The organism is Floridaenema fluviatile BLCC-F154, assembly GCF_041929135.1.
Taxonomy (GTDB): domain Bacteria; phylum Cyanobacteriota; class Cyanobacteriia; order Cyanobacteriales; family Aerosakkonemataceae; genus Floridanema; species Floridanema fluviatile.
On record NZ_JBHFNS010000057.1, the window covers coordinates 57,672 to 115,342 of the forward strand.

Here is a 57,671-nt window from a genome sequence, read left to right on the forward strand (position 1 = left end):
TTTTCCGGCTGAGCGATCGACCTCTTACCCCAAAGAAAACTCACAAGCAGACAAAGATTAAAGAGCAGAGGGGCAGGGGGGCAGGGGGGCAGGGGGGCAGGGGGGCAGAGGGGCAGGGGGGCAGAGGGGCAGAGGGGCAGAGGAATAAGAATTAATTTCAAGTATCAGAAATCTGCTACTTTTTTTCTGTTGGATTAATTCATTTTCTTAGAGTTAAGATTAACAATTAGAAAATTAGAAAATTAGAAATTTCAAGAATTTAAAACCATTTCTCTTGCTACTAATCTAAGAATTTTTCTCCCTGCCCCCCTGCCCCTCTGCCCCTAATCCAGCAACCTTTTTTCCCAACATTGAGATAATGCTGGTAAAATGGCGTACTATTAGAGTAAAGTAAAGAAGTGTAAAGAAATATTAGCTTTCTATTATCCTTTGTTTAATAAAAGTTCTTGTTAAATGTCCAAGTCTGAGATTGTGGTAAAACAGCCAATGCAGCAAAAACCTTTCCTGAAAAGAGTTCTGACATCCTTAGCCGCTTTTTTCCTCGCCGTATCAGTTTGGGTAGTAGCACCTGCTTATGCCCAAGCCTACGAGAACCCAGATTTACTACCGAACACTCAAACCCCGATTATTGACCTCGCCAAAACCTTCACCGAGATTCAGAAGGAAGCACTGACAAACGATATAGAAAATTTTGAAGCCGAAACAGGCTGGAAACTGAGAGTATTAACACAGTACGATCGTACACCAGGCAGAGCAGTTAAAGACTTTTGGGGCCTAGATGAAAAAAGCGTCCTCGTAGTTGCAGACTCCAGAGGCGGAAACATCCTCAACTTCAACGTCGGAGATGCTGTTTACCAACTCCTACCCCGTACCTTTTGGATAGAACTGCAAACTCGCTTTGGCAACCTTTACTTTGTCCGCGAACAAGGCGAAGCACAATCAATCATTCAATCCTTAGAATCAGTAAAAACCTGCTTAACTCAAGGCGGTTGCAACGTAGTTCCCGGATTACCGCGAGAACAATGGATTCTCACCTTAGTTACCTCAATTGTCGGTGGCGTAGTCTTAGGATTCGCGGCTCATCCCCGGAAACCTGGACAAATCGTAGCATGGCAATGGGCATTAATTTTCTCGCCCTTGTGGGGAATTTTGTTTATTGCCTTCGGAATCGGCCCTGTAGTCAGCCGTACTGCTGAATGGTTGCCCTTACTGCGAAATGTGGCAGGATTCATCATCGGAGCTTTAGTTGCTTATCTTACCCCAGCAGTTGGTTCTCCTTCGGAAGCTTCCAGCAGTCGTTAAATTGTTGGGTTTAACTAATTGTCAATATTTTACAGACCAGAACGCAAAGAACGCAAAAGTTAATTTTGTATTCTTTGCGTTCTACCTTTATGCTTTAACTAATTAACAAAAAAATTGTTTGTTGTAACGACTTTAGTCGTGGGTACGACAATCAAAGGACTAAAATCCTGACAACCAACTTCAATTATGCTTTAAGTAATAGCAGCTTCGGGGGCAGTTTTTCATGGAATGGCATATTACAGATGCCCAAAGTTTAGCAATAATCGATCGCGAAATCGGCGACCACATCTTTTCCCCAGCAGAATACGAAATAGTCCGCCGGGTAATTTATGACACAGCTGACTTTGAATATAAATCGCTGATTCGTTTCTCAGAAAGAGCCTTACAAGCAGGCGCAGCCGCATTAGCCGCCCGCACTACCATCGTCGTAGATGTGCCAATGGTACAAGTTGGCATTACCCCAATTATTCAAAACACCTTTGCCAACCCGGTTTACTGTAGCATGGACGCATTAACCCGCCCCCAAAAAGAACGAACTCGCGTAGCTTGGGGAATAGAAACTCTCGCCAAACGCTACCCAGAAGGAATTTTTGTCGTTGGTCATGCTCAAACGGCTCTTTCTACCCTAGTAGACTTAATTGAGAAAGAAGAAATTCGACCAGCTTTAGTAATTGGTACACCCGCAGGTTTTGTCGATGTAGATGTTGCTAAAGATAGATTACAAGACTCACTCATTGCCCACATCCGTACCGAAGGACGAAAAGGAAGCGCCGTAGTCGCCGCCGCAATCGTCAACGGATTAGTAGAATTAGCTTGGCAAGCTTACGGACAAGAAGGAGTAGTCGGCGGTTAATAATTTTGAGATAAATTAGTACTCAAATCCTGAATTTTTTCATTACCATCTCCCCAGGAGAGATAAAAATATGTCTTACTACTGGTTGTCTTATTTAATTCTGATCCCAGGAGCCTTACTCATGTTCTGGGCGCAGAGTCAAATCAAAGGAACTTATCACCGTTACTCTCAAGTTCGTTCTAGCATGGGCATGAGTGGAGCAGAAGTAGCTCAGGCGATTTTAGCCAAAATGGGAATTTATGATGTCTCAGTAGAGCCAGTAGCCGGAGAACTCACAGACCATTATGACCCCAGCGCCAAAGCTGTTCGTCTCTCTCAAGGAATCTATGGTTCTGATTCTATAGCAGCTGCGGCAGTAGCGGCTCATGAATGTGGTCATGTCCTCCAAGACAAACAAGGCTATAAATTCATGAATCTACGCGCCTCTTTAGTTCCTGTTGCTAATTTAGGTTCTCAACTTGGCCCAACTTTAGTAATTATTGGGCTTTTCCTCAGTGCAATGGGAACAATTTCTTCAGTGTTTATCAATATCGGAATTATCTTATTTCTGGGTGTAATTGCTTTTCATATTATCACCTTACCTGTAGAGTTTAATGCTTCTAGCCGTGCGCTCAAACTAATTAATCAAATGGGAATTCTCCAAGGAGAAGAGAACAAAGCAGCTAGGAAAGTATTAAATGCAGCTGCTTGGACTTATGTCGCAACTGCATTTTACGGTGTTCTACAATTAATTCAACTTTTGTTAATTTCCCGTAGTCGCGGTTAATAGTTCGTAGTGACGACTTTAGTCGGGCATCGGACAAAGTAAACGACTGAAGTCGCTACTACGAACTATTACCAGTCGTTTACTCTTTTTCGTCTTTTTGGTGATTTGACTGGGGGCATTTCTTCGGTTTCAATGTCTTCCTCAATCGGTCTTCTTCTTTTGTTTTGCCTTTCCATTTTTTCGGCTTTTTCAAAGGTGTAGCTTAGTTCTGTAAATTCTTTTTTTTGCAGGTAAGGATAGTCACTTACCCATAAATCAAGGTCGGAAATATAAATATCTGTGACTTTGCCGATAACGGCTAAATCTGGTTTATGAGACATCACCAACATTTCTGCACCTTGACCTCTTCTGAGAGATTTATGGATACGTTTTAGGGGAACTTGTAAACTAGTGGAAAAACCTGTTTCATCGCCGACTTCTATATTTAATCTTTTTTCGCGGTTTTCTACGATTACTAATTCGCCTTTTTTGTTAACATTCTGTTCTTTTCCTACTACTTCTTCAGTGATGTATAAATCCCAAATTTCACCTTTCCAAAAGCCACTGTATTTGTATTTGCGACATTGGTAGTTGCGTAAACTAGCCCAGAAAATTGGCCCCCATAAAAAATAGGAAGCAACTAAGATACCAGATATTAATGTGAAAGCGGCATATTCTGGCCCTAAGAAAGTAACTTCAATCCACCAAATTAACATGGCAACGACTAGAGACATTAGTAGTCGCAAGATATAATCTGCTGGTTTACCCCAATAATATTTGTATTGATTTCCTGTAGCCAGAATAGGGATTAGCTGTTCAAATTTTTGCCGGGTGATGGGAATGAGCATAATTAATAGGTGTTAAGAAAGGCTCTCTTGTACTTGTGGTAGAAAAGTCGGATTTTGGGGAATGGGGACTAGGGACTAGGGACTAGGGACTAGGGACTAGGGACTAGGGACTAGGGACTAGGGACTAGGGACTGGGAGTTTAGTCAGTTTTATTTCTCACCATCGGTATGGGAGAGCCGTTTTTATGTTGATTATGAATGTTGAATGTTGAGTTTTTAGCAATTGCCAAGCAACTACAAAATTTTCTCTAATCCATATACTAGCGATTTTAGTTGGGTGACTTGGCGAATTGCTAGTAGGACTCCGGGCATATAACAGGCGCGATCGCTAGTATCATGTCGTAAAGTGTAAATTTGCCCAGCTGCGCCAAAAATTACTTCTTGGTGAGCTATTAATCCGGGTAAGCGGACGCTATGAATCCGAATTCCTTCTTCTGCTACACTGCCTCTAGCTCCGGCTAATTTTTCCTCTTCCTTAACTAAGGGCGGATTGAAAGTTTTACCCATTTCTGCCAAGAGTTTTGCCGTTTGTACTGCTGTACCGCTCGGAGCGTCTGCTTTTTGATTGTGGTGTAGTTCAATAATTTCTACATGGTCAAAATATTTTGATGCTTGAACAGCAGCTTGTTGCAGCAGCACCATGCCAATGGAAAAATTGGGGATAATTAAACAGCCAGTACTCGCTTTTTCTGCAAACTCGGCTAATTCTTGGATTTGTTGTGTACTCATTCCGGTAGTTCCAACGACTGGGCGCACGCCGTAAGCGATCGCAGACCGCACCGAATCGTACACTGTACTAGGATGGGTAAAATCTACCATTACCCCCAGCTGTCTCTCCTGCGCTGCCATCGCCAACATTGGCTCAAACTGATTAGTAATTGGAACCTCTAATGTGCCACATCCGGCTATCTCACCAGCGTCTTTGTCTAAAACTTCTGGATTATGGTCGATAGCTCCCAACAGCGTCATATCACTTGCGCCAGCCACCGCTTTAATCACTTCACGACCCATTTTACCAGCCGCACCATTCACCACTACGGGTATGGGATATTGATTCGTCATGTCCTTAAAAATATCCTTGCATCTGATTAGCGAATTCTAGACTAAAATAAATGTCGCGTTGAGTTCAAACATCCCAACGCGACTAAAAAAAATTTACCTGCTTTGTTTTTTGGCAGCAAGGAGGTGCAACAGAGGCATTCCAGTACAACCTGAAATCGTTCATAAATTTCTCGTCAATTATTTTCAGATGATTGATTTCCCTTGTCATCATGGTCATCACTTTGAAAAGGATGTTGACCAATACCAAGTTCTCTTTTAGAACGTTTTAGTTGTTTCCACAATCCCTTGATTTGTTTATAAGCTTCTTCAGGAGGAAGCTTACCGCTAGTTTCTAAAGCACAGATAAAGTTGATTCTTTGAGTAAACTCTTGCAAATTGGCGTTAAATACCAAATTCTCTGGATTCACTGAACCGTAGTAGCGGCTACGGGGATAAAGAAAGTTAGCTTTTTCGTTCATTAGCTTCTCCACAATCTTGCTCTGGTAAATATATCTCTAATTCTGTTGTAATCTTTTTTTGGGATATTGTAATCTCTTCTAAGATATATTGATATTTTTGTTAATAATAATACACTACGCAGATACACTGAACAGCTGAGAAAATTTTCATAAACATATCTATTGCTTAATTGCATCATAGTCCTAAGTAATTAGGCTTAGAAATGCCATTAAACCAAGTTTTAACAGAATTATTGCAGAAGTGAGGAGAATGGGGAAAAGGGAAAAATTTTTTCAGTTTTAGGTTTGAAAATTTTGCAGTTTGAATTCTCCGCTTCTTTGCTCCCCTGCCCTCCTACCTAGCTGCTTCTGGAGTTACCCTGCTTTATCCGCCTGCGGCGAAGGAGGCCATAATCAGTATTGAAAGTAAAAGCCCCGGAGTGAGGAGTAACAACAACATTCCTAAATCATGTAGATTCATAGAAAGTTCTCCTAAATTGTGGTATGTTCTTTAGATTAAATCAAAAATTAAAAATATGGAGCAAATATTAATCTGGGCTATTTTGGGATATGCTTTGGTTGTCGGAGTCGGCGGTGTTTTTGGCTACCTGAAAGCCAAAAGTACCAAGTCTCTTCTGGCAGGTTTAATTAGCGGTTTAATTCTATTGGTTGCTTGGTTTGTAGCAATAAAAACTCCAATAGCGGGTTTAGGAGTAGCAACTTTAATGGCAGCAGTTTTGTTAGTAGTTTTTATTACTAGGTTTTTTCGCACTCGGAAATTTATGCCTGCGGGAATGATGATGTTGCTAAATCTAGTAGCGATGATGGTATTTTTGGCTGGTTGGTTGAATTTAGTTTAGCTGCTCAGAAATTAAGTGACTGTTACATATTGAGAACTGTGTATATTTGATGGTTCAGAATGTAACTGATGCGCTTTATACTGACGTGCTATATTAACTGTTTTGGGTAAAACTCCAATTAGCTGAGATAAGATATCGTCTGCTATTGAGTTAATTGCTTCAGTACCGAAATACTTCTCTAACATTACTAGAATCCTGTAAGCCCGTTGTAAGGGAACAGAAGTTTCCATTGCTTTTTGAGTAAAACGGAACCATTTTTGTCTGATGGTAAAAGCCTTTTGCCGTTCTGCGAAAGATTCTGGGTGAATTAAGGTGACATTACCGATCGCAATCACTCGATTACAGTCTACATCACAAACTCCACCAACGGCGGCTCCTGGCCCAGCAAATTCTGCGTGATGTCGCTTACAAAGTATTAATCCTCCTCGACAATGACTATCAATTTTCAGTATTTGTCCGCTATTTAATTGGGTCAAAACTTGTTTAGAGTTGACGGTAAGTTGTGGTAAAAGAGATTGTTGTAACATCTCGACCCCTGGAACTCTGTATTCTTACTATGAATCTTTTAGTTCAGGAATTCAGTGATGTTAGAAAGCTTCTATTAGTGACCGTGAAAACTCTTACAAGTGACGGTAAACTTGTACAACAGTGATTTTATATAACTGACAAGAGTGATAATACTCTTATTTGTAGGTGATATAGATCACAAGTGTGATTTAAGAAGATTTTAATCGATGATTCTTAGTAATCCATGTCGGATGCCGTAAAGCAATCTGTTGATTAAAATTTGCTCTGGTTCCGTCAAGGTATCATCTAATAAGGCGGATCTAATTTGATAGCGATCGCTAACAGTTATCTTACCAGAAGCCATGATTTGCCCACAGAGATTTTCGATCGGGACAGAATGCCAAAAGTATGAAGATTTCATTGTCTTGCACCAAACGAAGTTTTTTAAGTAAAGTTAAGTAATGATTAACCTTTTTGCTATTCTTCTAGTTTGATAACAAGTTACCCGGAAAACTGTGATAATTCCCTAACTATTTTGTGACTCAAATCATTGACAAAAAAAAGTAGGAGCAGGGGAGCAAGGAAGCAGGGAAGCAGGGGAGAAAGTTTACCATTTTGTAAGGGCGGGTTTTGCGGTTAATTATTCTGCTATGACTACAGAGTTTTCTAATAAACTCGCCCTTACCAACTCAAAAGTTTGTTGAAGCTTTCTCGTTCGGAGTTAAGATGATTAATTGCTGTTTGAGGAGCGATCGCACTTGCTCTAAACTCAAATCAATCCCCGTTAAAATCTCAGACAAAGTTTGCTGTTTCTCAGTATTATTATCGCAAGCTTGCAAAAATTGGAATTCAGATTCGGTGAGATTAACTATCTGATAATCATAGTTAAACAGACATTTACTAGGCCATCCATCCATACAGGGATTGCGTTCGGGAATTGCGGCTAATAAATTAGCATCGGAAGACCAATCGAATTTAGTTAAAGGTGGGCGGGCTAAGAAAAATTCGTAATGCGTGAAACTTTGGGGATCTAATAATTCAGCTAAGCGGTAACGTTGGCGATCGTTTAAAGTTTCTGCCCTAGCCATTAATTCAGGACTTTTACCTAACAATCTTTCTAATTCCCAAGTTTTTGGATTAGAAAAACCGACAAATTCTAAGCCAGAAGCATCGATTAAGTCAAAGAGAGTTTCGACATTGTAATCAATTTCTTGGGGATGAACATACATATCAGCGAAACATTCATCTTGCTGATTTTCCATTGACCAACGTTCTTTTTCTCGCTGTACAAGTCGATTATCTGTGGGTAAGGAATTAAAGATTTGCCGACCGACTTGGACACCATCGCGGTAATCGCCGATTTTGTTACCTTGGAGGAGAGCGATCGCTTTTTGCATTAATTGAATTTCCCAGCGACCTAATTCCCCGTAAACAAAAATATGAAATAATCCACCGGGAGCTAATTTAGCAGCTAAAGATTGAATTCCCCGTTTGGGATCGGGTAAATGGTGGAGAACTCCCACACAATTAATTAAATCGAACTCACCAGAAAGTTGTTCGGCATCATAAAGACTTAGGTGATGAAACTCTACGCGATTAGCGCCAGAACGTTGACAGCGTTCCTTAGCGACAGCTAAAGCACCTGGACTGAGATCGATCGCCGTTACCTCAGCTTCAGGATTCAAATGAACCAAATACTCAGTGCCTACACCTGTACCACATCCAGCATCTAAAATCCGAATATTTTGCTTGGCTGGCTTGCTTCCGGTACAAAAGTTATAAGCCGCTAACCAATTCCAGCGCCAATTGTATCCTGGTGGCGGATTATCCAGTAACGGTTCTGGGGGAAAAGGATAAGTATCGTAAAGGCGTTGAACAGCAGAACTAATTTCTTGGTTGGTCATTGGTCAGACGATTTTAGATTTTAGATTTTAGTAACAAAACTTATCTTTTTTCTCAGATAACGTATCAAGATAAAGTATGATGTGTGGGCAACAGTCGAATATAGTTGTACACACTTCTTAATAAATGAGTGTGACAAGCACGAAACATTCTAATCTAAAGACTGGGTTGATTAACTCCGAACAGTCTTGATAGCATGATTTCCCTCTTTCGGAGTAGGTAATGGTGATGATTCTCTAATGATGGCAGAAGAATTAACCAGAGAACCCTAACTTACGAAAGAGGAAAAAAATCAAAGATTGTTATGGAGTAAGGGCAAAGCCTTCTAAATTAGGAAACTTTGACCCAGATCAGGCGTACCCAGTCGGGTTTAACAAAGGGTAGAAGAAACTATAGGGAGCTTTTGAGATCCAATGAGTGTTAAAGCAAGTGGTGGAAGCTCAGTTGCACGTCCGCAGCTTTACCAAACCCTGCCAGTGGCAACGATATCCCAAGCGGAACAACAAGACCGCTTTTTAGAACGTGGCGAACTGAACGAACTAGCTAGTTACTTCAGTTCTGGCAGCAAACGGTTAGAAATTGCTCAAACCTTAACCAAAAATTCGGAAATCATCGTATCCAGAGCAGCCAACCGGATATTTATTGGTGGTTCACCAATGGCATTCTTGGAAAAGCCCCAAGAAGAACCAGTAATGACAATGGCTGGCACTAACTTGGATACAAGAGAATCCATGAAACTTGGAACCGCCACCTTCGTAGAAAGCAGTGGCGGTTTCTTGGAAGGAATCAGATCGTTATTTTCCGCTTCCAGTGGCGGGCCAAGTCCCACCGGATTTCGTCCGATTAACGTAGCTCGGTATGGGCCTGGGAACATGACTAAATCCTTAAGAGATTTGTCATGGTTCTTACGTTATCTGACTTATGCGATCGTCGCAGGCGATCCCAACATTATCGCAGTCAACACCAGAGGACTGCGGGAAATCATCGAAAATGCTTGCTCTGGCGAAGCAACAATCGTAGCCTTGCAGGAAATGAAAGCAGCCGCATTAGGCTATTTCCGGCAAGATGAAGTAGGGACAACCACAGTCAGCGAATACTTTGACGTACTGATTTCGGAATTTAAAGCTCCCACACCTTCCGACAAGTTACGGCAACGTCCTTCAGGAGATCAGCAAGGGTTACAACTGCCACAAATTTACTTTTTAAGCGCCGAACGCCGACCCAAGTTTGTCATGAAGCCAGGACTTTCTGCCAAAGAAAAGCAGGAAGTAGTGAAAGCAGCATACAGACAGGTATTTGAGCGGGATATTATCCGTGCTTACTCACTGGGGATTTCCGACTTAGAATCGAAGGTGAAAAATGGCGATATTTCCATGAAGGAATTTATTCGCCGTTTGGCTAAGTCTCCTTTATATCGGAAGAATTTTTATCAGCCATATATCAACAGTCGGGCATTAGAATTAGCTTTCCGACACATTTTAGGTAGAGGGCCATCTTCACGGGAAGAGGTGCAAAAATATTTTGCTCTAGTTTCCGAAAAAGGCTTACCCGGATTAGTTGATGCCCTAGTAGACTCCCAAGAATACGCCGACTACTTTGGTGAAGAAACTGTACCTTACCTCCGTGGACTAGGACAAGAAGCCCAAGAATGTCGCAACTGGGGACCACAACAAGATTTATTCAACTACAGTGCCCCCTTCCGCAAAATCCCCCAATTCCTAACTACTTTTGCGGCTTACAACCGTCCATTACCAGACCAACATCCTTATGGTTCTGGCAATGACCCATTAGAAATTCAATTTGGGGCAATTTTCCCCAAAGAAACCAGAAATCCCAGCGCCAGCCCAGCACCATTCGGTAAGGATACCAGACGGATTTTAATTCGTTGCGGTGCTGGAATTGAAAACCAATTAAGCAACCCAGCTACAAGGGGTAAAGCACCTGGAACTCTGGGGCCAAAAGTCTTCAAGCTCGACCAAATCCCCAGTTTTACTGGTTTAGGTGGCAAAAGAGGTAAAACAAGCCAAGGTGTTAGCGTTAAGTTCTCGGAAAGTTCGACTCAAGCGTTAATTCGAGCTTGTTACTTACAAGTATTCGGGCGCGATGTCTACGAGGGACAACGCCTGACTGTCCAAGAAATCAAGCTGGAAAATGGCGAAATTACGGTTCGGGAATTTATTCGGGCTTTAGCGAAATCCGATTTATTCCGTAAGCTGTATTGGACACCTTTGTACGTTTGTAAAGCTGTTGAATACATCCATCGCCGTTTGTTGGGTAGACCTACTTACGGTCGTCAGGAGAACAACAAGTATTTCGATATTTGCTCGAAGAAAGGTTTGTACGGTTTAATCGACGCTTTAATTGATTCGGTTGAATACAACGAGGCTTTCGGAGAAGACACTGTTCCTTACGAACGCTACATTACTCCGGCTGGTTTATCATTGCGGAGTTTGCGAGTTAGCAGCATTGCTGACACGGGAGCTAAGGTTGTTCAGGAGGAGACTCCGAGATTTGTGGAACTGGGTGCGGTTTCGGATATGCGAACCGAGCCGGATGTACAATTCCGCATTAACCAAGGTGTTTCCAAGAAACGCGATCAAACTAAGGTCTTCAAGCTCACGGGTAATGAGGATAAGCAGGCTGTTGCTAATGTCATCAGAGCAGCTTATCGACAAATCTTCGAGCGTGATGTTGAGCCTTACATCATCAAGAATCAATTTACGGTTTGGGAAACTCAACTGAGCAATGGTGATATTAACCTGAAGGAGTTTATTACGGCTTTAGGTGAGTCCCAACTTTATATTAAGGAGTTCTATGCTCCTTATCCGAATACTAAGGTGATTGAACTAGGAACTAAACATTTCTTAGGTCGCGCACCGTTAGACCAAGCAGAAATTCGCAAATACAACCAAATTCTGGCAACTGGTGGGATTAAAGCATTTGTAAATGCGATGACCAACAGTGCGGAATATGCAGCTGCCTTTGGTGAGGATACGGTACCTTACAATCGCTATTTGACTTTACCTGCGGCGAATTTCCCGAATTCTCAAAGGTTGTATAACCAACTCACTAAACAGAATAAAGATTTGGTTGTACCAAGCTTTACTCCAGTGAAGGCGAAGATGGATAACACCAAGATGCCGCTGATGAGTAAGGCGATGAGCGACATAGAAAAACAAGCAAGGGAAATGGATAAATCTAAACCCTTGTTTATTGAGTTGGGTCGCTCGTTCAACAATGGTGCTGGACAATCTGTAGAAGTCGGTGTTGGTACTACTCGCCGGAAGCCGGCGCGGATTTACCGGATGAACCCTGGTATGACTCAGGCGGAGACGGCTTTGGTGCTGAACGCTATTTACTGTCAAGTAATGGATGTATTCAGCGGTCAAGTGCCTGCGGAGTTCCGTCGCTCAGACTTAGAAAGTAAGTTGCGGAATGGCGAAATTTCTGTCCGGGAGTTTATCCGTGCTTTGGCTGGTTCGGAAATTTACCGTCGGCGCTTCTACACTCCTTATCCAAATACTAAGGTGATTGAGTTCTTGTTCCGGCATTTGTTGGGACGTGCTCCGGCAACTCAAGCGGAAATTCGGCAATACAACCAAATTCTGGCTTCTTCTGGCTTGAAGGCGGCTGTTGAGGCGATGATTGAGAGCATTGAATATGCTCAGTATTTTGGTGAGGATGTGGTGCCTTATAATCGCTTCCCGTCTTTGCCTGCTGGTAACTATTTAGGTAGTGTGAAAGCGGCTACTGATTTGGTGAAAACTCCTTGGTCGAGCTTGTCACCTTCTTATTTGGGTGGTCGAGTCTAAAAGGCTCCCAGGCGGAAGGGAAAGGGGAAAAGGTGAGAAGGAAAATTTAATTCCCCTTAGTCCCTTGTCCCTCTACCCGTTTTTTGTACTCGAAATCGCCTTATCTCCGGTTGGGGATAGGGCATTTCCTGTTGTTTATTAGTGATTTGGTTATTAACAAAAATATTTATGTTGTTGCTTGATTGCCAGATTAAGGCTGAAGCCCAACAACCTACCTAAAATTTAAGTAATTAATAACTATTGACAAATGGTCGATGATGATTAACTAGTGACAAATGTTGCGATAAAAGTTACAAAAATCGGGTGAAACTGGCAATCATGAGGAAAATTATTAAAAACTATTACAAGAAGCATCAGAATGTGAATGCAATGTCGCAAAATATTTGCGGAAGGTTGCTGAGTCTGAAATCAGGTATACTTTGCTTTATCTGAGAAAAGATTGAAGTTTACTAAACCTGCTTCTCAGAATAGACTTATCTAAGCTGTGGAGTTTGAGGTTTAGGTCAAAAGTCACTCAGCTACTCGGTTGCCAACGCCAGTTTCTTTAATCCTGGTTAGATAATCTTTTTTTTGGAGGATTCCGTTAATGAGTATCGTCACGAAATCCATCGTGAATGCTGATGCTGAGGCCCGCTATCTCAGCCCTGGTGAATTAGATCGGATCAAGAGCTTTGTAACAAGCGGCGAACGTCGTCTTCGCATTGCTCAAACTCTGAGTGATTCTCGCGAACGTATTGTTAAACAAGCTGGCGACCAACTGTTCCAAAAGCGTCCTGATGTTGTTTCTCCTGGTGGCAATGCCTACGGTGAAGAAATGACTGCTACTTGCCTGCGTGACTTGGATTACTACCTCCGTCTAGTTACCTACGGAATCGTAGCTGGTGATGTAACTCCGATCGAAGAAATCGGTTTGGTTGGTGTTCGTGAAATGTACAACTCTTTGGGTACCCCAATTCCGGCGGTAGCTGAAGGTGTTCGTGCAATGAAGAGTGTTGCTACTTCCATGCTGTCTGCTGAAGATGCTGGTGAAGCTGGCTCCTACTTCGATTACGTAATTGGTGCTATGCAGTAGGACTTGGTTCTACTCTCAGCATTTCCCAAATTAGGATTTCTCTCGTTAGGTGACTTGAAGGAAGCAAACAAATGCAAGACGCGATTACATCTGTTATTAACTCCTCTGACGTTCAAGGTAAGTACTTAGATACTGGTGCTTTGGAAAAGCTGAAGAGCTACTTCCAAACTGGCGAATTGCGGGTACGTGCTGCTAGCGCCATCAGTGCTAATGCAGCTGCCATTGTTAAAGAAGCAGTAGCTAAGTCGTTGTTGTACTCTGATGTCACTCGTCCAGGTGGCAATATGTACACCACTCGTCGCTATGCTGCTTGCATCCGCGACTTGGATTACTACCTCCGTTATTCCACTTATGCTATGTTGGCTGGCGACCCCTCCATTTTGGATGAGCGCGTTCTCAATGGTTTGAAGGAAACCTACAATTCTTTGGGTGTTCCAGTTCCTCAAACTGTACAAGCTATCCAAGCTATGAAGGAAGTTACAGCTGGCTTGGTTGGTGCTGATGCTGGTAAAGAAATGGGTGTTTACTTCGACTACATCTGCTCTGGCTTGAGCTAATAGATTACTCAGAAGCCATTGAAGACGAAGGTTTAGGTTGAATCACTCTGTCTTCTATGTAAGCATGGTCTGGGAGGTCAGGAGTCAATGCTAGGGCGTTAAAGACTTGTCTTAACTGATTGATGAGTTTTGACGGCTAGTATTTACTCTTGAGTCCCAGACCTTGGTTTATGAAGACCCATAAGTTTGTTTCCGAAAGTAGGAGAATCAAAAGTCATGCGGATGTTTAAGATTACTGCCTGTGTTCCTAGCCAAACTAGAATTCGTACTCAGAGAGAATTGCAAAATACCTATTTCACTAAACTGGTGCCCTACGACAACTGGTTTCGTGAACAACAAAGAATTATGAAGATGGGTGGCAAAATCCTCAAGGTTGAATTGGCAACTGGGAAGCAAGGCGCAAATACAGGTTTGCTGTAATTTTCAAAAAAGGCTTGACAAAAATTTCCTTAAAGCTAGCTACTTGTACAAGGTAATAGCAATTTTTCCGTTATGCCGTCTTTCATCTGTTGGCTTTTAGTCATAAGATGAAAGACGGCAAAGTTTTAATGTTGGTAAAGTGAAGCTAAGCCTATTAATTCCGTTTTTAGATAATTCTGTAGAAGATTGGGCGATTACGGCTCGATTGCTGCGCTGGTTGACTTTCCTATGGCTATTTATCGGATTGGTGATTTTATTTTCGGCTTCTTATTCGATCGCTGATGCCGATCGTGGGGATGGATTATACTACTTTAAGCGACAAATCGCTTGGGTGTTGGTGGGCTTGGTGGTGTTTAATTTGGTTGTCCACTCGCCGTTGCGTTATATTGTAGCGATCGCTGATTGGGTAGTGTTGCTACTTTTGTTACTAATTTTAGCGACGATTATTCCGGGGGTAGGAACGACTATTAATGGGGCGACTCGCTGGTTGGTGATTGGTGGAATTCCGATTCAACCATCAGAATTGATTAAGCCTTTTTTAGTGCTCCAAAGTGCTAGAGTTTTCGGGAAGTGGGAACAGCTAAATTTAAGAGTTCGCCTGACTTGGCTGTGTATTTTTGCTTTTGTACTTTTGGGGATTTTGTTACAACCTAATTTAAGTACAACGGCGTTTTGTGGGATGACGATTTGGCTGATTGCTTTGGCTGCGGGGTTGCCATATCTTCAATTGGGGGGAACTGCTTTAGGTGGATTTCTGTTAGCTGTGCTGAGTATTAGTTTGCGGGAATATCAGCAAAAACGGGTGACGATGTTTTTGAATCCTTGGGCCGATCCTTTGGGTGATGGTTATCAGTTGGTACAAAGTTTGTTGGCGATTGGTTCTGGGGGGATGTGGGGAACTGGGTTTGGTTTGTCGCAGCAAAAGTTATTTTATTTACCAATTCAATATACGGATTTTATTTTTGCGGTTTATGCGGAAGAGTTTGGTTTTATTGGTTGTTTAGTGTTGTTTGGATTTTTGTTTGTTTATGGAACTTTGGCGTTAATTGTGGCGCAAAGGGCGCAAAGGGTGGTGCATCGATTGGTGGCGATCGGGGCGATGATTTTAATGGTAGGTCAATCTTTAATGAATATTGGTGTGGCGACGGGGGCTTTACCTACTACGGGTTTACCTTTTCCTTTGTTTAGTTATGGTGGTAATTCGATGATTGCCAGTTTGTTAGCGGCTGGTTTATTAATTCGGGTTGCCAGAGAAAGTAATGAAGCCAAGGTTGTATCTTTGGCGGAACGCCGTCGTTCTCAAAAGGTTGAAGGGACAGAGGTGCAGAGGAGTTCTAGGGAAAGGGGAAAAATAGTTTCGTTGAATCGATCGAATTTTAAATCTAAATCTTAGGTAGGGAACTGGTGATTGGGGACTAGGGACTGGAGTTTTTCGGAGCGGATTTGGGAACAGGTGCAATATGTCAGTTTAAAATTATCCAGTGCCTAGCCCTTAATTCCTAATCTCTAATCTAAAGAGGATTGCAACGAATTTCTACTAAAAAACCATCGGGATCGTAGAAGTAAATTCCTCTACCAGTGGGACGAGTTACTGGGCCATGATCTATTTGGATTTGATGTTGTTTTAAAACTTCGACTGCGGTATCAAATAATTGGGGGTCGATGTCGAAAGCTAAATGATTGGCGCGAGTAAATTGTTGTGTGGGGTCAGGGTTTGGTGGGGTAAGTTCTGGTTCCCAAAATAAGTCTAAAATTGTCCCGTCGGGAGTAACAAAATTAGCAACTTTTCCCTTGGCAACTAAGTCAACTAAGGTTTCGGGAACTTCATCGCCTGTGAGTTCGTGAAGTCCCAGGATGTTGCCGTAAAAATGACGGGATGCTTGCATATTTTTGACGTTTAAAGCGATGTGATGAACTCGCCGCAGGCTACCTGGAACTAAAGCTGTTTTCTGAGATTGGGGAGTTGTTTGCATGATGGGGGATAAGGGGGGTAGTGCGATCGCAGAAATTTGCCTAACTTCTTAATAGGTTGATTCTATTTTATCAGCAAAATCAGCAACTACTTTGACAAATTCAGCGGTTGATTCATAAGGTAAAACATTTCGACCGGAAGTAAAAACAGTTTCGCCTTTAAGTAGATGTTTTAAATAAGCTTGACTGCGCTGTTCTGGAGTTTCTTGAACACCAGATTTACTAATGCTGGAAGCTTTTTCTCCTAAAACTACAAGAGTTTGTTGGTTCATTTTATTAATTGCTGGTTCATACCCTGCCTGCCAAAACCTGGCTAAAAATGCAAAAACTGCATGGCGACTTGCCATATCTTTTGCACCTAAAGTTAACATATTTAACCATTCAGTATCCACCTGTTTTTCTTCTGCAAATAACTGACGGGTTGAGAAAGATTTTAAGAATTTTTCACCTCTAGCATAACGATAAAAAGCATTACCTAAAGGAGAATCTAGCAAATTCCAAGTTAATTTTTGCTGCCAAGTTTTGGCTTTTTTGGTGACTACAGGCCAAGCTGGGGGGCCAGATAATACAATTCCTTTGATTAAATGGGATATACTGGGTTTTTGCAGGAGTTCAATTGCTACCGCAAACAAGGCACCTTGCACTACTAAAATTACAGGTCTTTTCACAACATTCTGTAAAAACTCTTGCAACTGTTCCGCCCAATCATTAGGGGTATAAGCTACATGAGGCATATCGCTTTCTCCACATCCTAATAAATCTGGATTATAAATTGAATTTTCTCTCCCTGTTTGATACCATTTTTCATAAAATCTCTGCCAAAAGTGCCGAGATAATCCTACACCAATGGGATGAATTAATAACAAGGCAATCTTTTGATTGTTATCTGCGTTTGTTGGTGTATGAACTTCGTAGGCGCAACGGTACTTTTTCCAAGTGTAAAATTGTGTAGGCGAGGATTTAAAGTTGCGGGAATTAGTAGGAGAGACTGGTATCATGGTTACTTTGCCTTAAAACTACTTTTGTTAATTAAAATATAATATATAGCAGTGCTACTTGAGTTGAGTAAGATAGTTTTTTATTGAACCGCAAAGACGCGAAGGACGCGAAGAAAGAGAAGAAAGAGAAGAAAGAGAAGAAAGAGAAGAAAGAGAAGAAAGAGAAAATAGTGTCATTTATTTAGAATGGCGACAAACTTCAGGAATAAAGTAAAATAGAAATATTCTGTTAAGTTACAATAAGCTGTTACGCATTTAAATCACTTATTAACGAGTAGGGTGCGTCAGACGGTAAAGCCTATGTAGAAAGGAAAATATCTAAATCTGACGCACCCTACAATATGACTTTTAAATGCGTAACAGCTTACAGTTAGTCAAAGCTTGCCATTAGCGATCGCCTTATGTGGGAAACAGTACAAACATACCTTTATCAACTAGGACAATATGCCGATAATCTCGTGCAAACTCAACTTTTACAACTTAGTTGGTTGAGTGTGGCGATTATTTTTATTGCTGGGTTACTCACGAGTTTAACACCTTGTATGCTTTCAATGTTGCCGATTACTATTGGTTATATTGGTGGTTATGAAGCTAAAAGTCGGTTACAGGCTGCGGCGCAATCAACTTGGTTTTCTTTGGGATTAGCTACTACATTAGCCGGATTGGGAATTGTTGCCGCTTTTGTTGGTCAAGTATACGGTAAAGTTGGCATTGGTTTACCAATTATTGTCAGTATTATTGCCATTATTATGGGGTTGAATTTATTAGAAGCTTTGCCTTTGCGCTTTCCTTCTTTTAGTGGTATAGATTTGATTTCTCAAGATTTGCCTCATGGGGTACGTTCTTATTTATTAGGGTTGACTTTTGGTTTGGTTGCTTCTCCTTGTAGTACTCCCGTTTTAGCTACTTTGTTAGCTTGGGTGGCTGGTAGTAAAGATGTAATTTTAGGGGGAATTTTGTTACTATCTTACACGGCTGGATATGTAACACCTTTAATTTTGGCGGGAACTTTTACTGCGTCTATTAAGAAGTTTTTGGAATTGCGTCGCTGGTCTAGTTGGATTAATCCGGTTAGTGGGGCTTTGTTAGTAGGTTTTGGGGTGTTTTCTCTGTTGTCTCGGATTCCGGGGGTAATTTGGTAGGTCAATTGTGGGATAATTTTAGATAGCAGTTCTAGATGATGGGTGAAGTTTAATTTTTTTGAACCACTCCAGATGCAGAGGACGCAGAAAAGGAGTTTCAAGAGGTTAAGTTCACAAATTAGTTAGGGCTGCTATCTTAGGTGAATCTAAAATCGAAAATTGAAAATCTAAAATCGAATGACTGTTACTAATTCTGAATCTCCATTTAATAAGATTAACAAGTTTTTCCGGGGTGAGTTATTGCCTTTGTTGGCGGATTTGCGGTTGGCGATTTTGTTGCTGTTGGCGATCGCACTTTTCAGCATCAGCGGTACAGTAATCGAACAAGGTCAATCTGTTGCATTTTATCAATCTAATTATCCCGAACATCCGGCTTTATTTGGCTTTCTCACTTGGAAAGTTATCCTAATTATCGGCTTAGATCATGTATATCGAACTTGGTGGTTTTTATCACTGTTAATTTTATTTGGTTCTAGTCTCACTGCTTGTACTTTTACTAGGCAATTTCCGGCATTGAAAGCAGCGAGAAATTGGAAATTTTATCAGCAACCTCGGCAATTTGAAAAGTTGGCTCTGAGTGCTGAATTAGAAACAAGTTCTTTAAATTCTTTATTACCAGAATTACAAAAACGTAGTTATCTCATCTTTCAGGAAGGCAATTCTTTATATGCGCGAAAAGGTATAGCTGGACGAATTGGCCCGATTATCGTTCATGCTAGTATGTTGATAATTTTAGCAGGGTCTATTTGGGGAGGAATTACGGGATTTGTTGCCCAAGAAATGATTCCCAGCGGACAAACTTTTCAGGTGAGAAATATTGTAGATGCTGGGCCTTTAGGAGCGGCACAAGTTCCAAGAAATTGGGGAGTTAAAGTTAACCGTTTTTGGATTGATTACACTCCAGAAGGCGGAATTGACCAATTTTATTCTGATTTATCAGTTGTAGATAAGCAAGGTAAAGAAGTCGATCGCCAAACCATTTACGTCAACAAACCTCTCCGCTATCAAGGCGTAACTTTCTATCAAACAGATTGGGGAATTTCTGCCGTTAAATTTCAGTTTAACAACAGTCCAGTTTTCCAATTACCAATGGCGCAATTAGACACCAATGGTAAAGGCAGAATTTGGGGAACTTGGATTCCCACAAAACCTGATTTAAGTGAAGGTGTTTCCTTAATTACTAAAGATTTGCAGGGAACTTTATTAATTTATGATGTCACGGGCAAATTAGTATCAACCGTTCGTACTGGAATGACTGCGGAAGTCAACGGAGTCAAATTAAAAATTTTAGAAGTTATCGGTAGTACCGGATTACAAATTAAAGCAGATCCAGGTATTCCCATTGTTTACGCTGGCTTTGGTTTGCTCATGTTAGGCGTAATCATGAGTTATATTTCTCACTCGCAAATTTGGGCTTTAGAAACAGATGGCAAGCTGTATTTTGGTGGTAGAACCAATCGTGCTCAAGTCGCTTTTGAAAGAGAAATTATTGAAGTTTTACAGCAATTGAAAACTTCTTCTTCCCAAACAAACACGGCAGAAAGTTTGGTTTAGTCGGAATTAGCAACTGTTAAACTTGATAATAACTTGAGTAACAAAAAGTGTAATAGCTGCTGTTCTTTGTCATCTAAAACTGAAAGTAACTGACGTTGATTTTCTAGGTATTTGGGAATAATTTCATCCACTAATTCTTGTCCGGTTGATGTTAGTTGTACTAGCCAGCGTCGTCTATCTCCGGGTACAGCTTGACGTTTGACTAAACCTCTTTCTTCCAAGCGATCGACTCGATTAGTGATCGAAGCGGGAGTGACTAACACAAATTGAGCAAGTTCCGTTAAAGTTATCCCTTCAGCTGGTGCAGAACATCGCAGGGTAGTCAGCAATCCGAATGTAGCAGCATTCAAATCGTATTTAGTGAAGAGTTTTTCCGCGATTTTTTCCTCTTCCAAGGCGGTACGGCGAATCGCTAAAACAGTTACCATTGAACTAGGATCTATATCAGGTCGCGTTTTTTGCCAATCCCGTTGCACCTGTGCCAAAATCTCTACATTATTCATTGCTGCATTCACTCAGTTGTGCCTACAACTTATTTTAAAATCTAAATATCTACAAACTAAGTATAAGCTCAGTTAAGTAAAAAAATACTAATTTTCGATTTTTTAGCTAGTTTGTTGCGCTTCAGCGCCTTTATTTGGCGCTGAAGCGCACTACGTACTTTTTTATTTTGTCTGATTAAATTAAGGATGACGTTGATGGCGTACCTCAATTACTGTATGCACATTTCCTCTGGGTGCAAAGTCTCCTTTAACAGTTGCTTCTAAGGGGTCGCAAGCGGCAACGAAATCATCTAAAATTTGATTAATCGATTCTTCATGGGAAATGTAGCGATCGCGAAAACTATTAATATAAAGCTTCAAAGATTTCAACTCCACAACCTTTTCATTAGGGACATAATTCAAGTGAATTGTGGCAAAATCCGGGTAGCCAGAAAACGGACACTTACAAGTAAACTCAGGCAAACTAATATTAATATCGTAACGTCTACCAATCCGCGGATTAGGGAAAGTAATTAACTGTCCTGACGCAATCAAACGTTCGCCATACTTCATTTCTGAACTTGGTTCTAATTCAGAATTCTGCTGATTAAAAGATTGAGTTGTCATAACTAAATTACTACTTAAAAACCTCTTTGATCCTCTTCCCAATCAGGGCAACTTTCGCCTTCACAACCGTAAGGGTGCATCCCACAAACTAACAGATTACCACCATAAAGTTGACCATGAAAATGACGGCAACCAATACAAGCAGGATGAAAATCTGCCGAAGGTTCTACCCAATCAGTTATGGGCCAATCACTTTCAAAATGAATCTCATCAAAATCTAAAAAAGTGGGTTCAAATATGTCACTAAAAAACTGCTCAAACTCAACATTAATATTACTTTGCCATTGAGTGACGAACTCTTCTGGATTTTTGGCAAAGGCATCAAAAGCTTCCGCAAAAGCTTCTGATGCTTCTGATACAGCTTCGGAAACTTCTTCCAAAACTTCATCAAGAAATTTTTCTACTTCATCAACCATTGCTTCTAACATAGCGAACCAGTTTTTTTGCCAATCTTCCATAATTCTTAAGCCGAGCTTGCTACAAAAATAAATTTTTGGGGCAAGCTGAGAAACTTGATAATTTAAACTCAATGATACACAATTATTTTGAGTTATTCTTGCTTAAGACGACGTAACTCTTCTTGTAGCTGCATTACTTGTTCTTGCAGATTATTCACATTCTGCCCTTCTGCCTTCACAGGGAGATCTTCATCTGAGGAAATTTCGATCGGGCGCGGTTCACCACGAGGTTGATCTCGATCGGTAGAATTAATTGGTTGCTGTTGTTGGGCGCGGTTTACCATTTCATCTACTAAACGTTTGGCTTCCTCTGTAGTAATTTCGCCCTTCGCCACCATTTCATCTGCCAACTTCTGAGCTTGTACTCTTAATTCTGCTAATTTTTCATTTGCTGACTGAGCGGCAGAAGCAGCTACCCCAACTCCCAGGTAAAACGCTTTCTTAACCAGATCCCCTAAACCAGCCATAATTACCGAGTCTTCTCAAAAAAAGGGCGACCCGGAGTTTACGCCTATCACAAGCATCTCGTATTGCTGCTACCTTCCGGTCCTGACAAGATTTGAGCGTTGTAATCGCATAAGTCCAGGTCTGATTTAATAATAGCACGTTTGGGGAAGTTTTGAGTTGTGGGTTGTGATTTGAGACTGGGGAGGCGGGGAGGTGGGAGAAGTTTCAGATATAGTTAAATTTTTCCCCCCTGCCCCCCTGCCCCTACTGAGTTACCAACTGTTGCTTCTCAGTGGCAGTTCCTTGGGTGCCGAGTTGAATGAGTTCGACTTTGTAACCGTTGGGGTCTTGCACAAAAGCGATCACGGTGGAACCATGTTTCATTGGGCCTGGTTCGCGGACTACTTTGCCACCTTGGGCTTTAATTTGCTCGCAAGTAGCGTAAATGTCATCGACTCCGATCGCAATATGCCCATAAGCATCACCCAAATTGTATTGCTCAGTACCCCAGTTGTAAGTTAATTCCAAAACTGTGTGATCGGACTCGTCACCGTAACCGACAAAAGCCAAAGTAAACTTACCATCAGGATAATCTTTCTGGCGTAACAACTGCATTCCCAAAACTTCGGTGTAAAATTTTAGCGATTCTTCCAGATTGCCAACGCGCAACATTGTGTGTAGCAGGCGCATGATTAACTCCTAATCTATTTACTTGCGGGCTTCGATTTTCGATTTTAGATTTTCACTGGAATTTTTTCATCTCTCCTGTCTCAGGTAGCACTCTGTACTTAAGCAGAAAAGAAGAAACTAAGTGCTGACAAACCAAAGGAGAAAATTATTCTCTGTGCAACCTGATTCAAAGTATGCTAAACGAGCAGGCGATTTGGTTTAAATTTAGGTTTACTGTAGGTTTGCGTCTTCTGTTGCGCTGCTACTTAGTATGAGCCATTTGCCCTAGCTGCGATTCAGGTTAAGTGAAGTCATGACTAACACATTAGATACTGCTATTGATTTTATCCAAGCACGGGAAATCTTAGATTCACGGGGAAAACCGACAGTTGAAGCCGAAGTTTACCTAGCGAATGGCATTATGGGATTGGCACAAGTTCCTAGTGGTGCTTCTACGGGAACTTTTGAAGCCCACGAACTGCGGGATAGAGATCAAAGTCGTTATGGTGGGAAAGGAGTTCTAACAGCGGTAGAAAATGTTAGAGAGAAAATAGCGCCGAAATTATTTGGTTTAGATGCGGTGAATCAAGAATTTATCGATCGCACCATGATCGATTTAGACAGTTCCCCAAATAAATCTAACTTAGGAGCTAATGCAATTTTAGCCGTTTCTTTGGCAGTAGCAAAGGCAAGTGCTGCGGCATTAACTTTACCTTTATATCGTTATTTAGGTGGGCCTTTAGCTAATTTACTTCCAGTGCCTTTAATGAATGTAATTAATGGTGGGGCTCATGCGGCGAACAATGTAGATTTTCAAGAGTTTATGATTGTTCCCATTGGAGCAGATTCCTTTCGGGAAGCATTGCGTTGGGGTGCAGAAGTATTCGCGGCTTTAAGTGCAGTTTTGCAAGATAAAGGTTTGTTGACTGGTGTAGGTGATGAAGGCGGTTTTGCTCCTAATTTAAAGTCTAATGTCGAGGCTTTAGAATTACTGGTTGCAGCGATAGAAAAAGCGGGATATAAACCAGGAGAAGAAATAGCTTTGGCTTTGGATGTAGCTGCTAGCGAATTTTACAAAAATGGTCAATATGTTTACGATGGTGCTGCTCATTCTGCTGCGGAATTAGTTGATTATTTATCACAAATGGTAGCGCAATATCCGATCGTTTCCATTGAGGATGGATTGCACGAAGAAGATTGGCCTAATTGGACTTTACTCACCCAAAAATTAGGGTCAAAAGTGCAATTAGTTGGTGATGATTTATTTGTAACTAATGCCAATCGATTAAAGAAAGGGATAGCAGCAAAAGCTGGTAATGCAATTTTGATTAAGTTAAATCAAATTGGTTCTTTGACGGAAACTTTGGAAACGATCGATTTAGCAAATCGTAATGGTTATCGTTGTGTAATTAGTCATCGTTCAGGAGAAACTGAAGATACGACGATCGCAGATTTAGCAGTAGCCACGAGAGCCGGACAAATTAAAACAGGTTCCCTTTGTCGCAGTGAACGAGTTGCTAAATACAATCGATTATTACGAATTGAAGAAGAGTTAGGCAGTCAAGCAGTTTACGCTGGCGCAGTCGGTTTTGGGCCCAGGTAGAAGGCAGAGGGCAGAAGTCAGAAGGCAGAAGGCAGAAGATAAAAATTCTCCTTGTCTCCCCTGCCCCCCTGCCCCTCTGCCCCTCTGCCCCTCTGCCCCTCTGCCCCCCTGCCCCCCTGCCCCCCTGCCCCCCCTGCCCCCTACTCTCTAGGGATAGAAAGATAACTGAGGTAAACCCAAGGTTTCTTCCCAGCCCATCATGATATTGAGGCACTGAATAGCTTGTCCGGCTTGTCCTTTCATTAAATTATCGATCGCAGACATGACAATTACTCGCCCGGTGCGGGAATCGACTTCCAAACCGATATAACAAAGATTAGTACCACAAGCCCATTTAGTTTGGGGATAAGTACCGCTGGGCAGAACTTTCACCCAAGGGGCATTGCGATAAAAGGCGTTGTAAATGGTAATTAAATCTTTGTGTTGTAGTCCGGGATCGCGCATTGAGGCGTAGACTGTGGCTAGGATACCCCGTACCATTGGAATTAGGTGAGGTGTAAATTGAACAGTAATATCATGTCCGGCTAAATCGCTGCAAATTTGTTCAATTTCGGGGGTATGGCGGTGGCGGGCGACTCCGTAAGCGCCTAGAGAACTATCTGCTTCGGCTAACAACATATTAACTTTTGCTTGTCTTCCACCACCGGAAGTCCCAGATTTAGCATCAATAATAGCGGTTTCTGGCAAAATTAACCCTTGTTTGAACAGGGGAGCTAAGGCTAAGAGGCTAGCTGTTGGGTAGCAACCGGGACAGCCGATTAGTTGGGCTTGGGCGATGCGATCGCGATATAGTTCCGGTAAGCCATAAACCGTTGTCGAGGCGATTTCTCGATCTTGGCGATCGCCACCATACCAAGATGTATAAGTACTAAGATCGAAAAAACGGTAATCTGCTGAAAGATCGAGTACCTTGCATCCCTTTGCCAATAAGGGTGGAGCCATTTGATAAGCTAACCCATTGGGCAAAGAAAGAAACACCACCTGACAATGAGCCGCAATTTTATCTAAATCGATCGACTCTATCTTCAAATCTACGAATGGACTCAAATGTGGGTATAAATCTGAAAAAGGTTTCCCGGCGCTACTTTCACCGCCCAGATAAACTATCTCTACCCCTGGATGCTCCATTAGGAGTCTCATTAACTGCACACCACCGTAACCTGATGCGCCGACAATACCAACGGGCACGCGCCCCATATTACCCATGATCCTTGACCTTTGTACGTTTTATTTTAATCAGGTACAACTTTTGCTGCATTGTAGTACTAAAACCTCTATTTGGCAGAACCAAACGATTTTCGATTTTAGATTTTGGATTTGCGATTTTGCTCCTGGAGCTCGCCTGCTCCTCCGATCTTTATAACTGATCTGCCTGATATTTTAGACAGAAGAACGGGTTAAAATTAAAGAGGAAAAACTTTACGAAATTTTACGATATTAGTGGAAGAAACTCCTATCCAACCTTTTAATTTTGACTCGATTGACACCGCCTTAGCAGAAATTAAAGCAGGCAGAGCGGTAGTGGTAGTAGATGACGAAAATCGGGAAAATGAAGGCGATTTAATTTGTGCGGCGCAGTTTGCTACACCCGACTTAATTAATTTTATGGCTGTTAATGCCAGAGGATTAATTTGTCTGGCAATGAGCGGGGAACGTTTGGATGAACTGGATTTGCCTTTAATGGTCAGTAATAACACTGACAGTAACCAAACTGCTTTTACTGTGAGTATTGATGCTGCTACTCACTTAGGTGTTACTACAGGGATTTCCGCGGAAGATCGAGCGCGGACAATTCAAGTAGCAATTAATCCAGCTACTCAACCGAAAGATTTACGTCGTCCGGGTCATATTTTCCCGATTCGGGCGAGAGTTGGGGGCGTACTGAAACGGGCGGGTCATACGGAAGCGGCGGTAGATTTAGCGAGATTAGGCGGTCTTTATCCATCGGGAGTAATTTGCGAAATTCAAAACCCAGATGGTTCAATGGCGAGATTGCCAGAGTTAATTGAATACTCGAAAAAACATCATCTGAAGATTATTTCGATCGCCGATCTCATTAGTTATCGATTGCAGCACGATCGATTTATTTGTCGAGAAACAATTGCCGAATTACCGACACAATTCGGAAATTTCCAAATTTACGCCTACCGCAACGTTTTAGATGATTCCGAGCACGTTGCCATTGTTAAAGGTAATCCAGAGGAATTTGCGTCACAAACAGTAATGGTACGGATGCACTCGGAATGTTTAACTGGTGATGCTTTAGGTTCGCTGCGTTGTGATTGTCGAATGCAGTTACAAGCAGCTTTAAAAATGATTGAAAATGCTGGTAGTGGGGTGGTAGTTTACTTACGGCAAGAAGGCAGAGGAATTGGTTTAGTTAACAAGTTAAAAGCCTATTCTTTGCAAGATTTGGGATTAGATACTGTAGAAGCAAATGAAAGATTAGGTTTTCCGGCTGACTTGCGAAATTATGGAGTTGGGGCGCAAATTCTCAATGATTTAGGGGTGAAAAAAATTCGCCTGATTACGAATAATCCGCGGAAAATTGCCGGATTGAAAGGTTACGGTTTAGAGGTGGCGGAAAGAGTACCTCTACTGATTGAAGCGACTTCTTATAATTCTACTTATCTGGCGACGAAAGCTCAAAAGTTAGGTCATTTGCTGTTACAAACTTATTTGGTTACAGTAGCAGTTCAATGGCGAGGCGGATCTTCTATTCAAGAACGTTATGAACGTTTGGAGAAGTTACGCTTGATGGCTAGCCTTCATGATTTATTGTTACAGGAAGAAGCTAGACCTGTAACGATCGCGCTTTTCGGTCAACCTTATCTAACGGTTCATTTAGGTTTCGATCAACCTAAATTAGCATCGCCTGACTGGTATCAACAAGCAAGTCATCCTTACTTGGAAGCGATCGCCAAAATTCTTGATAGTATAGCTTCCTGGTCTGATTTAGAACGGTTAGATTTTCTGATTTCTTCTGGTAGCGATCCCTTGACTAGTTTGCAGGTAAATCTCAATCGTCAAAGCTTTTCCCTGAGTCAGTTACCTTCTTCTATCTGCAACCATTTGGAAACCCAAAAAATCTATAGTTTTGTTGCTGATACTTCTCCTGACGATTGTTTCATGATTTAAATTCAGGATTAATCGTAGCTAATTTAGGGGCGAGAATCTGGGAAATAGTTAATTATTTGGCCTATAGGCTATCTTTCCTAGACTCGCTCCTAAAATTTACTTATATCCTATCTGTGTGAAGTTACCGTAAATTTGCTGAGGGAAGTAGTAAAGATTAAGTAAAGTAGGTTATGTCAACCGCAAATTTTGGGATAATCGCTGTATAAACAAGAATAAGCTAATGGTGATGAGGCAAATTGAGAGGAGATCAAACTTCTAGAAAACTTATTCGGATCTAATCGCCTCAACACTCATAAATGTAATTGTTCTGGTAATTGGCAGAAATTACCTAAGTTCTTGTACCCAAAATTTTAGTAAATTCAATGGTCAGGTTATGAGTTTACAAAACATCTTAAATCAAGGCATTTGCAACGTGAAACAAGGGGATTACTCAGCAGCGATCGCCAATTTTAATCAGGTGCTTAATCTGGAACCTAATTATGTGGGATACTATAACCGAGGTCAAGCTTACTATTACTTGGGAGAATATCAAAGAGCATTAATTGATTTTGATTATGCTTTGCAACTAAACCCGGATTTTGCCAATGGCTACTTAAGCCGAGGTTTATTATATTTTGATTTAGAAGCGCCAGAGGAGGCGATCGCAGATTTTAGCCAAGCAATTAATTTAAATCCTGAATTAATTATTGCGTATATTAGTCGGGGTTTATCGCAGATTTATTTAGGAGAAATAGCCGCGGCTATTGCAGATTACGATCGAGCTTTAAAGATCGATCCGCAACAAGTACAGGCTTATAATAATCGGGGAATAGCACGTTGTTACTTGGGTGATTTTTCGGGTGCGATCGCGGATTTTGACCAAGCAATAGAAATCGATCCTAACTTTGTCGAAGCTTATAATAATCGGGGCAATACACTGCTACAATTAGGCGATCGAATAGGCGCAATGGCAGATTTAAAAAAAGCGGCGAACTTAGGACCTGATTTAGCCGCAGTTTACTATAATCGTGGTTTAGTGCGGCAGATGAATGGCGATCGTTCAGGAGCCATTGCTGATTATAATCAATCTTTAGATATTAACTTTACTGACGCAGAAACTTACAATAATCGCGGTAATATTTGCACTTTAATGGGAGATTATCCCGCAGCAATTGAAAACTATACGGAAGCGATCAAAATCAATCCCAAAAAAGCCAATGCGTTCTATAATCGGGCTTTAGCTTATTATTACCAAGGAGATTTTGCTAAAGCGATCGCAGATTTTAATCGCGCAATTATCCACAAACCTGATTATGCCGCAGCTTATAATAATCGAGGATTAGCTTTTCGGGTGCAAGGAAATATTCAAAAAGCACTAGAGGATTTTAACCAAGCTTTAAAGCAAAATCCTCAGTTAGCTGAAGCTTATGTTAGTCGGGGTTTAGCTCGTGCTGATTTAGGAGATAAATCAGGAGCAATTAAAGATTTTAATCACGCTTTAGAACTTAACCCGAATGATGCGAGAACCTATAACAATCGGGGATTTGTACATTATAGATCAGGCAATTCTAGCCAAGCAATTGTTGACTTTAATCAAGCTTTAAAACTAAATCCCAACTTAAATTCAGCTTACATTAATCGAGGATTGGCTCGGTTTGCGATCGGTGATAAACTCGGCGCATTAGAAGATGTAGATCTGGCATTGCGAACAGCTTAGGTAAGGGACTGGGGACTGGGGACTGGGGACTGGGGACTGGGGACTGGGGACTGGGGACACTTTTGAGTTTTCAGTTATCTCCCCTACTCCCCTGCTCCCCTGGTTGAAACTACGGTAAATCAGTACTTCCCATTAAGTACAAGTCGCACTCACGGGCGACACCTCGACCCTCGTTGAAAGCCCAAACTACAAGGCTTTGACCGCGACGACAGTCACCAGCGGCGAAAACACCGGGAATGCTGGTGTTATATTTACCGTAGTCGGCTTTAACGTTGCTGCGTGCGTCGCGTTCTAGCCCCAACGCATCCAGCAGCGGTTGTTCTGGCCCCAAAAAGCCCATTGCTAACAGAACGAGTTGGGCGGGAATTACTTTTTCTGTACCGGGGATGTGTTTGGGAATAAACTGACCTTTTTCGTTTTTCTCCCATTGCACCTGTACCGTATGAACGGCTTTCACATTGCCGTTTTCGTCGCCTTCAAACTTGGTCGCCGTAGTAGTATAAACACGGGGATCGTCACCAAATTTCGCCGCTGCTTCCTCTTGACCGTAGTCCATTTTATAAACTTTCGGCCATTCGGGCCAAGGGTTGTCAGCCGCACGTTCTGAGGGTGGCTTAGGTAAAATTTCCACTTGAACGAGACTGTTGCAGCCGTGACGAATGGAAGTTCCTACGCAGTCTGTTCCGGTGTCACCACCACCGATGATTACCACATCTTTACCTTCCGCAGTGATGAAGCCGCCATTTTGACTTTTGTTTAAAATTGCCTTGGTGTTAGCGGTGAGAAAGTCCATTGCGAAGTAAATACCTTTTAATTCGCGTCCTTCGATCGGCAAATCTCTAGGTTTAGTCGCCCCTGTACAAAGTATGACCGCATCAAATTCTTTGAGCAATTGCTCGGAAGTAATATCTTTGCCAACTTCGGTGTTGCAGACAAACTTCACGCCTTCATCTTCCAAGACTTTCAAGCGGCGCAGGACAACTTGCTCTTTGTCCAATTTCATGTTAGGAATTCCGTACATTAGCAGTCCGCCTGGACGATCGGCCCTTTCAAACACAGTCACCAAATGTCCAGCTTTGTTAAGTTGAGCAGCTGCGGAAAGTCCGGCTGGGCCCGATCCGACGATCGCAACCTTTTTCCCGGTACGCTTGGCTGGTGGATCTGCGGTGATCCAGCCTTCATCCCAGCCTTTTTCAGCGATCGAATACTCAATATTTTTAATCGTAACTGGTGGGTTACTAATGCCCAAAACACAAGCGCCTTCGCAGGGTGCAGGACAAACTCTTCCGGTAAATTCGGGGAAATTGTTAGTTTTGTGCAGGCGATCGAGTGCTTCTCGCCACAGACCGCGATAAACTAGATCGTTCCATTCTGGGATTAAGTTATTAATTGGACAACCACTTGCCATGCCACTAATAACAGTTCCCGTGTGGCAAAAAGGCACGCCGCAGTCCATACATCTTGCGCCTTGGGTGCGGAGTTTTTCCTCTGGCATTGGCAGGTGAAACTCGTCCCAGTTGCGAATGCGATCGATCGGTTCAACTTCCGATGCTACTTCCCGAAGAAATTCGATAAATCCTGTTGGTTTTCCCATTGTTTTTGTTCTCCAAATGCAAGTTTGTTAACTTTTTTTCGTTTAGATATAGTAATGCAGTTCACTGATTACTTTCTCATTTTTAACCATGCAAATATTTGTTCTACATCAATTTAGCCCGAAGTCGTGAGTGGCGAATTTTCGACATTGGTTTTTGAATAATTTTAACGCCAATATATTCACAAGCGGGTTTTGTTTCTAATAATTTAATAAACTCTTCTAAAGTGATGGCATTTGATGAGATTTGGGGCATTTAGCTAATAACTTCCTCTGGTTAACTTACGGTGTTATAGTTGGTTGGCAACAGGAAGTTTTAACTTTACCAGTGATTTTTGTAGTACACTAGGTTTAACGCTTAACCAAATTTGATTGCGATCGTCTTCCGTGTATCCAACCACAACCGCACCAACAGATGAGCTAATATCGGGATACATTTCAGGTGTCATCGATCCTGTATCCAGAAAATCAGTAATTTGAATAATTCCTCTTACCTTTTCGTCTCCAATATCGACAAAAACACCAAAAGGAGTATGAGCTTCAACTGTACCGTAGATTAATTTACCGAGTTGGTATTTAGATTTTATTTGGCTCCAAAACTGTTCATTCATAATCAATTATTGCTGTTTGAGTACTCTAGGAAACTGGTTTAAGATGGGAAACAGATTGTGAGGAATTGCTAGTTCAATATTTGGCCTACCCTGATAAGGTCTTTCGAGCAACTTAAAATTTTGGTCATAAGTTTGTTTGTAATAATTTTCTGGTAGTCCATAAGTTATTAACCTGCCATAAACTCGTATACTGGTGTTTCAATAATTCGTGATGGTTTTTCTTTTCCTCTAATCATTTGCTGAATACGTTGTACTGTTTCAGGAGAAAATAACTGTTCCCCAGTTTCCACACAAACTCGTGCTGGTACGTTTTCAATAATAAAAAATTTTCCCTCCATCTCTAGGGTATAATTAACTTTTTGTTCAACAAATGTTTCCTGCCAAGTATTATTATTCATTTCAATTTCTCCTTACTTTGAAATCCATCCATAAATTAGGATCTGGTTCATAAAGCGTAATTATTTTAACAATAGTACGAGATGGATAACTGCATTGAATATGCAAAGGTCTTTGTGTTTGAGTATATCCTAGAACTAAGCAGCTAGGGCCATATTTGTCATTAGGATAATCTTCAATAATGTCACCAGAGACAAACGCTTCTTGTACCTCCTTTATAGTGATGTTACGTATAATACTTTGATCGACAGCGTGTTTGGAAAACTCGTATAATCCTGATGCTATTTTCTGGCGAATTTCTTCTATCATGCAGTCTCATTTTATTTACTATATACTTCCCAGGCTGACTGGTAATCCTTGAATAAAATCTCTATAATACTCTTCATGTGAACCTCCAAAATTATCCATTGCTTCTTTAGTTAAATAACCACTACTTTTACCTGTATCGGTTCGAGTATTTTTTGGCAGAGGTTTTTTCCGGCTGCGATCGCCAAATCAGGATCGTCTGGTATGTTAGGAATACCTTCAATTTGGGAGATTTCTGAATAGAGAAATTCCCGCATAAAAAAGCTTTTGGAAAGTTGCACTCTCCCTAAATTATCTAAACTTTTGACGGTTTGCGGTTGTCTCATGTTAATTACAGAAAAACTTAGCTTTCTCAAGTTAATTACTCCCTCTTCTCTCTGCGTCCTCTGTGTCTCTGCGGTTCATTATGAAAGGAGTAATTAATCAATCGTAAAAACTTCTTCTTCTCTTTCTTCGTGTCCTTCGTGTCTTCGTGGTTAAAAAAAGATGTTTTTTTTGAACCGCAGAGACGCAGAGGACGCAGAGAGAAGAAAGAGGAGTTTATTATGGTGAGAATAAGATTTTTTTTGAACCACGTTCGCGTAGCGGTGCGTAGCACTTAGACACGAAGGACACGAAGGAAGAAGAAGAAAGAGATTTGGTAGTGGGTAATAGGTAGTTGGTTTTCCTACTACCTATTACCTATTACCAAAAAGTTAGCTTCCGCCTATCCGAGAAACGTCGCGGGCGTTTTCTTCAAAGGCTGCGGCTAATGCTTCGTCTCCGCTTAAGCCGGATTCAAATGCGCGTTTTAAGCATTCGAGGACTCGTTTGTAGTCGCGGGGCATGACTTTGACGAATTTGGATACCATTTCTTCCCATTTGTCAAGTACTTTGGCGGCTTTTTGGCTTCCGGTGTACTCGCGGTGTTTTTGGATCATTTGGTGGATGGTTTCGATATCCTCTAAGTCGAGGGGTTCGATGTCCGCCATTTGGGTGTTGCAGCGGGTGGCGAAGTCGCCTGTTTCGTCGAGGATGTAGGCTACTCCTCCACTCATTCCGGCTGCAAAGTTGCGTCCGGTTTTTCCTAAGACTACGACTTTTCCGCCTGTCATGTATTCGCAAGCGTGATCTCCGACTGCTTCGACGACGGTGTTTACGCCGGAGTTGCGGACGCAGAAGCGTTCGCCAGCTATACCGTTGATGTATGCTTCGCCTTTTGTTGCGCCGTAGAAGGCGACGTTTCCAATGATGATGTTTTCTTCGGGGACGAAGGTGGAGGTTTTCGGGGGATAAACGATGATTTTTCCACCGCTTAAGCCTTTTCCTAAGTAGTCGTTTGCGTCGCCTTCTAATTCTAAGGTTACGCCTTTGGGTACGAATGCGCCGAAGCTTTGTCCTGCACTTCCTTGGAAATGTAGGTGTACTGTGTCTTCTGGAAGTCCTTCCCAGTGGCGTTTGGTGATTTCGTTTCCTAAGATTGTTCCGACGACTCGGTTGATGTTTTTGATGGGTAGGGTGGCTTTGACTTTTTCGCCTTTTTCGATCGCATCACGACACAAATCCAGCAATACTGTTATATCAAGGGATTTGTCTAATCCGTGATCTTGGGGAATCTGGCAATAACGACCGACTTCCGGGCCGACTTCCGGTTGATATAAAATCTTGGAAAGGTCGATATTTTTGGCTTTCCAATGTTCGACGGCTTTTTTCGGTTCTAAAATATCGGTTCGTCCTACCATTTCGTTGAGGGTGCGGAAACCTAGTTGCGCCATTAGTTCCCGAACTTCTGTGGCGATGAACTTCATAAAGTTTACCGTATGTTCGGGGTCGCCTGTGAATGCTTGGCGTAACTGTGGGTTTTGGGTTGCAATCCCAGCGGGGCAGGTGTTAAGGTGACAAACACGCATCATGATACAACCGAGTGTTACCAGAGGTGCGGTTGCAAAACCGAATTCTTCTGCACCGAGTAAGGCTGCAATTACTACATCCCTTCCGGTTTTCATTTGTCCATCAGTTTCTACGGCGATGCGACTGCGTAAGTTGTTTAAAACTAGGGTTTGGTGAGTTTCCGCGAGTCCGAGTTCCCAAGGTAAACCTGCGTGTTTGATGGAGGTTTGCGGTGATGCGCCTGTTCCTCCGTCATAACCGGAGATTAACACAACGTCGGCGTGGGCTTTGGCTACACCTGCTGCGATCGTACCAACTCCAACTTCCGAAACTAATTTTACACTAATCCTCGCTTCCCGATTCCCATTCTTTAAATCGTGAATCAGTTCCGCCAAATCTTCAATCGAGTAAATGTCATGGTGAGGCGGTGGCGAAATTAAACCTACTCCGGGGGTTGAGTGGCGAACTTTGGCAATCCAAGGATACACTTTTCGTCCGGGTAATTGTCCACCTTCTCCAGGTTTCGCCCCTTGCGCCATTTTAATTTGTAATTCCCGCGCTTGGGAAAGATACAAACTCGTTACGCCAAAACGTCCTGATGCTACTTGTTTGATTGCACTATTCTTGGAGTCGCCTTGTTCGTTTGTCCAAGTGTAACGTTCTGGGTCTTCGCCGCCTTCTCCTGTGTTAGACTTGCCTCCAATGCGATTCATGGCAATAGCAAGACTTTCATGGGCTTCTTTGGAAATTGAACCGTAACTCATTGCGCCTGTTTTGAAGCGTTTCATGATTGCTTCGATTGGTTCAACTTCTTCGATAGGTACTGGTTGACGTTCTTTGAATTCTAACAATCCGCGCAAGGTGAAATGTTTTTTCCCTTGTTCGTTTACCAGTTTGGCGTATTGTTTGAAGGTTTCGTAGTTTCCGGTACGAACTGCTTTTTGTAAGGTGTGAATTGTTTCGGGACTAAATAAGTGCGCTTCGCCTTCTTTGCGCCATTGATATTCGCCACCAACATCGAGGGTGTGTCCGTTGACTTCGCGATCGGGAAAGGCATGAGAATGTCGTAAAATTGCTTCTTGAGCAATAACTTCTAAATCTGCGCCTTCAATCCGCGATGCTGTCCAAGTAAAATATTTGTCGATGACTGCTTTGTTCAATCCAATGGCTTCAAAAATCTGGGCACCGCGATAACTTTGAATGGTGGAAATCCCAATCTTGGAAGCGACTTTGATTACACCTTTGGTTGCTGATTTGATGTAATTCTTACAAGCGGTTTTGTAATCAACGTTGAGGATTAATCCTTCGTTAATCATATCTGCGATCGTCTCAAATGCAAGATATGGATTAATCGCGCCGCAACCGTAACCAATTAAAGTTGCATAATGATGCACTTCGCGAGGTTCACCTGATTCTAAAACTAATCCGACTCTGGTGCGCGTACCTTCGCGAATCAAGTGGTGATGTAAACCGGAAACTGCTAAAAGTGCAGGAATCGGAGCATTATCTTTGTCGATTTCTCGATCGCTCAAAATAATTATACTCACACCATCTGCGATCGCAGCATCCGCTTTTTGGAAAATCTCTTCCATCGCGCTTGACAATCCCTTGACTCCCGCTTTGGGATCGAACAAAATTGGCAAAGTGATCGACTTGAATCCACCTTCATTAATATATTTGAGTTTCGCCAAATCTTCATCACTCAAAATTGGGCTTTTCAACTCAATCAAATGACAGCTTTCGGGAACTGGTTTGAGTAAATTTCTCTCTGCACCGATCGTAGTTTCTGCCGATGTGATAATCTCTTCTCTGATGGAATCGATCGGCGGATTTGTCACTTGAGCAAATAATTGCTTAAAGTAATCGTAGAGTATTTTTGGTCGATCGCTCAATACCGCCAAAGGTGTATCCGCACCCATCGCGCCAACTGCTTCCACTCCATCTCTCGCCATCGGCGTTAACAGCAACCGCAACTCTTCAAAGGTGTAACCAAATGCGGTTTGTCTTTGGATTAGGTTGGGGACTGGGGACTGGGGACTGGGGACTGGGGACTGGGGAGTTTCCAGTTTCGCCAGTTCTACCATATTATCCTTAATCCATTCGGCGTAAGGATGTTCGCTGACAATTTTGTTTTTGATTTCCTCGTCGGCGATGATTCTTCCTTCTTCCATGTTGACGAGGAACATTCTTCCCGGTTCTAAGCGACCTTTCAAAGCTACCCTTTCTGGTTCAATGGGTAATACTCCGGCTTCTGATGCCATAATTACTAAGTCGTCTTTGGTGACATAGTAACGAGAAGGACGTAAACCGTTGCGATCGAGCACTGCTCCCATCATCGTACCATCAGTGAAGGCGATCGAAGCCGGACCATCCCAAGGTTCCATCAAGCAAGAATGATATTTGTAAAACGCCTTTTTCTCTGGACTCATTGATTCATGCGCCGTCCAAGGTTCTGGTATCATCATCATTACCGCATGAGGTAAGGAACGTCCCGCCAAAACCATTAATTCCAAGGCGTTATCGAAAATCAGCGAGTCACTTCCATCTATATTAATAACTGGCTTGATCTTCTTAATGTCATCGCCAAACAATTCCGACTCAAACAAAGATTGTCTAGCGTGCATCCAGTTAATGTTACCCCGCAATGTGTTGATTTCGCCGTTGTGGGCGATGTAGCGGTAGGGGTGTGCGCGTTCCCAACTGGGGAAAGTGTTAGTACTGAAGCGTGAGTGAACTAACGCCAAGGCACTTTCGAGATCGGGATCGTGCAAATCGGGGTAATATTGTCCTACTTGCACGGGCATCAACATTCCCTTGTAGACGATCGTCCGCGAAGATAAACTGCAAGGATACCACATTGGATCGATGTCAGTTGCCCGAATCGCTACATGAGTACGTTTGCGAATCACATACAATTTTCTCTCAAATGCGGCATCATCCAGATCGGCGGAACGTTGGATGAACACCTGTTGCATGGAAGGTTCGCTAGACTTGGCAGTATTCCCCAATGAAGAGTTATCTGTGGGTACGTCGCGCCAACCAAGTACTTTTTGTCCTTCTTCGGCGACAATAGCGGTAAAAGTTTCTCGACCTTTTTGCCGAACTGCTGGGTCTGGAGAACAATATATCATCCCGACTCCATATTGTCCCGGTTCTGGCAAGGTAAATCCTTCTGCTGCTGTGACTTTCTGCAAAAACTTATGCGGTACTTGCATTAAAATACCTGCGCCGTCTCCAGTGTTTGCTTCACAACCGCAAGCGCCTCGGTGATCTAAGTTTAAAAGAATTGTTAATCCTTGTTCGACAATTTCGTGAGATTTCTTGCCCTTTTGATGGACAATGAAACCTACACCGCAAGCGTCATGTTCAAATTGCGGATCGTATAAGCCTTGTGTTTGAGGTACTGTGTTATTGTTCATCATTGATTGCGTATAGAGTGCGTTGTATGTCATCCGTCGTCTGGGAAGGACTGAGATGTTGTAATGACAAGACTTATTCATATAAAATCTTGCCTATTTGCTGAATAAGGAACAAATCAAACTTTTCTAAAAGCTTTATCCAATAAGCGTTTTGTGGAATTATATCGCACTTGATTGTCGCTTTGTCATTGTCATGATTTGTTCAGTTTATCTATTGGGATAGACTCTTTGAGCAATATTGGCAAGGTTAGCAAATACAATGGCGGCGATGATATTAGTGTTGGATAGTAATTTACTACTAAAGTTCTCTTGTTTCATGCGGAAAGTGGGAATTTGTTAACGATAGCTATGATGGATTTTCTAACGAGGCTGGCTCTAAAGTGCCAGTTCTTAAGGAAAGTTTTAGCTAGTCTGGAAATTGTACAGGTAAATTAGATTCTGTGAACCAATTTGTTAATCAGATTTATACAACTTTAAGTAATTAAATATTTGGATTAACGGTTTGCTACTAAACTGTAACTTATGATGCTGAAAATTGGGGAATTTATCTTTTGGTTCTCTATTTAAAGCTCTTCTTCTCAGCTATAAATAAACTGGAAGTTGGCGTTACTGTTTTTTTATAGCTGTACCGTACCCGACAATAAACTGATACCTCGATCGTTATCCCCGGATAATCAATCTTAACAGAAATTCTCCGTTTTGCTGGTTTACTCAGTCATTCTATTGCGGGGAAAATGTCAGCAATCTCTGACTTGGAAATGAGCATTTTTAAATTTTGATTGCAGGTTTTATACTTTAGCAAAAAACTAGAGGGTGGCTGGGAATTAAAACCCATATTTTTGGATTTGCTGAGTTAGGTATTTTTGGGGGTCGGTGGGATCGAACCATTCATATTTTAGTTTTTCGTAGCGCATAATTAATGTCGGTGGGGTTTGACCGAGTTGTTTTGCTAGTTGTCGCGCCAGTCCGGTCATAAATACTTCGTCGGCGATCGCTTCATCTGTTTCATGATAACTTGGTAATAGTTTCCATCTCCTTAATTGTGAAGTAATCCAATAGGAAAAGCTTTTCCAAGGATAAGGATCGAAGTCAATTCTTTGGGGAATGTGGCGGGAATTTCCTAATCCATCTTCAAAGTCTCCCGTGAGGATTTCTTCTAAAATCTTTTCCGGTGTATTGAGATATTTTTCCTTTGCGATCGCTTTTGCTATTTCCCGCCGATTATTAGGATTCCTCGCATAATTTGCGCCATCAATTATCGCTTTGTTAACTGCTCGAAATGTGCTGGGATGTTCTTTTATCCAACTATCAGATGCAGCAAAGGCGCAGCAGGGATGTCCCGACCAAAGTTCCTGGGTTAACAGATGAATAAATCCTATTTTTTGCTGCACTGCTATTTGATTAAAAGGTTCGGCAACAATCATGGCATCTATTAACCCTGTTTTCAGCCTATCTAACATTTCTGCTGGGGGCAAAGTTACTACTTCTACATCTTTGTCTGGGTTAATTTTACCAGTTGCTAAGTAATAACGCAATAGCAAATTGTGCATTGAATAAACAAAAGGAATAGCAATGCGAAAACCTTTGAAATCTTCTGGGTTTTTCACTTTATTTTTATGTTTCATGGCAACAGTAATTGCATTGCCGTTGGTGTTTTCAATACTAGCTAATTTAATTGGTATTGCTGGCGATCCTAATCCTAAAGTCATGGCGATCGGCATGGGGGAAAGTGTATGATAGGCATCTAGTTCTCCGGCGATCGCAGAATCTCTAACTTGTGCCCAACTATTCATTTTTACTAGCTCGACTTTCAGCCCATATTTATCATAAAATCCCAAAGGATCTGACATAATAATCGGAGTGGCGCAAGTAATGGGAATAAATCCAATTTTCAGGTGTTTTTTTTCTAATGTAGTGGCTGTTTCCGCCTCATTTGTTATTTCTGGTGCAGGAGTACAATTAGCCAGAGTAACTAAAGCGGCTCCAATTAAAACTTGTTGCAAAAAACGCCGCCGACTAAAGGCTTGATGTTGCATTGTATCCTGTAACAATTCCTTCGATTTCCCACCAAATGCCGCTGATAATATAGCATCAATGCCACCTGCTTGAGCAATTAAATCTTTGGCTAATTGGGATATTTTCCCCTGAGTTAAAGATGTTCGATCTAAGGCAATTATCATGTCTTGCTGAGTAATTTGCTCGGCAACTTTGAGAGAATTTGCCTTAATCACACCCATTTGGATATAATCATTTACAAGTTCTAAGGGATCGATCGGGAAATCTGAGAAAACTTGGTGATTAATTGGGAGATGAAATTTGCCACATTGAGAACATTTAATTAAAGGTTTTGAGTTATAAATACTTTTCATTGTCTTTACCAATTATTGAGGCAATTAAACTAGTGCTTGGAGATTTTGCAAAGCTTGATTAAGTTTTTGGCTACCTTCTCGTACTTGCGCCACGCCGCTAACATTTTCTTGTGCTGCTTGATTAATTTGATTCATTGCAGTTACAACTTGTTTAATCGCACTTGCTTGTTCTGTAACATTTAAAGAAAGTTGTTGATTATTATCTACTACTGTTTCTACTGCGTCGGTAACTCCGGTAAGAGTTGTTGCCATTTCTTGAGCAATTATTACTCCTTCTTCTACGGTTTTAGTTCCGGTTTTTGTGACTAAAACTGTAGATTGAATTTCCTGGCGAATTGCGTTTAATAAGGCATCAACTTCCGCAGTAGATTTTTTACTTCGATCGGCTAAACGACGAATTTCTTGAGCAACAACTGCAAAACCTTTCCCTTGTTCTCCTGCACGTACCGCTTCAATTGCAGCATTCAAAGCTAACATATTTGTTTGTGTGGCTATTTCACTAACTAAGCGAATAATTGTTTCAATTTGGCTAGAATTATCGGTTAATTTAATAGTATGTTCGGCAATTTCCCCAACTTTGGTTTTTAAGGTTGCCATTTTTGTGAGGGTGCGTTCGACTGCTTGGGTTCCTGTTTGGGAAAGTCTTAATGCTTGACTTGCAGCTAAGGCGGAATTTTCTGCTTGTTCTTTGGCGTAACGCAAAGAAGTGTTTAATTGATCGAGAGAATTGGTAGTTTCATTTACCGAACTAGCTTGTTGAATGCTGTTGCGTTCTTGTTGTGTCATTGTTGCAGCAATTTCTGCGGAAGAGGAAGCAATGGCGCTAGTTTCTTGGTTCATTTGTCGGCTAATTGCACTAGAAATTTTGATAGCGAAAGCGATCGCTAATAAAGTAGAAATTCCCGTTAAACCAAAAACAACTGTAGTCAATAAATTTAAAGCATTTTCTTGGGCTTTTTTTTGCTCGGCTAAGTTTTTCTGTTCTTGAAGTTCAAAGTTTCGCACTAATTCGCTGAGATTTGCGGTTAAAGCTTGAACTTTTCCTTCTCCCCAAATTTGTTGTGCTTTTTCTGGTTTCTTTAATTCAATATAAGAAATTAGTCGGCGGTAAAATTCATTCATGCGATCGCCAACTTCAATAATTTGATTTAAATTTTCCCGTTGGCGAGTATCTGTAATTAATTGCCGGATTTTTTCCGACTGTTCATAAAATGCAGTATCCCATTTTTCATAAGCTGCTAACTCAGATTTATTTCTTTTAATTAAATATCCTCTAGCCGACTTTTCCATTGATGATATACTAAAAGCTAAATCTTTTACATGACTAATATTTTCATGAAATAAACTCAATCTTTGAGATTGATTTTTTACTTGGACAACGCCTTGAAAATAAACAATAATGGCGCTAATAATAGAAAGAAAAATAGGAATTGAATAACCTCTTAGTATTTTGGTTCTTAGCCGACTCTTATGAAAAAAGAGTTGTTTATAAAGCTTAAAAGTATACATGGCTTTGATTGCCTCAAGAGGTGAAACTTACGCTGGTTTTTTCCAAATTTCCTTAATTAAACAGATGCAACCTTAACTTTTCAAGTTAAGCAGCTGAATAGAATCTTTTAATATTGTTCTACTGCTTGCGGGGAGTCCGATCCAACTATGTGTTAGATTAACTAGCTTAATACTTTTTTAGCAGTAATTGTGACTAATTATGGTTTTTTTAGTAAAAGTTTAATTTTCTAGAAATATGAATATATAAATTTATTCAGGATTATTCAGTATCATTAACTACTCTTGATTAAGTGAATTCCTTAAGAATTGTTGCAAGAATTATCCTTAATTTAATCAGTAATCTGCTAAATCGTGGCACTAATGCCAAATAACATCGTCGAAGATATTAAAGGCTGTAATTTGGAAACTAGGTGATTATGAAATCTCTATACTTTTGTGCCGTTTTATTGACTTTACCCGTTAGTTGGTTGGCAAGCGATTCTCTGTTAGCTAATCAAAGTTACGCTAATCACAATATATCAGGAAAAAATTCCGTAATTTCCCAAACTCCGGCTAGAGGGGAAAGTTTTATTGTCAACGGAACTGAACCTTTTTGGAATGTAACTGTTAACCGCAATGGCATAGTTTATTCATCACCGGAAGTAAGTAAACGAAATTATCCTTATGTTACACCAATGAAAGCAGAAGGTCGTCCTGCCGATCTGGTAAGAGTTTACCAACTTAGAGGACAACCAAATGGTACGTTAATTATTAAAAAAGCCGAATCTTGTAGCGATGGAATGTCAGATAATATCTATCCCTACGAGGCGACTTTGATTTTAGGTAATCGGGTGTTGGAAGGTTGTGCGTCAAGGAAATAATCCAAAGTAAAAGTTTTGTTTACGCTTCTTCCGTTGCTTGTTGTGATTTATCAGCTACTCTGGGATTCAGAGGAGAACTTGGCCTAAGTTCTTCCTCTTCTGCATCGGTTCTGTAACCGGATTCTGGTTGATAATATTGTGGAGTTCGATCCATTTCTGGGTTGGTGTCAGTAGGTGATTGGCTGGAAGATTGGTTTTTTTCTTGGTTCATGATTTTGTTGTTTGGTAATTAGCGATCGATCGCCTTCATGATAAAAAACTCCAGCTTTTTCTACCTCTGACTAAAGAGAGGTAAAGAGAGATTAAAGCTAGCTTAACAACTCTCTTTTAAGAAGGTAAATCGGTAGTTTCACCGAAGTTACCCGAAGGAAAATTTACCACTATTTAATTTTAGTCTTCCATCCAAAATTCGTGATAAATACGATATTGAGGACTGCTAAAGAACCCAGTGCTTAAGCAGACTTCAATAATTTGTGGATTGATCGCTGCATCCAATAATCTAAGGCAGTTTAAGAGAGTATCATTGTAACGGCGATCGCCTTGAACAACAATCCAATTATCGTCTAAGTTAAACATAACGTCTCTTCCTAATCTCTACTTTTATATTGCCCATTCTTATGGTTAATATCAACGTACCTAATTTACAATTAACAACTCTTAAGAGAGATTCTCAGTATTGCTAGTTTTTGTGATGCCAAGTAATGGTTAAAGTTTCGGGACTGTTTGGTTTTGGTGCTGTTAGCAGTTCTAATGCCAAACCGCATTACTTAATATTTTTAATCTGTGTTTACATTTGGTAAATTAACTACTTATATTAAATCGTTCAATTAACTTCTATAAATAATTAATACTTAGTTAATAAAATTATTGCCAAAGTGATGGCTATAAATTTACTTTGAAAGAGTTGATTGTTAACCTATTGATTCTAGGTTTTGTTGAGCAAGTTGTGCAATAAGTATTAACTATAATTGTCGATCGTCTTCACGAAAGTACCAAAAATAGATGGCGTGATTGCCAAGATTACCGCCCAGAAAGTCTGAAAAAATATGAACAACAATTAAACGATTGGTGTCAAAATAATCGTTGTATTTAACAGTAATTTCTATTTCGAGACTTACGCAACTGACATAATTAGTAGGGTGCCAATCAAATTTATTGATGCACCCTACAAGTTATCACTATGAGTATGGGAAAGCCAGATTAGTCAGGAAATTCGTAAAAAGTTAAACATATTCCCGCTAAATCAATTACAGTAAATTCTTTTGGTCCCCAAGGTTTCGTTTCTAGTTTGCCGTTGGGATGGATCGCATCGCCACCTTTGCTTTCTAGCTCTTGGTAAAGTTGTTCAATCCCTGCTACTTGCAAACGAAGAGATATTTCTTTGGCTAAGTCATGGTAATCGCTTTTGACTAAAAAAATCTCGGCATTGTCACGTTTGACTATTGCCATTCTCACGGGATTACCTTCTTGATGAATGGTGGTAAATCCGAGTTTTTCTTCATAAAATTTAATGGCTTTTTCTAAGTCATCGCCTGCGGGAATCAGTGGGCTAATCCTGCCAATTTGAGGACGATCGTTCATAGCTGCAATATTACTGAGTTTTACTTACGTTAATTATAGAGATAAATTCTTAAGTTTTGATTAATTTATTAGGCGATCGCTACTTAGCTTTTTCTATAAATTAAATAAATGCTATTACTCCGATTCATAGAGAAAATTACATGAATTGAAGGTAAATTTTGTCATGGCTATCTGGGTAATATAAATGATGGATAGTGATAGTAAAGCTGTAATCAGCAATGACAAAAATTGTATTTTAAATGAAATTTTTGCATTGGTTCTAATCAGTTGTAAAAGTTAACTTTGCTCAATAAAACTTCTCAAAAATTTACAGTATTTACCTAGCTAAAAATATCTTTAGCACTCAAATAGAGGTTTAGAAAAATGGGTACGGCATTTTTTAATAAATTTCAAAACAAGCTAAGTTTTCTATTAGCGATCGGACTAGTTGTTCCCACTGTAATTGTCAGTACTTACAGTATTAATTCTTCAAGCCGAGAACTAACATCTTTAATTTCAGGGCAGATGAAATTGCAAGGAGAAAACAGTAAAAAATCAATTAATCAATTAATAGATATTAGCAAAGCAGATGTGCTTTATTTAAGTCAGACTCCACCCATTCAAGGAATTGTTAGAGCTAAAGAAAATAAGGGAATCGATCCGCAAGATAAATCTACATATCCAGAATGGGTAAAACGACTTAATATTATTTTTGTTTCTTTTTTGGAAGCTAGACCTTATTATTACCAAATAAAATATTTAGATCAAAACGGTAATGAATTAGTTAGAGTCAATTCCAAGTCTGGTTCAGTAGAAGTTGTGCAAGGTTCTCAACTACAAAATAAATTGAACACCGAATACTTTAGAGAGGCAATAAAATTACGTCGAGGAGAAGTTTATATTTCTACAATCAATTTGAACCGAGAAAATGGCAGAATTGAAACTCCATTTATCCCAGTTATTAGATTTGCTACTCCTATCTACAATGGTAAAGGGCAAAAAAGAGGTCTTGTAGTTGCTAATCTGTTAGCGAATCATTTATTTGAAACTGGAAAAAATGATGATTTAAAAAATAATTTCCGACAGCAATTTTTTGCGGTAAATAATGATGGATATTATTTGTACCATCCAGATGAAAATAAAACTTGGGGATTTGAACTAAATAAAGATACTACTCTGAAGCGAGACTATCCTCCTGAAGTAGCTAACGAAATTTTATCTGGGAAAAATGGCTTAACCGATAAAGCAACAAACTCTTTAATTAATTATCAGACATTTTTACCCGATCCGCAAAACAAAGATAGTGCTTTTGCTTTGATTTACGAAACTCCCAAAACAGCTGTTTACTCTTCTATTGATAGTTTTAAATTTTTTGCTTTCATTGTCTCAGTCTTATCCCTCTTAATTGGTTTATTGGTTGGAGTTTTAATTCTGCGTGGCTTAGTTAAATCGATTCAAGAAATGGTGGGAACTGTGTCTTCTTTTTCTACTCAGCTTTCATCTACGGTTATGGAACAAGAAAGAATGGCAAGTCAACAATCATCTTCAGTGCAACAAACAACAACCACTATGGATGAATTGAGTGTTTCCTCTCGTCAGTCAGCGGAACAAGCGGAATCGGCTGCTTTTGGCGCAAAGGAAAGTTTACTACGAATCGATCAAGGAACTAACGCTGTTCAACGAGTTCTAGAAGAGATGAATAATCTGAAACAAAGGGTTGAGGAAATTGCGGAAAACGCTGTTCATTTGGGACAACAAACAAATCAAATTGGTAATGTTTCTGATGTGGTGATCTCTTTAGCAAATCAAACTAATATGTTAGCGTTAAATGCTGCGGTCGAAGCAGTACGAGCCGGAGAACATGGTAAAGGTTTCTCAGTTGTCGCTTCGGAAATTCGCAAATTAGCAGATGAAAGTGGCAAGTCGGCTCAACAAATTACCGCTTTGGTTAAGGAAATTCAAACTGCAATTCATTTAATGGTTGGCGTAGCTGAAGCTGGTACAAAAAATGTGGATTTAGGTGTGGAAATTTCTCACAATATGGCGAGAATTTTCGCTGATATTGCTCAATCAGTAGAAAAGATTGTTGACAATAGTCAAGCGATCGCACTAACTTACAAGCAGCAAGCGATCGCTACCCAACAAGTAACAGAAGCGATGAGTCACCTCACCCAAGGTGCAAACGAAACCGCAAAAGGTATTTCCCAAACCAAACAAGGTACTCAAGAACTCAACCAAGTTGTTTTCAAATTAAGCGAAACTATTTAATCCTCCAATAACAGGTATATTGTTGCGCTTTATCGCTCTGATTCCCGTTGATACAAAAGTGCTAAAGCACAACAACGTACTGAGGGACTCTTGCTTTTAGATTTATTAACGTATATAATAACGGATGTTCGATATAAATTAAATTTTTCCGCAATCTTGTTAGTTAATTATGTAGATTTATACTGTATAACTAACAAGCGAGATCCTTTTATTTACTGTGTCTTATGCCAAAAATTGTTGACCACGAACTATACCGTAGAGAACTGTTAGATAAATGTTTTGATTTGTTTGCAGAAAAGGGCTATGCCTCGATTACGATGCGACAAATTGCCGATGGGTTAGGAGTTTCAACTGGGACTTTGTATCATTATTTTCCCAGCAAAAAAGCTTTATATGAGCAGTTAGTAGAAGAAATTAATCGACAGGCTTTATTGAAAGTAGCGGCTGAATTAGAAGGAACTCAAACACTGCAAGAGCGCATAGAAGCTTGTGGAAGATTCTTACAGAAAAATGAAGATTATTTTATCAAACAAACCTTTATTATGATTGATTTTTGTCAAAGTAGTGACCATCACGAAAATAAAGGTAATGCTGTATTTAAAGTAACTATTGAGCGTTGTTTGCAAGCAGTTTGTGAGCTTTTAGGCTTTGAAGATCGAGGATTAGCTGCTTTTATTATGACACATATTGACGGTTTGTTACTTCAGAAAATTTGGATGAAAGAAGAAATTTCAATTGCGGAACAGTTTAAAATTTTAGGACGAATGCTTACGTTGTATTTAGAAAATAAATACTTACATCATGAGGAAAAACCATGAATATAAACTTCCCATCTAAATCAACAAATCAGTGGTTAATTGGATTAATAATTGCTGCTACTGCGGCGACTGGGGGAATTATTTATTATGCAATTTCTGAGTCTGGTGTTATCAGTCAAAAGACTTCTACTCCCAGTGTAGTAACTACGCCAGTTGTGAGAAAAGTAACAGCTTTAGGAAGATTAGAACCAGAAGCGGAAATAATTAAATTGTCTGCGCCTTTGTCATTGGATGGCGATCGCATTGGCGAATTGTTGGTTAAAGAAGGCGATCGCGTAGAAGCTGGACAAGTAATAGCAATTTTGGATTCGAGAGCACGTTTACAAAGTTCTTTACAACAAGCGCAAGAACAAGTAAAAGTTGCTCAAGCGAAGTTAGCGCAAGTAAAAGCTGGTGCTAAAAGTGGAGAAATTCAAGCCCAACAAGCAACTGTGGAACGTTTACAAGCACAATTAGAAGGAGATAAAGCGGCGCAATTACAAGCGATCGCACGCATAGAAGCGCAATGGTCAGGGGAAAAATTAGCCCAAACAGCTACTATTAGAAAATTAGAAGCAGAACTGAATAATGCAGAAGCAGAATTGCGCCGTTATCAACAGTTATTTTCTCAAGGTGCGATTTCTAATTCTTTGTTTGATAGCAAACGTTTAAGTGTAGAAACTACGCGCCAACAATTGAACGAAGCTAGGGCGAATTTAGAGAGAATTAATACTACTAATAGTAAGCAATTACGGGAAGCCAATGTAATTTTAGATCGGATTAATGCTACTGGTAATAAACAAATTCGGGAAGCGCAAGCTACGCTAACCCAAATTGCGGAAGTTCGTCCCGTTGATGTGGAAGCAGCACAAAGCGAAGTTGATAATGCGATCGCCTCTGTAAAACGAGCCCAAACTGATTTAAACTTAGCTTTTATTCGCGCACCAATTACGGGTGTAATTTTAAAAGTTCACTCTCGACCGGGAGAAAAGATAGATAGTTCAGGAGTTGTGGAATTAGCACAAACCGATCGAATGATGGCGATCGCAGAAGTCTATCAAACCGATATTGGCAAAGTTAAAATCGGGCAAAAAGCGACTGTAACCAGCCAAAGTTTTTCCGGTGAATTAACTGGATTTGTAGAGCGAATTGGTTTACAAGTCGAACGACAAAATGTGTTTAGCAATCAACCCGGAGAAAACTTAGACCGCAGAGTAGTCGAAGTAAAAATTCGCTTAACTCCTGAAGATAGTCAGCGAGTTTCAGGTTTGACAAATTTACAAGTTCAGACAGCAATTGAACAGTAAATTACTGTTAGCTTTTTTTATAACGGATGACCAATATAAAATTTTGGGAACCACAACAATCCCAATCACTAGTCCCCAATCCCCAAAAATCTATGTTTCCCAAATTATTTCGCAAAACTCCCTTAGCATGGCGACAGCTAATGAAAGAAAAAGTCCGATTAGCTGTTGCAGTTGCAGGTATCGGCTTTGCAGATATGTTGATATTTATTCAGATGGGATTTGAAGGAGCATTATTTAATGCAGCAGTCAAACCCCATCGCAATCTGCAAGCTGATTTAGTATTAATTAATCCTCAATTCCAAACCCTGTTTTCCGTCAAGAGTTTTTCCAGAGAAAGACTCTATCAAACATTAGGTTATGACGGAGTAAAATCTGTCAGTTACGTTTACATTTCTACCGGACAATGGCGCAATCCTGAAACTCGCTTAGATCGAGCAATTTTAGTTTGGGGAGTCGATCCGGCATCACCAGCATTTAAGTTTCCCGAAGTGCAAGCAAATCTTGATAGTTTGAAGCAATTAAATAACGTATTGTTCGATCGCGCAGGTCGCCCCGAGTACGGAGTTGTGGAAACTTTTGATAAAACCGGAAATTTCAGCACCGAATTAAACGGGAAAGCGATTCAAGTAACTAATTTATTTACCAATGGGGCATCTTTTGCAGCAGATGGAAATGTAATTGCAAGTGATTCTACCTTTTTGACATTGTTTCCCGATCGCAAACCAGAAAATATCGAAGTAGGATTAATTCACCTAAAACCTGATGCAAACTTAACCCAAGTGCAAGCGCAATTGAAAGCAGGTTTACCCAAAGATGTTTTAGTACTTACTCCTGAAGAATTCGCCCAAATTGAACAAACTTACTGGGCAAATGGTACAGGAATCGGCTTTATTTTCGGGCTAGGCGTAGGGGTAGGATTTATTGTAGGAATCGTCATTGTTTACCAAATTCTCTACTCTGATGTATCCGATCATTTGCCCGAATATGCAACTTTAAAAGCAATGGGATACACCGATAAATATTTGTTATTCGTGTTAATTCAAGAGTCGTTAATTTTAGCAGTGTTGGGCTTTTTGCCGGGATTCTTTCTTTCCTTTGGCTTATATCAACTTGCTTATAGTGCCACACTTTTACCGATTGAAATGACAATTGAGCGAGGTAGTACTGTTTTTTTGATGACAGTTGTCATGTGTGTTGGTTCGGGTGCGATCGCAATGCGAAAGCTCCGTTCTGCTGACCCTGCTGATGTGTTTTAAAACGGAAAAAATTAACCATGCAAAACTTGACTCTTACCAATCAATCAGTCAAAGATATTACAACCAAACCTGTAATTTCTGTGAACAAACTTAACCATTATTTTGGTAAAGGTTCCTTACGGAAACAAGTATTATTTGATATTAACCTACAAATTAATGCAGGAGAAATTGTACTTTTAACAGGGCCATCAGGTTCAGGAAAAACCACATTATTAACGCTTTTAGGCGGTTTACGTTCTGCGGAAGAAGGAAGTTTAAAAATTTTAGGTCAAGAGATGGCTGGCGCGAGTAAAAACCAATTAACCAAAGTGCGTTGCCAAATTGGGTATATTTTCCAAGCTCATAACTTGATGAAATTTTTAACAGCAAAAGAAAACGTGCGGATGTCTTTAGAATTGCATGATGAAAAGTTGAAACAAGACATGGACGCGATCGCAATTTCCATGTTAGAAAAAGTTGGTTTAGGAGATAGAGTTAACTATTACGCTGAAAATTTGTCAGGGGGACAAAAGCAAAGAGTTGCGATCGCCAGAGCATTAGTTAGCCATCCCAAAATAGTTTTAGCAGACGAACCTACAGCCGCCCTTGATAAAAAATCTGGGCGCGATGTTGTAGAATTAATGTATAAATTAGCCAAAGAACAAGGGATAACAATTTTGTTAGTTACCCACGATAATCGGATTTTAGATATTGCCGATCGTATCCTTTACATGGAAGATGGTTGTTTAGTTGACGACGGCATTGATGTAACTACCAAAATGCACTAATGCAACATTCAAAAAGGTACGTTGTTGCGTTTTAGCGATCTGATCTGGCGCTGAAGCGCAACAACTTACCTATAACAATTTATCTCTCTTCAGGTGGTAAGAAATCATAAAGAATTTCATCAGGTTCATCTTCTATAAAATCATCATCATCATCTACATTTGTTTGAACTTTTGGCAGCTTTACTAAAGAGTTTGGTTGCTGATTTTTTATTAAAATAGTAAGTTCTGCTAATTGCCTTTTCAGCATTGTTACCTCCACTTCTAAAGCATTGAGGCGACTGTCATCAGTGTTAGCATTTTCACCCAAGTATTGCGCCAAAGCTTCATAAATAATTTTGCTTGTTTGTGTCTTCCTTTCTTTCGCTAAAAGTTCTATTTTTGCTTCCCACTCTTGAGGAATTTTACAACTGACTTTAATTTTCTCTCCCATTGTTCACCTTACCATTATTTAGCTTTTCTATATCTTATGGCAATTAGCTATTTCTGGCTAACTGTTTGATTTCTGGGCGTTGAGCTTCTTTTGCCATTGCGATCGCACCTAAAAACAGCAATTGTATTAGTAATCACAACCAAACTAAATCATCAGACAATCATGAAATTAAGATGAAATCCTCGTCATTCACTAGGAAGAAATTTGATTAGTTCTCTAGAAAGAAGAAATACCCTAATTAACTCTCTAACGTTAAGTCAAGAGGCTTATATGTCGATAATTTAGCGCAATTTTCAGTAATTAGAAAGGAGAAAATTTCTCATGGCTCATCAACAACATAAGACAGTTATAGATGCTGCTGTTCACTGTGCTTACGAATGTGAACATTGTGAAGATGCTTGTTTGGGTAATATGCCCGAATGTGCGCGTTTATGTCGTGACTGTGGAGAAATTTGCTGGACTTCTGCTGCATTCATTAGTCGTGGATCGCGTTTTATTCCGCAAATTGTTCAGTCTTGCATTGCAATCTGTGAAGCCTGTGCTAAAGAATGTGAAAAGCACAATTCAGATCACTGCCAAAGCTGTGCTCAAGCTTGTCGGCGTGCTATCGAAGAATACCGCAAAGTCGCCAGCATTGCAGGTGTAGCTTAAATTTTAGTAAAGATTTTGTAGGGTAGGCATCTTGCCTGCCTAATTTCATCTTGCCTGCCCAATCTATTTATATTGATTTTTTAACAAAATACTCAAAAAAATTGAATTAAACTCTTGACTCTCCAGTTAACTAGAGCCTACAGAATAGATTTAGTTGATTCACAACATCTTTATTGAACTATGGACAACGCCACCCTCAAATTGCGAGGCATGAGTTGTGCCTCCTGTGCAAAAAACATTGAAGATGCGATTCGTTCTGTTCCCGGAGTTAAAGAAGCTAACGTTAACTTTGGTGTAGAGCAAGCAAGTGTAATTTATGATGCACAAAAAACTAACGTAGAGACAATTCAAAACGCAGTAGAAGAAGCGGGATATTCTGCTTACTCTCTCCAAGAACAACAAATGATTACTGGAGAAGATGATACAGAAAAAGCGGCTCGTAAAGCTGAATCTCGCGATTTAATGCTAAAAGTTGCCGTCGGTGGCATTATTAGCATTATCTTAATTGTTGGTTCATTGCCAATGATGACGGGACTGCATTTACCTTTCATTCCGGCATGGTTACATAATGCTTGGTTCCAATTACTGTTAACAACGCCTGTACAATTTTGGTGTGGTTACAGTTTTTATATCAATGGTTGGAAAGCTTTTAAACGTCATGCAGCAACAATGGATACTTTAATTGCACTTGGGACTAGTGCAGCTTATTTCTATTCATTGTTTGCCACAATATTTCCTAACTTTTTCATCAACCAAGGATTGATGCCAGAAGTTTATTACGAAACTGCTGCTGTTGTGATTACTTTAATTCTTTTAGGGCGATTCTTTGAAAATCGTGCTAAGGGACAAACTTCAGAAGCGATTCGACAATTGATTGGTTTACAGGCAAAAACTGCTAGAGTAATTCGCAATGGAAAAGAAGTAGATTTGCCGATCGAAGAAGTACAAATCAACGATGTTATTTTAGTACGTCCTGGTGAAAAGATTCCGGTTGATGGAGAAGTAGTTGAAGGCAGTTCTACCATTGATGAATCGATGGTAACGGGTGAAAGTATTCCCGTGAAAAAGCAAAGCGGAGATGAGGTAATTGGCGCAACAATTAATAAAACTGGGAGTTTTAAATTCCGTGCAACTAGAGTGGGAAAAGATACAGTTTTAGCGCAAATTGTGCAGTTAGTTCAACAAGCACAAGGTTCTAAAGCGCCGATTCAAAGATTAGCAGATCGAGTAACGGGATGGTTTGTACCTGTGGTAATTGCGATCGCGATCGCTACTTTCGTCATCTGGTTTAATGTCATGGGAAATGTAACTTTAGCATTAATTACCACAGTCGGAGTTTTAATTATTGCTTGTCCCTGTGCATTAGGTTTAGCTACGCCAACATCTGTGATGGTGGGAACAGGAAAAGGTGCAGAAAATGGCATCTTAATTAAAGGTGCAGAAAGCTTAGAATTAGCCCACAAAATTAACAGCATTGTCTTAGACAAAACTGGCACATTAACCCAAGGAAAACCCACAGTTACAGACTTTATTACTGTTAATGGTACTGCCAACCGAAATGAGTTGAAACTAATTAAATTAGCTGCTTCTGTAGAACGAAATTCTGAGCATCCTTTAGCGGAAGCGGTGGTAAGATATGCGGAAACACAGGAAGTAAGTTTAGCAGATGTAGAGCAGTTTGAAGCGATCGCAGGTAGCGGCGTACAAGGAATAGTTTCTGATAGATTAGTGCAAATTGGCACTTCTCGCTGGATGACAGAATTAGGAATTGATACTGCAAATTTGCAACAATTTAAAACAGAATGGGAATCAGCGGGAAAAACAGCAGTTTGGATTGCAGTAGATGGAGAAATTGAAGGTTTAATGGGAATTGCTGACGCATTAAAACCTTCTTCTCCTGCGGCAATTAAAGCGTTAAAACGGTTAGGTTTAGAAGTAATAATGTTAACCGGAGATAATCGCCAAACTGCGGAAGCGATCGCCCGTGAAGTCGGAATTAACCGAGTTTTTGCCGAAGTTCGTCCCGATCAAAAAGCAGCTAAAGTTCAAGAAATTCAATCCGAAGGCAAAATTGTAGCGATGGTAGGAGATGGGATTAATGATGCCCCAGCTTTAGCACAAGCAGATGTCGGAATTGCCATTGGAACTGGAACAGATGTAGCGATCGCAGCTTCCGATATCACCTTAATTTCTGGCGATTTACAAGGCATTGTCACCGCAATTCAACTATCTCGCGCCACAATCCAAAATATCCGCCAAAATCTCTTTTTCGCCTTCATTTATAACGTTGCGGGAATACCGATCGCTGCCGGAATTTTATTCCCCTTCTTTGGTTGGTTACTCAATCCAATTATTGCCGGAGGTGCAATGGCATTTAGTTCCGTTTCTGTAGTCACAAATGCTTTGCGCTTGCGGAATTTTCAACCGAAAACAATGTAAGGAAGGTCGCCAATGTTGAGCAAGAAAATCATTTTTATCAATTTAGTAGGATTAGGATTTTTGCTAGGAATTAGTTCCGGTTTAGCAGCAACCAAAATGCCAATGGAAATGCCAGCTTCCGAAACAGAAAAAACCGTTTTATTTCGGAAAATCGAGCAACCTTTAGGTTTAAAAATTGGAGTAACTTTAGGCGGTTTAGGTTTAATTGGACTGGAATTATGGTGGTTTATGTTCAGTAAAACTAAAGCCAAAAAAGCTGATGCAAATCAAGGAATTCAAGAAATGACTATTACTGTTGATGGCGGTTATGAACCGAGTCGAGTAGTAGTACAAGCAGGTCAACCAGTCCGATTAAATTTCTTCCGTCGCGATCCAAGTAGCTGTTTGGAAAAAGTCTTAATTCCCGATTTTCACATTGCTAAGGATTTAGACTTAAATCATGTTACTCCGGTCGAATTTACCCCGAAAAAGCCAGGTCAATATTCCTTTACTTGTGGGATGAATATGTTTCGCGGAGTTGTGGAAGTGCAACCTGATGGCACATCTCAGAAAAGTTGAAAATAACTGTTGTGAAATAAGAGCGATTGCACTAATGAATTAGTTAGGCGATCGCTCTATTTTAGTGATAAAATAAAGTTGATTGTGGTTAAGGCAAACAACAAATTATTATGTCCATAAAACCAGTAATTACAGAATATATTGAAATAACTCCAGGCGTATGTGGTGGAAAACCACGCATTGCTGGTCATCGAATTAAAGTATCAGCAATCGCTGATATGTATCTACACATGGGATTGTCTATAGAAGAAATTGCTAAAACTTATGATTTGTCGCTGGCATCAATTCATGCAGCAATGGCTTACTATTATGAGTATCAAGAAGAAATAGATCGTCAAACTGCGGAAGCGGAAGCATTTGTTGAAGAATTAAAGCGCAATAGTCCTCCCTCTAAGTTAGAAAAAAAGTTAAGGGAAATTAGAGGTGAATGAACGTATTCGCTTTCACTTAGATGAACAAGTCGATCCAGAAATCGCCCATCAGTTGCGTCGTCGTGGCATTGATGTCACAACAACAGTTGAAGTGGGATTGCGTACCCAGAGTGATGAATCACAGTTGCAATTTATCTGCCAAGAAAAGCGTGTGATTGTAACTCATGATGAAGATTTTCTAGCTATTGGTAGTAGTACAAGCGAACATCCAGGGATTGCTTATTGCAAGCAGAGAACTAGATCCATTGGTCAGATTATTGAAAGTTTGGTACTAATTTATGAAGTGTATACGCCTGAAGAAATGATTGGGCGTGTTGAGTTTTTGTGAGAGAAAGTCAAGGCGATCGCTTTTATTTTGCCACATAGGCGATCGCATTTTGAATAAATGGGAAATGCGATCGCTGCCTAATAAATAAACTCGGATAAATCCCACTGAAAACTATTTTATTTAGTCCACTTCAGTGGACTTTCGCTATTAGCCTGCGATTTGAATCGCAGCCGGGATAAAAGCGCAAGTACTATCAATAAACCCAAGGAATTAACTTCCTCACTCTTTGCTGATATTCAGCATATTCAGGAAATTTTTCACTTAACCAAGCTTCTTCTTTATTCGCCTTCGCATTCAAAAAAATAAGTATAACTAAAACGCCGAATAAGTGAGTTAAACTTATTTGAAAAATTGCCCAACTGAGTGTTAAAAAAATCAACCCGCTATAAAGAGGATGGCGCACTAAACTATAAATTCCTGTTTGCACTAATTCCCCATCTTCTTTAGGATAAGGTAAAGGCGTTAAGTGTTTTCCTAAATCTATTAAACCTTTGGCTAAAAACACTAAGGCGATTAATGTTAAAACAGCAGCAACGCCCCAACTTACATTCAACAAATTAGATGAATTAATTTCTAACCAAGTTGGGCGATAAATAGGTAAAAACGGAAAAATTGTAATTAGTAAAGCTTGTGCTAAAAACCAATATTCGCCTTTATTGCCAGTTCGTAAACCTTCTAGAGAAAAACCCCATTCTGATAATTGTTTCATAGTTTAGGTAGTGGGAAAAATTAGATTTTTAAGGGAAAGTTTTGGCAAAAGTTAGAAATCTCGGATTTTTTTACCACAGATGTCCACAGATGAACACAGATGAACACAGATGTATAGGGAGATTTTCTGCTTTTGCCAAAGGTCTGTTAATTTATGATTGTAACCAAGGGCGGCTTGCTTGTTCTAATTTGGCGACTTCTTCTTCTGTCATTTGCCAATTTAAAGCGCCTGCGTTTTGTTTAGCTTGGTCGGGGGTTTTTGCGCCGGGAATGGGGATGACATTTCCTTGGGCGATTAACCAATTTAGGGCGACTTGGGCGGGGGTGCGATCGTACTTATTCCCAATTTCCCGCATTAAAGTAATTAAAGGAGAAATTTTTTCTAAACCACTTTTGCTAAAACGAGAATCTGCTTTTCTCGCCCCACTTGGTTGGTTATTATTCTCAGGAACATACTTTCCAGTTAACAAACCTTGCGCTAAAGGACTGTATGCCAAAATAGTAACACCTAATTCCTTGGCAGCAGAAATAATTCCTTTGCTTTCTACTTTGCGGGAAAGTAACGAGTAGCGCACTTGATTGACCGCTAAAGGTACACCAAAATCAGCTAAATATTGATATACTTGGCGCATTTCTTCAGCTGAATAATTGCTAACTCCTATTGCTTTGATTCTGCCTCTTCTGTATTCTTCTGCTAAAGTGTGCATTAAACTTTCTTGACCCAGAAAAAAGGTAAAAGGCCAATGAACTTGATAAAGTTCGACTGATTCTAGCTGCAAACGTCTTAAACTAGCTGTTAAAGCGTCAGAAACTGCGCTTCCGGTAAATCGCCAAGGCAAAGGGCCAAATTTTGTTGCTATTTGCACAGGTTTATCCGTTTCTTTGATGAATTTTCCTAGCAATTCTTCCGAAACTCCCATGCCATAAATTTCCGCAGTATCAAAAAAGTTGATCCCCGCATCTACTGAGGCATGAAAAGCTTCCCGCAACTGTTCGGCACCGTAATCTTTGCCGTAGTTCCAAAACAGTTTATCACCCCAGGCCCAAGTTCCTACACACAAGGGCGTGACGGTGGGGCCATTTTGTCCTAAAGTAATGGTTTGCACGGCTGTCTACCTTTTCTTTACATTTCTTCATACTCTTTTAGTGTATCTTCAGAGAAGGCAGAGGGGCAGAGGGGCAGAGGGGCAGGGGGGCAGGGGGGCAGAGGGGCAGAGGGGCAGAGGGGAGGAAAATTCAAAAGTTAAATCTCTGTAGGGGCGGGTTTTGTAGTTAACTCTTCTGCTGTGACTACAAACTTATCTGCTCTCACCCGCCCCTACAAGTCAGAACTTTCCCAGTCCCCAGTCCCTAGTACCCAGTCCCCAGTCCCCAAACTGAGATTATCTTAAAGATTAGTAAGCTTATAAAAATTAGACTCTTAGAAAAATGGCAACAGGTGATTTATCTAACCCGCAAGTAAATGAAGTCAAGCAACCACTTCCTAAACTTAGTTTGCTGACTATGTTTCGGTTGGCATTATTTCAAATGGGATTGGGAATTTTGGCAGTTTTAACGTTGGGAGTTCTCAATCGAGTCATGATTGATGAGTTAGCAATTCCGGCAACTATTACAGCGGGAGTATTAGCAATTTCTCAGTTTATGTCGCCAACTAGAGTTTGGTTTGGTCAAATGTCTGACAGCAAAACCATCTTTGGTTCCCATCGTACAGGTTATGTTTGGATTGGTGCGGCTTTATTTGCTTTGATATTATCTTTGGGGGTGCAGGTTATTTGGCAATTGGGTGGTTTAGTGCAAGCTAATGGAGGATGGTCTTGGACAATTCCTACTCTTGGTTGGACTGCTTTAGCTGGGTTAGTTTTTGCTTTTTACGGGATTGCAACTAGTATTAGTTCTACTCCTTTTTTCGCTCTTTTAGTAGATGTTTCTGATGAGGACGATCGCGGAAAATTAATCGGTATTGTTTGGTCAATGATGACTGTGGGAATTGCTGTTGGTGGCATTACCAGCAAAATTTTACTGAGAAGATTAGAAAATAATGCTTCTTTGGATCTTTTGCGATCGTCAATTAGCTGGTTTT

Annotated in this window: 55 protein-coding genes, 1 other RNA gene and 1 pseudogene (2 of these 57 cut by a window edge); 27 read left to right on the top strand and 30 right to left on the bottom strand. The window is 40.5% G+C overall.

The genetic code is table 11. The annotated features are described in order from the left end of the window. The 4 genes from ACE1B6_RS13890 to ACE1B6_RS13905 all read left to right on the top strand — a co-directional run. Positions 1-61: the final stretch of a DUF948 domain-containing protein gene (locus ACE1B6_RS13890; RefSeq protein ID WP_413257833.1), read on the top strand. Its footprint begins 443 nt before the window's first position; 61 of the gene's 504 nt are visible here — the last part of the coding sequence; the start codon falls outside the window, past its left edge; the stop codon is at positions 59-61. Between the two features lie 425 nt (positions 62-486). Next, on the top strand, positions 487-1,302 hold the full coding sequence (locus ACE1B6_RS13895) for a TPM domain-containing protein (RefSeq protein WP_413257933.1): 816 nt from the start codon (positions 487-489) through the stop codon (positions 1,300-1,302). 223 nt (positions 1,303-1,525) lie between these two features. Beyond that, entirely contained in the window at positions 1,526-2,155 is a 630-nt protein-coding gene (locus ACE1B6_RS13900) for a precorrin-8X methylmutase (protein ID WP_413257834.1), read from the top strand. Between the two features lie 70 nt (positions 2,156-2,225). Then, complete coding sequence (locus tag ACE1B6_RS13905; RefSeq protein WP_413257835.1) at positions 2,226-2,921, top strand: zinc metallopeptidase; 696 nt, start codon at positions 2,226-2,228, stop codon at positions 2,919-2,921. A 68-nt stretch (positions 2,922-2,989) separates the two neighbouring features. Here ACE1B6_RS13905 and ACE1B6_RS13910 read toward each other — a convergent pair whose 3' ends face one another. From ACE1B6_RS13910 to ACE1B6_RS13920, 3 genes are all read right to left on the bottom strand, one after another. After that, positions 2,990-3,748 carry a phosphate ABC transporter permease gene (locus ACE1B6_RS13910; RefSeq protein WP_413257836.1) on the bottom strand — a complete coding sequence of 253 codons (759 nt, stop codon included), beginning with the start codon at positions 3,746-3,748 and terminating at the stop codon, positions 2,990-2,992. Positions 3,749-3,981: 233 nt separating this feature from the next. Continuing rightward, positions 3,982-4,809, bottom strand: a complete 828-nt coding sequence (gene dapB / locus ACE1B6_RS13915; protein WP_413257837.1) for a 4-hydroxy-tetrahydrodipicolinate reductase — start codon at positions 4,807-4,809, stop codon at positions 3,982-3,984. Positions 4,810-4,982: 173 nt separating this feature from the next. Then, positions 4,983-5,267, bottom strand: coding sequence for a DUF7219 family protein (locus ACE1B6_RS13920; RefSeq protein ID WP_413257838.1), 285 nt, complete (start codon positions 5,265-5,267; stop codon positions 4,983-4,985). Between the two features lie 515 nt (positions 5,268-5,782). On the opposite strand from ACE1B6_RS13920, the gene ACE1B6_RS13925 reads away from it, so the two are divergent. After that, a complete protein-coding gene (locus ACE1B6_RS13925) occupies positions 5,783-6,106 on the top strand; it encodes a TMEM14 family protein (protein WP_413257839.1) in 324 nt (107 codons plus the stop codon). Positions 6,107-6,117: 11 nt separating this feature from the next. Here the strand turns inward: ACE1B6_RS13925 and ACE1B6_RS13930 are convergent, their stop codons facing one another. From ACE1B6_RS13930 to ACE1B6_RS13940, 3 genes are all read right to left on the bottom strand, one after another. Further along, complete coding sequence (locus ACE1B6_RS13930) at positions 6,118-6,633, bottom strand: hypothetical protein (protein WP_413257840.1); 516 nt, start codon at positions 6,631-6,633, stop codon at positions 6,118-6,120. 200 nt (positions 6,634-6,833) lie between these two features. After that, positions 6,834-7,034: a hypothetical protein gene (locus tag ACE1B6_RS13935; RefSeq protein WP_413257841.1), complete on the bottom strand. Its 201-nt coding sequence runs from the start codon at positions 7,032-7,034 to the stop codon at positions 6,834-6,836. Positions 7,035-7,302: 268 nt separating this feature from the next. Continuing rightward, positions 7,303-8,517 carry a class I SAM-dependent methyltransferase gene (locus ACE1B6_RS13940; protein ID WP_413257842.1) on the bottom strand — a complete coding sequence of 405 codons (1,215 nt, stop codon included), beginning with the start codon at positions 8,515-8,517 and terminating at the stop codon, positions 7,303-7,305. Positions 8,518-8,928: 411 nt separating this feature from the next. Here ACE1B6_RS13940 and ACE1B6_RS13945 point away from each other — a divergent pair, with 411 nt between their 5' ends. From ACE1B6_RS13945 to ACE1B6_RS13970, 5 genes are all read left to right on the top strand, one after another. After that, entirely contained in the window at positions 8,929-12,327 is a 3,399-nt protein-coding gene (locus ACE1B6_RS13945; RefSeq protein WP_459563026.1) for a phycobilisome rod-core linker polypeptide, read from the top strand. Positions 12,328-12,913: 586 nt separating this feature from the next. Continuing rightward, on the top strand, positions 12,914-13,399 hold the full coding sequence (gene apcA / locus ACE1B6_RS13955) for an allophycocyanin subunit alpha (RefSeq protein ID WP_413257843.1): 486 nt from the start codon (positions 12,914-12,916) through the stop codon (positions 13,397-13,399). A gap of 71 nt (positions 13,400-13,470) precedes the next feature. Then, positions 13,471-13,956, top strand: a complete 486-nt coding sequence (gene apcB, locus ACE1B6_RS13960) for an allophycocyanin subunit beta (RefSeq protein WP_413257844.1) — start codon at positions 13,471-13,473, stop codon at positions 13,954-13,956. A gap of 216 nt (positions 13,957-14,172) precedes the next feature. Continuing rightward, positions 14,173-14,376, top strand: a complete 204-nt coding sequence (locus tag ACE1B6_RS13965; protein ID WP_073595487.1) for a phycobilisome linker polypeptide — start codon at positions 14,173-14,175, stop codon at positions 14,374-14,376. Between the two features lie 139 nt (positions 14,377-14,515). Continuing rightward, positions 14,516-15,769 (top strand): FtsW/RodA/SpoVE family cell cycle protein, encoded by a 1,254-nt coding sequence (locus tag ACE1B6_RS13970; RefSeq protein ID WP_413257845.1) that lies wholly within the window; start codon positions 14,516-14,518, stop codon positions 15,767-15,769. Between the two features lie 118 nt (positions 15,770-15,887). On the opposite strand, the gene ACE1B6_RS13975 is transcribed toward ACE1B6_RS13970, so the two are convergent. Both ACE1B6_RS13975 and ACE1B6_RS13980 read right to left on the bottom strand, forming a co-directional pair. Next, the gene (locus ACE1B6_RS13975) at positions 15,888-16,349 is read right to left on the bottom strand and encodes a VOC family protein (protein WP_413257846.1); all 462 of its coding nucleotides are present in this window, start codon (positions 16,347-16,349) and stop codon (positions 15,888-15,890) included. 48 nt (positions 16,350-16,397) lie between these two features. Next, on the bottom strand, positions 16,398-17,345 hold the full coding sequence (locus ACE1B6_RS13980) for an alpha/beta fold hydrolase (RefSeq protein ID WP_413257847.1): 948 nt from the start codon (positions 17,343-17,345) through the stop codon (positions 16,398-16,400). 401 nt (positions 17,346-17,746) lie between these two features. On the opposite strand from ACE1B6_RS13980, the gene ACE1B6_RS13985 reads away from it, so the two are divergent. Both ACE1B6_RS13985 and ACE1B6_RS13990 read left to right on the top strand, forming a co-directional pair. Next, positions 17,747-18,487 (top strand): cytochrome c biogenesis protein CcdA, encoded by a 741-nt coding sequence (locus ACE1B6_RS13985; RefSeq protein WP_413257848.1) that lies wholly within the window; start codon positions 17,747-17,749, stop codon positions 18,485-18,487. Positions 18,488-18,664: 177 nt separating this feature from the next. Continuing rightward, positions 18,665-20,041 (top strand): cytochrome c biogenesis protein, encoded by a 1,377-nt coding sequence (locus ACE1B6_RS13990; protein ID WP_413257849.1) that lies wholly within the window; start codon positions 18,665-18,667, stop codon positions 20,039-20,041. Here the strand turns inward: ACE1B6_RS13990 and ACE1B6_RS13995 are convergent. The 6 genes from ACE1B6_RS13995 to gloA all read right to left on the bottom strand — a co-directional run bounded on the left by ACE1B6_RS13995 (position 20,038) and on the right by gloA (position 22,745). Beyond that, a complete protein-coding gene (locus ACE1B6_RS13995) occupies positions 20,038-20,544 on the bottom strand; it encodes a MarR family winged helix-turn-helix transcriptional regulator (protein ID WP_413257850.1) in 507 nt (168 codons plus the stop codon). The genes ACE1B6_RS13990 and ACE1B6_RS13995 overlap by 4 nt on opposite strands. Positions 20,545-20,724: 180 nt before the next feature. Beyond that, the gene (gene queF / locus ACE1B6_RS14000) at positions 20,725-21,150 is read right to left on the bottom strand and encodes a preQ(1) synthase (protein ID WP_413257851.1); all 426 of its coding nucleotides are present in this window, start codon (positions 21,148-21,150) and stop codon (positions 20,725-20,727) included. Between the two features lie 14 nt (positions 21,151-21,164). Continuing rightward, positions 21,165-21,608, bottom strand: a complete 444-nt coding sequence (locus ACE1B6_RS14005; protein WP_413257852.1) for a hypothetical protein — start codon at positions 21,606-21,608, stop codon at positions 21,165-21,167. A gap of 92 nt (positions 21,609-21,700) precedes the next feature. Next, on the bottom strand, positions 21,701-22,075 hold the full coding sequence (locus ACE1B6_RS14010; RefSeq protein WP_413257853.1) for a phasin family protein: 375 nt from the start codon (positions 22,073-22,075) through the stop codon (positions 21,701-21,703). A 25-nt stretch (positions 22,076-22,100) separates the two neighbouring features. Next, positions 22,101-22,197, bottom strand: an RNA gene (gene ffs, locus ACE1B6_RS14015) — signal recognition particle sRNA small type. Between the two features lie 122 nt (positions 22,198-22,319). Beyond that, a complete protein-coding gene (gloA, locus tag ACE1B6_RS14020; protein WP_413257854.1) occupies positions 22,320-22,745 on the bottom strand; it encodes a lactoylglutathione lyase in 426 nt (141 codons plus the stop codon). A gap of 292 nt (positions 22,746-23,037) precedes the next feature. Between gloA and eno the strand changes: the two genes are divergently transcribed. Beyond that, positions 23,038-24,327 carry a phosphopyruvate hydratase gene (gene eno, locus ACE1B6_RS14025; protein WP_413257855.1) on the top strand — a complete coding sequence of 430 codons (1,290 nt, stop codon included), beginning with the start codon at positions 23,038-23,040 and terminating at the stop codon, positions 24,325-24,327. Between the two features lie 147 nt (positions 24,328-24,474). Here eno and argC read toward each other — a convergent pair whose 3' ends face one another. Further along, a complete protein-coding gene (gene argC / locus ACE1B6_RS14030) occupies positions 24,475-25,533 on the bottom strand; it encodes an N-acetyl-gamma-glutamyl-phosphate reductase (RefSeq protein WP_413257856.1) in 1,059 nt (352 codons plus the stop codon). 234 nt (positions 25,534-25,767) lie between these two features. Here argC and ribBA point away from each other — a divergent pair, with 234 nt between their 5' ends. Together ribBA and ACE1B6_RS14040 are read left to right on the top strand one after the other, a co-directional pair. Next, positions 25,768-27,465 carry a bifunctional 3,4-dihydroxy-2-butanone-4-phosphate synthase/GTP cyclohydrolase II gene (ribBA, locus tag ACE1B6_RS14035; protein ID WP_413257857.1) on the top strand — a complete coding sequence of 566 codons (1,698 nt, stop codon included), beginning with the start codon at positions 25,768-25,770 and terminating at the stop codon, positions 27,463-27,465. A gap of 373 nt (positions 27,466-27,838) precedes the next feature. Then, positions 27,839-29,161 carry a tetratricopeptide repeat protein gene (locus ACE1B6_RS14040; protein ID WP_413257858.1) on the top strand — a complete coding sequence of 441 codons (1,323 nt, stop codon included), beginning with the start codon at positions 27,839-27,841 and terminating at the stop codon, positions 29,159-29,161. A gap of 109 nt (positions 29,162-29,270) precedes the next feature. Here ACE1B6_RS14040 and gltD read toward each other — a convergent pair whose 3' ends face one another. The 9 genes and pseudogenes from gltD to ACE1B6_RS14085 form a co-directional block, all read right to left on the bottom strand. Then, positions 29,271-30,755, bottom strand: coding sequence for a glutamate synthase small subunit (gltD, locus tag ACE1B6_RS14045; RefSeq protein ID WP_413257859.1), 1,485 nt, complete (start codon positions 30,753-30,755; stop codon positions 29,271-29,273). Positions 30,756-30,858: 103 nt separating this feature from the next. Beyond that, entirely contained in the window at positions 30,859-31,008 is a 150-nt protein-coding gene (locus tag ACE1B6_RS14050) for a hypothetical protein (RefSeq protein ID WP_413257860.1), read from the bottom strand. A gap of 34 nt (positions 31,009-31,042) precedes the next feature. Next, complete coding sequence (locus tag ACE1B6_RS14055) at positions 31,043-31,363, bottom strand: S1 RNA-binding domain-containing protein (RefSeq protein ID WP_413257861.1); 321 nt, start codon at positions 31,361-31,363, stop codon at positions 31,043-31,045. A gap of 167 nt (positions 31,364-31,530) precedes the next feature. Continuing rightward, a complete protein-coding gene (locus ACE1B6_RS14060; protein WP_413257862.1) occupies positions 31,531-31,761 on the bottom strand; it encodes a YgiT-type zinc finger protein in 231 nt (76 codons plus the stop codon). A gap of 1 nt (position 31,762) precedes the next feature. Beyond that, a complete protein-coding gene (locus ACE1B6_RS14065) occupies positions 31,763-32,068 on the bottom strand; it encodes a DUF4258 domain-containing protein (RefSeq protein WP_413257863.1) in 306 nt (101 codons plus the stop codon). A 131-nt stretch (positions 32,069-32,199) separates the two neighbouring features. After that, a pseudogene (locus ACE1B6_RS14070) lies at positions 32,200-32,391 on the bottom strand (peptidase M15); the annotation flags it as partial. A gap of 369 nt (positions 32,392-32,760) precedes the next feature. Then, positions 32,761-37,353 carry a glutamate synthase large subunit gene (gltB, locus tag ACE1B6_RS14075; protein WP_413257934.1) on the bottom strand — a complete coding sequence of 1,531 codons (4,593 nt, stop codon included), beginning with the start codon at positions 37,351-37,353 and terminating at the stop codon, positions 32,761-32,763. 824 nt (positions 37,354-38,177) lie between these two features. Next, positions 38,178-39,722, bottom strand: a complete 1,545-nt coding sequence (locus tag ACE1B6_RS14080; protein WP_413257865.1) for an ABC transporter substrate-binding protein — start codon at positions 39,720-39,722, stop codon at positions 38,178-38,180. Positions 39,723-39,746: 24 nt separating this feature from the next. Further along, a complete protein-coding gene (locus tag ACE1B6_RS14085; RefSeq protein ID WP_413257866.1) occupies positions 39,747-41,231 on the bottom strand; it encodes a methyl-accepting chemotaxis protein in 1,485 nt (494 codons plus the stop codon). Positions 41,232-41,647: 416 nt separating this feature from the next. Between ACE1B6_RS14085 and ACE1B6_RS14090 the strand changes: the two genes are divergently transcribed. Further along, positions 41,648-42,091 carry a COG3650 family protein gene (locus ACE1B6_RS14090; RefSeq protein ID WP_413257867.1) on the top strand — a complete coding sequence of 148 codons (444 nt, stop codon included), beginning with the start codon at positions 41,648-41,650 and terminating at the stop codon, positions 42,089-42,091. A 19-nt stretch (positions 42,092-42,110) separates the two neighbouring features. Here ACE1B6_RS14090 and ACE1B6_RS14095 read toward each other — a convergent pair whose 3' ends face one another. The 3 genes from ACE1B6_RS14095 to ACE1B6_RS14105 form a co-directional block, all read right to left on the bottom strand. Further along, entirely contained in the window at positions 42,111-42,302 is a 192-nt protein-coding gene (locus ACE1B6_RS14095; RefSeq protein ID WP_413257868.1) for a hypothetical protein, read from the bottom strand. Between the two features lie 179 nt (positions 42,303-42,481). Next, the gene (locus ACE1B6_RS14100) at positions 42,482-42,667 is read right to left on the bottom strand and encodes a hypothetical protein (RefSeq protein ID WP_413257869.1); all 186 of its coding nucleotides are present in this window, start codon (positions 42,665-42,667) and stop codon (positions 42,482-42,484) included. A 624-nt stretch (positions 42,668-43,291) separates the two neighbouring features. Then, the gene (locus tag ACE1B6_RS14105; RefSeq protein WP_413257870.1) at positions 43,292-43,672 is read right to left on the bottom strand and encodes a VOC family protein; all 381 of its coding nucleotides are present in this window, start codon (positions 43,670-43,672) and stop codon (positions 43,292-43,294) included. Positions 43,673-44,035: 363 nt separating this feature from the next. Here ACE1B6_RS14105 and ACE1B6_RS14110 point away from each other — a divergent pair, with 363 nt between their 5' ends. From ACE1B6_RS14110 to ACE1B6_RS14130, 5 genes are all read left to right on the top strand, one after another. Further along, positions 44,036-45,919 (top strand): methyl-accepting chemotaxis protein, encoded by a 1,884-nt coding sequence (locus tag ACE1B6_RS14110; RefSeq protein WP_413257871.1) that lies wholly within the window; start codon positions 44,036-44,038, stop codon positions 45,917-45,919. A 224-nt stretch (positions 45,920-46,143) separates the two neighbouring features. Next, a complete protein-coding gene (locus ACE1B6_RS14115; protein WP_413257872.1) occupies positions 46,144-46,737 on the top strand; it encodes a TetR/AcrR family transcriptional regulator in 594 nt (197 codons plus the stop codon). After that, on the top strand, positions 46,734-48,023 hold the full coding sequence (locus ACE1B6_RS14120; RefSeq protein WP_413257873.1) for an ABC exporter membrane fusion protein: 1,290 nt from the start codon (positions 46,734-46,736) through the stop codon (positions 48,021-48,023). Before ACE1B6_RS14115 ends, ACE1B6_RS14120 begins: the two co-directional genes overlap by 4 nt. A gap of 92 nt (positions 48,024-48,115) precedes the next feature. After that, positions 48,116-49,279 (top strand): ABC transporter permease DevC, encoded by a 1,164-nt coding sequence (gene devC, locus ACE1B6_RS14125; protein WP_459563029.1) that lies wholly within the window; start codon positions 48,116-48,118, stop codon positions 49,277-49,279. Positions 49,280-49,296: 17 nt separating this feature from the next. Continuing rightward, entirely contained in the window at positions 49,297-50,046 is a 750-nt protein-coding gene (locus ACE1B6_RS14130) for a DevA family ABC transporter ATP-binding protein (RefSeq protein ID WP_413257875.1), read from the top strand. 79 nt (positions 50,047-50,125) lie between these two features. Here the strand turns inward: ACE1B6_RS14130 and ACE1B6_RS14135 are convergent, their stop codons facing one another. Next, on the bottom strand, positions 50,126-50,476 hold the full coding sequence (locus ACE1B6_RS14135) for a hypothetical protein (protein ID WP_413257876.1): 351 nt from the start codon (positions 50,474-50,476) through the stop codon (positions 50,126-50,128). A 321-nt stretch (positions 50,477-50,797) separates the two neighbouring features. On the opposite strand from ACE1B6_RS14135, the gene ACE1B6_RS14140 reads away from it, so the two are divergent. From ACE1B6_RS14140 to ACE1B6_RS14160, 5 genes are all read left to right on the top strand, one after another. Further along, positions 50,798-51,127, top strand: coding sequence for a four-helix bundle copper-binding protein (locus tag ACE1B6_RS14140; RefSeq protein WP_413257877.1), 330 nt, complete (start codon positions 50,798-50,800; stop codon positions 51,125-51,127). A gap of 180 nt (positions 51,128-51,307) precedes the next feature. Continuing rightward, positions 51,308-53,566 carry a heavy metal translocating P-type ATPase gene (locus ACE1B6_RS14145; RefSeq protein WP_413257878.1) on the top strand — a complete coding sequence of 753 codons (2,259 nt, stop codon included), beginning with the start codon at positions 51,308-51,310 and terminating at the stop codon, positions 53,564-53,566. A gap of 12 nt (positions 53,567-53,578) precedes the next feature. After that, positions 53,579-54,124 (top strand): cupredoxin domain-containing protein, encoded by a 546-nt coding sequence (locus tag ACE1B6_RS14150; protein WP_413257879.1) that lies wholly within the window; start codon positions 53,579-53,581, stop codon positions 54,122-54,124. Between the two features lie 110 nt (positions 54,125-54,234). Next, a complete protein-coding gene (locus ACE1B6_RS14155) occupies positions 54,235-54,555 on the top strand; it encodes a DUF433 domain-containing protein (RefSeq protein WP_413257880.1) in 321 nt (106 codons plus the stop codon). Next, positions 54,548-54,883: a DUF5615 family PIN-like protein gene (locus ACE1B6_RS14160; protein ID WP_413257881.1), complete on the top strand. Its 336-nt coding sequence runs from the start codon at positions 54,548-54,550 to the stop codon at positions 54,881-54,883. The genes ACE1B6_RS14155 and ACE1B6_RS14160 overlap by 8 nt, the downstream gene beginning before the upstream one ends. Before the next feature lie 193 nt (positions 54,884-55,076). Here the strand turns inward: ACE1B6_RS14160 and ACE1B6_RS14165 are convergent, their stop codons facing one another. Both ACE1B6_RS14165 and ACE1B6_RS14170 read right to left on the bottom strand, forming a co-directional pair. Beyond that, complete coding sequence (locus ACE1B6_RS14165; RefSeq protein WP_413257882.1) at positions 55,077-55,592, bottom strand: methyltransferase family protein; 516 nt, start codon at positions 55,590-55,592, stop codon at positions 55,077-55,079. Positions 55,593-55,743: 151 nt separating this feature from the next. Beyond that, a complete protein-coding gene (locus ACE1B6_RS14170) occupies positions 55,744-56,697 on the bottom strand; it encodes an aldo/keto reductase (RefSeq protein WP_413257883.1) in 954 nt (317 codons plus the stop codon). A gap of 322 nt (positions 56,698-57,019) precedes the next feature. Here ACE1B6_RS14170 and ACE1B6_RS14175 point away from each other — a divergent pair, with 322 nt between their 5' ends. After that, positions 57,020-57,671: the 5' end (the start) of a BCD family MFS transporter gene (locus ACE1B6_RS14175; protein ID WP_413257884.1), read on the top strand. 788 nt of this gene lie beyond the right edge of the window; 652 of the gene's 1,440 nt are visible here — the first part of the coding sequence; it begins with the start codon at positions 57,020-57,022; its stop codon lies beyond the right edge, outside the window.

Bases quoted from the DNA above. Each gene is read 5' to 3' on its own strand.
- ACE1B6_RS13895 (WP_413257933.1), top strand. From the start codon at position 487: ATGCAGCAAAAACCTTTCCTGAAAAGAGTTCTGACATCCTTAGCCGCT.
- ACE1B6_RS13900 (WP_413257834.1), top strand. From the start codon at position 1,526: ATGGAATGGCATATTACAGATGCCCAAAGTTTAGCAATAATCGATCGC.
- ACE1B6_RS13905 (WP_413257835.1), top strand. From the start codon at position 2,226: ATGTCTTACTACTGGTTGTCTTATTTAATTCTGATCCCAGGAGCCTTA.
- ACE1B6_RS13910 (WP_413257836.1), bottom strand. From the start codon at position 3,748: ATGCTCATTCCCATCACCCGGCAAAAATTTGAACAGCTAATCCCTATT.
- dapB (WP_413257837.1), bottom strand. From the start codon at position 4,809: ATGACGAATCAATATCCCATACCCGTAGTGGTGAATGGTGCGGCTGGT.
- ACE1B6_RS13920 (WP_413257838.1), bottom strand. From the start codon at position 5,267: ATGAACGAAAAAGCTAACTTTCTTTATCCCCGTAGCCGCTACTACGGT.
- ACE1B6_RS13925 (WP_413257839.1), top strand. From the start codon at position 5,783: ATGGAGCAAATATTAATCTGGGCTATTTTGGGATATGCTTTGGTTGTC.
- ACE1B6_RS13930 (WP_413257840.1), bottom strand. From the start codon at position 6,633: ATGTTACAACAATCTCTTTTACCACAACTTACCGTCAACTCTAAACAA.
- ACE1B6_RS13935 (WP_413257841.1), bottom strand. From the start codon at position 7,034: ATGAAATCTTCATACTTTTGGCATTCTGTCCCGATCGAAAATCTCTGT.
- ACE1B6_RS13940 (WP_413257842.1), bottom strand. From the start codon at position 8,517: ATGACCAACCAAGAAATTAGTTCTGCTGTTCAACGCCTTTACGATACT.
- ACE1B6_RS13945 (WP_459563026.1), top strand. From the start codon at position 8,929: ATGAGTGTTAAAGCAAGTGGTGGAAGCTCAGTTGCACGTCCGCAGCTT.
- apcA (WP_413257843.1), top strand. From the start codon at position 12,914: ATGAGTATCGTCACGAAATCCATCGTGAATGCTGATGCTGAGGCCCGC.
- apcB (WP_413257844.1), top strand. From the start codon at position 13,471: ATGCAAGACGCGATTACATCTGTTATTAACTCCTCTGACGTTCAAGGT.
- ACE1B6_RS13965 (WP_073595487.1), top strand. From the start codon at position 14,173: ATGCGGATGTTTAAGATTACTGCCTGTGTTCCTAGCCAAACTAGAATT.
- ACE1B6_RS13975 (WP_413257846.1), bottom strand. From the start codon at position 16,349: ATGCAAACAACTCCCCAATCTCAGAAAACAGCTTTAGTTCCAGGTAGC.
- ACE1B6_RS13980 (WP_413257847.1), bottom strand. From the start codon at position 17,345: ATGATACCAGTCTCTCCTACTAATTCCCGCAACTTTAAATCCTCGCCT.
- ACE1B6_RS13985 (WP_413257848.1), top strand. From the start codon at position 17,747: ATGTGGGAAACAGTACAAACATACCTTTATCAACTAGGACAATATGCC.
- ACE1B6_RS13990 (WP_413257849.1), top strand. From the start codon at position 18,665: ATGACTGTTACTAATTCTGAATCTCCATTTAATAAGATTAACAAGTTT.
- ACE1B6_RS13995 (WP_413257850.1), bottom strand. From the start codon at position 20,544: ATGAATAATGTAGAGATTTTGGCACAGGTGCAACGGGATTGGCAAAAA.
- queF (WP_413257851.1), bottom strand. From the start codon at position 21,150: ATGACAACTCAATCTTTTAATCAGCAGAATTCTGAATTAGAACCAAGT.
- ACE1B6_RS14005 (WP_413257852.1), bottom strand. From the start codon at position 21,608: ATGGAAGATTGGCAAAAAAACTGGTTCGCTATGTTAGAAGCAATGGTT.
- ACE1B6_RS14010 (WP_413257853.1), bottom strand. From the start codon at position 22,075: ATGGCTGGTTTAGGGGATCTGGTTAAGAAAGCGTTTTACCTGGGAGTT.
- gloA (WP_413257854.1), bottom strand. From the start codon at position 22,745: ATGCGCCTGCTACACACAATGTTGCGCGTTGGCAATCTGGAAGAATCG.
- eno (WP_413257855.1), top strand. From the start codon at position 23,038: ATGACTAACACATTAGATACTGCTATTGATTTTATCCAAGCACGGGAA.
- argC (WP_413257856.1), bottom strand. From the start codon at position 25,533: ATGGGTAATATGGGGCGCGTGCCCGTTGGTATTGTCGGCGCATCAGGT.
- ACE1B6_RS14040 (WP_413257858.1), top strand. From the start codon at position 27,839: ATGAGTTTACAAAACATCTTAAATCAAGGCATTTGCAACGTGAAACAA.
- gltD (WP_413257859.1), bottom strand. From the start codon at position 30,755: ATGGGAAAACCAACAGGATTTATCGAATTTCTTCGGGAAGTAGCATCG.
- ACE1B6_RS14050 (WP_413257860.1), bottom strand. From the start codon at position 31,008: ATGCCCCAAATCTCATCAAATGCCATCACTTTAGAAGAGTTTATTAAA.
- ACE1B6_RS14055 (WP_413257861.1), bottom strand. From the start codon at position 31,363: ATGAATGAACAGTTTTGGAGCCAAATAAAATCTAAATACCAACTCGGT.
- ACE1B6_RS14060 (WP_413257862.1), bottom strand. From the start codon at position 31,761: ATGAATAATAATACTTGGCAGGAAACATTTGTTGAACAAAAAGTTAAT.
- ACE1B6_RS14065 (WP_413257863.1), bottom strand. From the start codon at position 32,068: ATGATAGAAGAAATTCGCCAGAAAATAGCATCAGGATTATACGAGTTT.
- gltB (WP_413257934.1), bottom strand. From the start codon at position 37,353: ATGAACAATAACACAGTACCTCAAACACAAGGCTTATACGATCCGCAA.
- ACE1B6_RS14080 (WP_413257865.1), bottom strand. From the start codon at position 39,722: ATGAAAAGTATTTATAACTCAAAACCTTTAATTAAATGTTCTCAATGT.
- ACE1B6_RS14085 (WP_413257866.1), bottom strand. From the start codon at position 41,231: ATGTATACTTTTAAGCTTTATAAACAACTCTTTTTTCATAAGAGTCGG.
- ACE1B6_RS14090 (WP_413257867.1), top strand. From the start codon at position 41,648: ATGAAATCTCTATACTTTTGTGCCGTTTTATTGACTTTACCCGTTAGT.
- ACE1B6_RS14095 (WP_413257868.1), bottom strand. From the start codon at position 42,302: ATGAACCAAGAAAAAAACCAATCTTCCAGCCAATCACCTACTGACACC.
- ACE1B6_RS14100 (WP_413257869.1), bottom strand. From the start codon at position 42,667: ATGTTTAACTTAGACGATAATTGGATTGTTGTTCAAGGCGATCGCCGT.
- ACE1B6_RS14105 (WP_413257870.1), bottom strand. From the start codon at position 43,672: ATGAACGATCGTCCTCAAATTGGCAGGATTAGCCCACTGATTCCCGCA.
- ACE1B6_RS14110 (WP_413257871.1), top strand. From the start codon at position 44,036: ATGGGTACGGCATTTTTTAATAAATTTCAAAACAAGCTAAGTTTTCTA.
- ACE1B6_RS14115 (WP_413257872.1), top strand. From the start codon at position 46,144: ATGCCAAAAATTGTTGACCACGAACTATACCGTAGAGAACTGTTAGAT.
- ACE1B6_RS14120 (WP_413257873.1), top strand. From the start codon at position 46,734: ATGAATATAAACTTCCCATCTAAATCAACAAATCAGTGGTTAATTGGA.
- devC (WP_459563029.1), top strand. From the start codon at position 48,116: ATGTTTCCCAAATTATTTCGCAAAACTCCCTTAGCATGGCGACAGCTA.
- ACE1B6_RS14130 (WP_413257875.1), top strand. From the start codon at position 49,297: ATGCAAAACTTGACTCTTACCAATCAATCAGTCAAAGATATTACAACC.
- ACE1B6_RS14135 (WP_413257876.1), bottom strand. From the start codon at position 50,476: ATGGGAGAGAAAATTAAAGTCAGTTGTAAAATTCCTCAAGAGTGGGAA.
- ACE1B6_RS14140 (WP_413257877.1), top strand. From the start codon at position 50,798: ATGGCTCATCAACAACATAAGACAGTTATAGATGCTGCTGTTCACTGT.
- ACE1B6_RS14145 (WP_413257878.1), top strand. From the start codon at position 51,308: ATGGACAACGCCACCCTCAAATTGCGAGGCATGAGTTGTGCCTCCTGT.
- ACE1B6_RS14150 (WP_413257879.1), top strand. From the start codon at position 53,579: ATGTTGAGCAAGAAAATCATTTTTATCAATTTAGTAGGATTAGGATTT.
- ACE1B6_RS14155 (WP_413257880.1), top strand. From the start codon at position 54,235: ATGTCCATAAAACCAGTAATTACAGAATATATTGAAATAACTCCAGGC.
- ACE1B6_RS14165 (WP_413257882.1), bottom strand. From the start codon at position 55,592: ATGAAACAATTATCAGAATGGGGTTTTTCTCTAGAAGGTTTACGAACT.